Origin of the sequence: Kitasatospora sp. NPDC059408 (assembly GCF_042751525.1) — a bacterium.
Lineage (GTDB): Bacteria > Actinomycetota > Actinomycetes > Streptomycetales > Streptomycetaceae > Kitasatospora.
Map to the genome: position 1 here is coordinate 1 of NZ_JBHYWI010000034.1, position 55,859 is coordinate 55,859.

The following is a 55,859-nucleotide window of genomic DNA, read 5'->3' on the forward strand; positions in this document are numbered from 1 at the left end:
GGTGTCAGCCGTGGAGGTAGACGATGCCGAGCTTGGTGAGCTGCCAGAGCTGGTCGGCGGCGCCGGTGTCGGCCGCGAGCACGACGAGCGGGTTGCCCTGCGCGTCGCGGCCGCCGCCGGCGGTGAGCACCTTGCCCTGGTCCTGGGAGTCGGCGACCGTGTAGCGGCCGCCGCCGGCCGGCTTGAACACCCAGTGCTGGTTGCCGCCGCCGTTGCAGCCCCACTGCTGGATCCGGGTGCCGACGGCGACGGACGCGGCGTCGGCGTCCAGGCACATGTCCCGGTTGCCGCTGAAGTCGAGCTCGTAACCGCCGCCCGCCTTCGCCTCCAGGACGAACGACTGGTTCAGCCCGCCGGTGGCCGGGTAGCTGATCGCGGCGCGGCCGTTGGTCGCGTCGCCGTAGGTGCCGCCGCCGGTGAGGTCGAGCGCGTTGCCGGTGGCCGCGTTGGTCAGCTGGTACCAGGCGCCGTCCTCGGGGCCGTCGCCGAACGGCTGCCCGGGGGTGAGCGGCTGGATGGACGTGGTGTTCTGCTGGTCGAGCGTGCAGTAGGCCTCCGCCTGGTCGGGCCGGGCGAAGAACTGGCCGAGGCAGACGCCCTCGCCGCGGTAGCCGGCGACGCGCAGGTGGTACGACTGGCGGACCATGTTCATGCACAGGCCGGGGATGCCGATCTGCGAGTCGCAGCCGTTGCGCGCCCACTCGGAGAGGTTGATGACGTCCCCGTTGCTGTACTCGTACGGGGAACTGGTCCACTCGGCGCAGACCTCGTGCCCGAAGGCGACCCGCCGCTGGTCCAGGTACCGGACGCCGGGCACCTGTTCGGCCGCCGAGCGGAGCGCGTCACTGAACGTCGGCACCACCCAGTTGTGGCCCCAGGCCAGGTCCTCGGGGAAGGCCGGGCAGCCGTCGGCGATCTTGCCGAGGTAGTCGTTGCGCCGGATGTCCGGCGTGATCGGGTTGAAGTACGACTGGTAGACCAGCTGGTAGGAGGAGTCCGCGTAGCCGGCCCGGCGCATGGTCTGCCGGATGTTCTGCAGCGCCGCGACGACCTTGGGCTGGACGCGCTTGGCCCGCTGGGCGATGTCGGCGCTGCCGATGGTGTCGCGGCAGCCCTGGCTCTTCGGGATCGGGAAGTACTGCGCGAGGCAGTGCATCATGATCCCGCTGAAGTCGAAGTCGTCGTTGGCGCCGATCGTGACGACGACCATCTTGACGTCGTACTTGCCCGCCGCGTCGGCGAGTTTGACGTCCTGCTTGGGCTCGCCGAAGTCGCCGCTGCCGCCGCCGGTGATCTTGGCCAGCTCCGGGTCGCTGACCAGGTCGCCGGTCTGGGCGCCGGAGCAGGCGAGGTCGATCGGGGTCACCCCGGGGATGTCGGTGACGAAGACCTCCGACTTCGGGTGCCGGTGGCAGTAGTTGGTGGGGGTGTCGGTGTCCGGGAAGTAGCCGTCGCCGGTGTCGGTGCCGGCGCCCTCCCCGGAGATGGCGCTGTCGCCGAGGGCGACGATCGCGGCCGGGCGGGCGCCGTCGGCCGCGGGGGCCTGGTCGGCGAGGGCGGCGGGTGCGCCGGCCAGGCCGAGGGTGGCGACGAGGGCGCTCACGGCGAGAAGTGCGCCGTACGGGGAGCGGCGCGCAACCGTCCGGGTTCTGCGCGCCGCCGACAGTCGTGACCTGATCACACGCGACTCCTTGCGGGGGGGGGTGGGGACCGCCCGGCCGGGGGCGCCGAGCGGCGCGGAGCAAGAACGCGGAGCAGAAAGATGAGCAGGTCTCACATTCTAGGTACTGACAAGTAACGCAACAAGGCTTGTGACAGCAGCGGAAGTTGACGCTCCGCGAGCCGTCGCGACGCCCCCGGACATGCGAAAGAGCCGCCGCCCGCACCCCAGGAGGGAAGCGCGGGACAGCGGCTCGACACCCGGCCGAACCGGGTGCGGAATCAGCCCAGGTTGGCGCAGTGGTTGCCGAACGCAGGGTTCAGCGCACCGATGACGTCGACCGAGTTGCCGCACAGGTTGACCGGGATGTGCACCGGGATCTGGATCTGGTTGCCGGAGATGACACCGGGGGAACCCGCGGCGACGCCCTCGGCGCCCGAGCTGGCCATCGCGGAGCCCGCGCCCGCGGCGACGATACCCACCACGGCGGCACCGACGGCAGCCGTCTTCTTGATGCTCATACGAGCCTCCTGACTGTTCAACAGAGATGCACGGGGAGTGCGACAACTAGAACGAGGCCCGTCGGGAGCGGTTGCGAGCGCACACGCCATGTCACCCGTGTGGCGCAACGGTGGCGGTACCCGGCATTCGGGTGATCACCGGACCGGACCGTTTCCCCTCGCGCCCTGCCTCGTTCTCCCTGGCGGAACACGCTCCACTCAGGCCCCTACACGAATCGAGTACCGCCCATGCGCAAGCTAGCCCACGGCGTCGCCGGCACCGCGGCCACCGCCGCCCTGCTCGCCGCCGGTGCCGGCGTCGCGTCCGCCCACCACCTGCACGGCGCGACCGCCGAGGGTGTCGCGGCCGGCTCCGCCGGCGTGGTCTCGGGCAACTCGGTGGAGGTCCCCGTGCACATCCCGCTCGACGTGTGCGGCAACTCGGTCGACGTGGCGGGCCTCCTGAACCCGGCGTTCGGCAATCACTGCCTCAACGCCTGACCGGGAATTCCTCCTGGTCGCGCCTTGCCCCGGACCTTATCCCGGCCGTGCGGGAAACCGTCCGCGAGGCGCCGAGAAGCGGCCACCGCGGCCACGCCCGAGCCATGGGCGGAACACGCCGGTGTGCGCCGACGGAGTGACAAACCACGGCAATCCCAGAAGCCAGCGGGCGAGCATTCCTGCTCGCCCGGCTCCCGACATTCGCGATCCGTCGGGCAGAAAACGGAGGAAATAACATGCGCAACCTCAAGAAGGCCGCCGTCCTGACGCTGGCCACCACCGGTCTGGTCCTCGGTGCGGCCGGCGGCGCGTTCGCCAGCTCCGGCGCCCAGGGCGTGGCCGCCGGCTCCCCCGGCGTGCTCTCCGGCAACCAGATCCAGGTGCCGATCCACATCCCGCTGAACGTCTGCGGCAACACCGTCAACGTCATCGGCCTGCTGAACCCGGCCTTCGGCAACAGCTGCGCCAACGTCGGCTGAACCCGCGGTCGCCGCCCCGGCGACAGCTGATTCACCGAGTCCGTGCCGCGCCCCGCGACGGGGCGCGGCACGCTCCACCCGTGTGTGATCGAGGAGATCAACCCCCATGCAGAACGTGAAGAAGGTCGCCGTCCTCTCCGCCGCCGCCGCCGGCCTGGTGCTCGGCGCGGCCGGCTCCGCCGCCGCCAGCTCGGGCGCCGAGGGCGTGGCCGCCGGCTCCCCCGGCGTCGGTTCCGGCAACCAGATCCAGGTCCCGGTGCACGTGCCGATCAACCTGTGCGGCAACTCCATCAACGTGGTCGGCCTGCTGAACCCGGCCTTCGGCAACAGCTGCGCCAACGTGGACATGCACCCGCACCACGACGCGGACGACTGCTGATCCTCCGGTCGGCACGCGTTCCGGCCGAACTGCCCCCCGACCGACCGGCCGGGGGGCAGTTCGGCATCTCCGGACGGCCCCCTGCTCCCGGCCGGCCGCCGGCCGACCGGATCCCGATCCACCGAAGGGTGATCCGCATGGTTTCGAAGAAGGGCGGGGCCGGACTGGCCGCCGCCGTCGGCGCCGCGGTGCTGCTCGGCGCGGGCTCCGCGCAGGCCGCCACCGCCCCGCACCCGGTCCCGGAGGCCGGCCCGGCCACGCTGACGAAGACGGACGTCGGCCAGGCGCTGAACGGGACGACCTCCGGGCTCGGCTACGGCATCGCGCCGATCAAGAGCCTGCGCCTGGACCCGTGGGCGAACTCCTCGGCCGACGTGCTCAACAACGGCGCGACCGTGCAGCCCGACCAGGGCCTCGCGCCGGTCGGCACCGGTACGCTGACCGGTCCGCTGAGCGCCGGGGGCGGCGCCAAGGACCTCCCGCTGGTCGGCGGACTGACCGGCGTCCTGCCGGGCTGAGGCCCGCGCACACGCGAGAGCCCGGCACCCGTACGAGGCGGGGTGCCGGGCTCTCGCATGTGCGCGGAGGACTCAGAGCTGCGCGAGGTCCGTCAGCCCGGTCTCCTGCACGACGCCGGTCGTGGTGGCCGCGGTGGTCGTGGCCAGGTCGTTCACCTCGTCGGTGACCGAGAGGCGGTGATCCTCGTTGCCGAGGGTCGCCGTGGCGCCCGGCACCGCCTGGACGGCGCCGGTGACCAGCCGCGGGTCCACCTCGTCGACCTTCAGGTGACCGCCGGCCAGCTGGCCCCTGCCGTCCTGGGCGAGCGAGAGCGGCTTGCCGAGGGCGAGGCCCGGGGTGTCGGCGCGCAGCGGCGCCGCGGGGGCGTCCAGCAGCACCTTGCCGAGGTCGGTGCTCTGGTCCACCAGCGGGACGGGCAGCTCGGCCTTGGCGCTCGGGCCCACCTTGCCGGTGCGCAGCTCGGGGACGAGGCGGTCGGGGAGCAGCTCGGTGCTGGTGCTGGTGGTCCGCCCCGGCGCCGGCGGCATGACCAGCGAGGTGGGGATGCCCGCGGTGAGGTGGCTGTCCAGCGGGGCGAGCGGGATGTCCGCGGGGACCTGCTGGGTGGCCAGCTTGTCCTCCAGCGCTCCGACCTGGTCGGGGCTCATGGGGGCGGCGGAGGCCGCCCCCTGGGAGGCGAGCACGCCCGCACCGACCGCCAGCAGCATCGCGCCGGCCCGCTTGGAGAACTTCATGCTTTTCACCGTTCTGCCTGTCCGTACTGGAGATCTTCCGAGGGGGTACGGCCGCGCTACCCGAGTACCGCAGCCGTAAAGCAATCTGCCTCAACGAGTGAGCGGGAGTACCGATTGCGGCGGTTAACCGATTCGGCCTAATAATCCGACCGGAAACCACTCCCGGACGCGCCTCCCGGACTCTTTTCAAAAATCCCCGTAACCTTCCGTGCCGTCATTCTTTGATCTGGACGTCAGTGACTGCAGACCGGGTCTGAGCGTTCTACGCGTTGTACGCACGGAAACCAAAGAGCTTTTCAGAGAGGGATCTCCCCATGATCCAGAAGTCCTTCGCCGCCGCCGGCCTGGCCGTCGCCGCGCTGGCCGCCGCCGCCGCGCCGGCCACCGCCATCGGTGACGCGGACGGCGCCGCCGCCTCCATCGAGGGCAACGGCGGCACCAACTTCACCGGCACCGTCGGGAACAACAGCCCGAACTTCCACTTCCTGGACAACGCGAACGTCTGCCTCCCCGAGATCCACAACATCGCCGTCGGCGTTCTCGGTGTGGCCGTCCCCGTCGAGGTCCCGATCGCCAACAGCGGTGGCAAGCAGTACTGCACCCAGGGCCAGGGCACCCAGAGCCACGGCGACGCCGGCGTCTCGCACCTGGTCGGCTGACGAACCGTCCGAGCCGTACCGCCTGCAGCTCCCGGGCAGGCCCCCTGAACCATCCCTTCGAATCGCTCCCCGATTCACCCCTCGAGAGGAAAACCGGAAATGATCAAGAAGTCCCTCACCGCTGCCGGCCTGGCCGCCGCCGCCATCGCGATGTCCGCCGGCTCGGCCTCCGCCATCGTCGACTCGGACGGCGCCGCCACCTCGGTCCAGGGCAACGGCGGCACCAACCAGACCGGCACCCACGGCAACGCCAGCCCGAACTTCCACACCCTGGACAACGCCAACATCTGCCTGCCGGAGGTCCACAACATCGCCGTCGCCGTCGTCGGCGTCGCGGTTCCGGTCGAGGTGCCGGTCCTGAACAGCACCCCGAAGCAGATCTGCAACGTCGGCCAGAACACCCAGTCCTCGGGCGACGCGGGTGTCTCGCACCTGATCGGCTGATCAAGGGGCACGGCACGGACGGAGGGCCCGGGGAGGTTGGTCTCCCCGGGCCCTCCGGGCTGTACGGACGAGGTGTCCGGCGGGCGCGCGCCCGGCCGGGTGAACGGCCGTCCGGTCCGGCGCGTGGGGCGGCGGGCCGGACGGCCGGAAGTGATCACGTGTCACAGGCAGAGCGCCGGCCGAGGCGCTCCCGAAGAGAGGGCAGAACCATGAAGAGCAAGCTGGCCAAGGTCGCGCTGACCGCCACCGCCGCGCTCGCGCTCGCGGGTGCCGCCACCCCGGCGTTCGCGCACGTCGGCCTGGCTGGGGGCGGCGAGTTCGTCGGCTCCGCCGACCCGGTGTTCGCGGCCGACCAGTGGGCCGCCGTCGCCCACACCTCGCACATCGTCACCGGTGGCGAGGGCTGGGGCGCCGCCACCGCCAAGGACGTGGCCGGCGGCGTGGAGGGCTTCGCCCACATCCACGACTTCCGGTAGGCCGTACGGCGGAAGGCCGGGCCCCCTCCTCGTGGGGAGGGGGCCCGGCCTTCCGCCGTCCCCGCCCCGAGCCGAAGGGCGCGCCCGGAGGCGATCGGGCGGGTAACGACGGCTACTTGAGCATCGCGGCGGCCTCGACCGCCCAGTAGGTGAGGATCTGCTGGGCGCCGGCCCGGCGGATCGAGGTGAGCGTCTCCATGATCATCCGCTCCCGGTCGATCCAGCCGTTCGCCGCCGCGGCCTCGACCATCGCGTACTCCCCGGACACCTGGTACGCGGCGACCGGCACCGGCGAGGCGTCGGCGACCTGGCGCAGGATGTCCAGGTAGGCCATGGCCGGCTTGACCATCACCATGTCCGCGCCCTCGGCGAGGTCCTGCTCCAGCTCGCGCAGCGACTCGCGGGCGTTGGCCGGGTCCTGCTGGTAGGCCTTGCGGTCGCCCTTGAGCGAGGAGCCGACCGCCTCGCGGAACGGGCCGAAGAAGGCCGAGGCGTACTTGGCGGTGTAGGCGAGGATGCCGGTGTCCTGGTGCCCGGCCTCGTCCAGCGCCCGGCGGACGACGCCGATCTGGCCGTCCATCATGCCGGACGGGCCGACCAGGTGGACGCCCGCGTCGGCCTGGACCCGGGCCATCTCGGCGTAGCGCTCCAGGGTGGCGTCGTTGTCCACGCTGCCGTCGGCGGCCAGCACGCCGCAGTGGCCGTGGTCGGTGTACTCGTCCAGGCACAGGTCGGACATGACCACCAGGGAGTCGCCGACCTCGGAGACGACGTCCCGGATCGCCTGCTGGAGGATGCCGTCCGGGTTGGTGCCCTCGCTGCCGATCGCGTCCTGCACGAGCGGGACGCCGAACAGCATGACGCCGCCGACCCCGGCCTCGGCGGCCTCGACCACGGCCTTGCGCAGGGTGTCCCGGGTGTGCTGGACGACGCCCGGCATCGAGCCGACCGGGACGGGCTCGCTGACGCCCTCGCGGACGAACAGCGGCAGGATCAGCTCCGCCGGGTGCAGCCGGGTCTCGGCGACCAGACGGCGCATCGCCGGGCTCTGGCGCAGCCGGCGGGGGCGAACGTACGGGAATTCAGCGGACACGGCTTCTCTCTCCGAACGGTGGTGCAGCTCCGGGGGCGACGGGATCGCCGCCCCCGGGTCCCGGACAGGGGTCAGCGGGCCTTGCGGCGCGAGCCCGGGCGGCGCTCGCTGGGCCGGTAGACCGGCTCACCGGCAGCGGTCGCGGTGTCGCGGCGCTTGGCCCCGAAGTCTGCCAGCGCCTGGGCCAGCGCGGCCGCCGACGGGGCCGGGGCCATCACGTCGACCCGCAGGCCGTGCTCCTCGGCGGTCTTCGCGGTGGCCGGGCCGATGCAGGCGATGACGGTGACGTTGTGCGGCTTGCCGGCGATGCCGACCAGGTTGCGCACGGTCGAGGACGAGGTGAAGAGCACCGCGTCGAAGCCGCCGCCCTTGATCGCCTCGCGGGTCTCGGCCGGCGGCGGCGAGGCGCGCACCGTGCGGTACGCCGTCACGTCGTCGACCTCCCAGCCGAGCTCGACCAGGCCGGCCACCAGGGTCTCGGTGGCGATGTCGGCGCGCGGCAGCAGCACCCGGTCGATCGGGTCGAACACCGGGTCGTAGGGCGGCCAGTCCTCCAGCAGGCCGGCCGCGGACTGCTCGCCGGAGGGCACCAGGTCCGGCTTCACGCCGAAGTCCACCAGGGCCTGCGCGGTGGTCTCGCCGACCGCCGCGACCTTGATGCCGGCGAACGCGCGGGCGTCCAGGCCGTACTCCTCGAACTTCTCCCGGACCGCGCGGACGGCGTTCACCGAGGTGAACGCGATCCACTCGTAGCGGCCGGTCACCAGGCCCTTGATGGCCCGTTCCATCTGCTGCGGGGTGCGCGGCGGCTCGACCGCGATGGTCGGCACCTCCTGCGGCACCGCGCCGTACGAGCGCAGCTGCTCGGACAGGCCGTGGGCCTGCTCCTTGGTGCGCGGCACGAGGACGTTCCAGCCGAACAGCGGCTTGGTCTCGAACCACGAGTGCGAGGCGCGGTGGGCGACCTGCTCGCCCACCACGGCTATCACCGAGGTGGCCGGGTCGACCGGGGCCGAGACCGGCGAGGGCAGCACCCGGGCGGCCTTCAGGTCGGCCGCGATGCCGGACAGGGTCGAGGTGAAGGTGCGCTGGCGCGTGGTGGTGCCGGACAGCGTCGCGCTCAGCGCCGCCTCCGGCTTGCGGCCGTTGGAGACCAACGCGGCGGCGGTCGCGGGCAGCTGGCCCAGCGTCGTGCGGACCACCAGGGTGGTCTCCGGCGCGCCCAGGTCGACGGGGCCGCCGGCCAGCAGCGCCGCGCCGTCGACGAAGCGCACGTCCGCACCGGCGGAGCCGCGCAGCGGGACGCCCGCGTAGGCCGGCACGCCGACCGACTGGGCGACGCCCGGGATCACCTCGAAGGCGATCCCGTCGCCCGCGCAACTGAGCATCTCCTCGGCGGCGCAGCCGTCCAGGCCCGGGTCGCCGTCGACGGTGCGGACCACGTGCTTGCCGGCCCGCACGGCCTCGGCGACCAGCTTGGCCAGGTCGAGCTCGACGCCCTCGGCGCCGGGGGTGTGCACCTGCACGCCGGCCGGGCAGTGGCTGCGCACGGCGGCGGCGGTCAGCGGATCGGCGACCAGGACGTCGGCCGAGGACAGCACCTCGACCGCGCGCAGGGTCAGCAGCCCCGGGTCCCCGGGGCCCGCGCCCAGGAAGGTGCACCGTCCGGTGGCGGACTGGCCGCCCGGGAACGGGATGTCGGTGGCGGCGGTGGGGCTCATGCGCCCACCTCGCTGCGCTCGGCGGTCTCTTCGCGAAACGCGCAACTCTTCATGATTCGCTCGCTTCGCTCGCTCATCGGGCTCGCTCCCCCATCAGGGCGGCCGCGCCCGCGTCGAGCAGCCGGGCGGCCAGCGCGCGGCCGAGGGCCGTCGCCTGCTGCTCGGCGGTCTCGTCGAGGACGATCGGACCGTTGGCGGACATCTTCAGCAGGGTGGCGCCGTCGGTGGTGCCGACCACGCCCTCCAGCCGCAGTTCGTTCGGCCGGCCCCAGGTGGCCAGCCCGGCCACCGGCGCCGAGCAGCCGGCCTCCAGGGCGGCCAGCAGCGCCCGCTCGGCGGCCACCTCGACCCGCGTGGGGGCGTGGTCGAGGGCGGCGAGCGCGGCGGCGAGGTCAGTGTCGGCGCTGGTGCACTCGATGGCGAGCGCGCCCTGGCCGGGGGCCGGGATCATCAGCTCGGGGTCGAGGTGCTGGGAGATCTCGGCGCTGCGGCCGAGCCGGTTCAGGCCCGCGGTGGCGAGCACCACGGCGTCCAGCTCGCCCTTGGTGACGTAGCCGATCCGGGTGTCCACGTTGCCGCGGATCGCGACGGTCTCCAGGGCGGCGCCGCGGGCGGCGGCCCAGGCGTTCAGCTGGGCCATCCGGCGCGGGGAGCCGGTGCCGATCCGGGCCGGGCGGCCGGCGCCGGCCAGCTTCTCCACCAGCTCGTCCAGGGCCAGGCCCTCGCGGGCGACCAGGGCGTCGCGGACGTCCTCGCGCTCGGGGACGGCGGCCAGCACCAGGCCCTCGGGGGCGGCGGTGGGCAGGTCCTTCAGCGAGTGCACGGCGAAGTCGATCCGGCCCTCCAGCAGCGCGTCGCGCAGCGCGGAGACGAACACGCCGGTGCCGCCGATCTGGGCCAGCGCCTCGCGCGAGGTGTCGCCGTAGGTGGTGATCTCGACCAGCTCGACGGCGCGCCCGGTGAGCCTGGTCACCTCGCGGGCGACCATGCCCGACTGGGCCATGGCGAGCGCGCTGCGCCGGGTGCCGAGCCGCAGGGCGGGGGCGGCCGGAGCCTGCTCCGTGATCGGTTGACCATTCATGAGGTGATCGTCCCGGTGGTACTCGTGGGATGGCTGACGGTTCATCCGGCGCTCCCGCCCGAGGGCTGGGGCCGGCCGCCGACGGGCGTGCCCGACACGGCGTGCACGGCCGCCGGGTCGAGGTCGAACAGTTCGCGCAGGGCGTCCGCGTAGGAGGCGCCGCCGGGCTCGGCGGCGAGTTGCTTGACCCGCACGGTGGGTGCGTGCAGGAGCTTGTCGACGACCCGCCGGACGGTCTGGGTGATCTCGGCGCGCGAGCGCTCGTCCAGGTCGGGCAGCCGGGAGTCCAGCCGGCCGAGTTCGGCGGCGACGACGTCGGAGGCCATCGACCGCAGCGCGACGACGGTCGGCGCGATCCGGGCGGCCCGCTGGGCGGCGCCGAACGCGGTGACCTCGTCCGCGACGATCCGGGTGACGGCGTCCACGTCGCCCGCGCCGGGGCTGGCGGCGTGCGCGTGCGAGAGGCTCTCCAGGTCGACCAGCAGGGCGCCGGGCAGCTCGTGCACCGCGTGGTCGACGTCGCGCGGCATCGCGAGGTCCAGCAGGGCGAGCGGCTGCTCGGCCCGGCGCAGGGCGACCGCGGCGGCGACGTCCTCGGCGCGGATCACCACGCCGGCCGCGCCGGTGCAGGAGATCACCAGGTCGACGTCGGCCAGCGCCTGCGGCACCTTGGCCAGGTCGAGGGTGCGGGCCACGCCCGGGCCGAGGATCTCGACCAGGCGCTCGGCGCGCGCGGGCGTCCGGTTGGCGACCAGCAGGTCGGTGACGCCGGAGCGGACCAGGGTCGCGGCGGCCAGCGAGCTCATCGAGCCGGCGCCGACCACCAGGGCCCGCTTGCCGGCGATCTCGCCCGCGCCGGCCGCGACCTGCTCCAGGCCGAAGGTCACCAGCGACTGGCCGGCCTTGTCGATGCCGGTCTCGCTGTGCGCCCGCTTGCCGACCCGCAGCGCCTGCTGGAACAGCTCGTTCAGGTCGCGCCCGGCGGTGTGCTCCTCCTGGGCCTTGGCGAGCGCGTCGCGCAGCTGGCCGAGGATCTGGCCCTCGCCGACGACCATCGAGTCCAGGCCGCAGGCCACCGAGAAGAGGTGGTGGACGGCGCGGTCCTCGTAGTGGACGTAGAGGTGGGGGGTCAGCTCCTCCAGGTCCACGCCGCTGTGGTGGGCCAGGAGCAGGGACAGCTCGGCGACGCCGGCGTGGAACTTGTCGACGTCCGCGTACAGCTCGATCCGGTTGCAGGTGTTGAGCAGCGCGGCCTCGGCGACGGTCGCGGTGGCCGCGGCGTCGTGCAGCAGCCGGGTCGGCGCGTCACCGGTCAGCGCGGCGCGCTCCAGCACGCCGACCGGGGCCGTCCGGTGGCTCAGTCCTACGACGAGAAGACTCACGCCCGCCCCCCACAGATCTTCGTGTTCATGCGGGCATCACCGCGGACAGATCGCCCTCGCCGCCCTTGGCCGGCTTGCCCTTGGCCTGCTCGGCCTGGTCCTTGGCGGTGGTCTCGGCGCGGCCCTTGCCGTTGCCGCCGGCCGCGCGGCGCAGCTTGGCGGCCGCGGCGCGGACCGGGCCGGGGGCGCGGTCCAGCACCGACTCGGTGCGGTCGGGCTCCTCGCCGGCCTTGCGCTGCTCGTGGAAGGCCAGGATCTGCAGCTCGATGGAGAGGTCCACCTTGCGCACGTCCACGCCGTCCGGGACGGTCAGCACGGTCGGGGCGAAGTTGAGGATGCTGGTGACGCCGGCCTCGACCAGGCGGTCGCAGACCTGCTGGGCGGCACCGGGCGGGGTGGTGATGACACCGATCGAGACGTGCTGGCTCTCGACGATCGACTCCAGCTCGTCCATGTGGCGCACCGGCAGCCCGGCCGCCGTGGAACCGACGACGTTCGGGTCGGCGTCCAGCAGGGCGGCGACCCGGAAACCGCGGGAGGCGAAGCCGCCGTAGTTCGCGAGGGCGTGGCCGAGGTTCCCGATGCCGACGATGACGACCGGCCAGTCCTGGGTCAGGCCGAGCTCGCGGGAGATCTGGTAGACGAGGTACTCGACGTCGTAGCCGACACCGCGGGTGCCGTAGGAGCCGAGGTAGGAGAAGTCCTTGCGCAGCTTGGCGGAGTTGACCCCGGCCGCGGCGGCCAGCTCCTCGGAGGAGACGGTCGGCACCGAGCGCTCCGAGAGCGCGGTGAGGGCCCGCAGGTAGAGGGGCAGGCGGGCGACGGTCGCCTCCGGGATGCCCCGGGCACGCGAGGGTCGGCGCGCGGCGCCCTGGTCGGGCGTCTGCGAACTGCTCTGTGGTGATCGGCCGATTGCCACGGTGCTCCTGTGGGTGAAGCTGGGCTTTGGCAGCCAGGCTATGCGTTTGTGAACGTGTGCACAAAGATGGTGTCCGATTTGTCCCCGCACAGTGATGCGCATCACGCCGTCGAACCCATAGCACCGCAGTCCGTCAGGACCACGGCCGGGGCCGGTACCCCGGGCAGCCACGGGCCGTACGGCGCCTCCCGGCGCAGCAGCGGGACGGCCGCCCCGGACGGGCGGGAACGGGCCCGGCCCAGCCGCGGCCACGGCACCAGGGCCGCCTCGCGCAGCGCCCCCGCCAGGTCGTCCGGCGCCAGGTCGTCCGGCGGGCCGCCCGGGACGCCCACGCAGTGGCGCAGCAGCTCGGCGGTCACCCGGGCGTCGCCGAGCGCGGTGTGCGCCGGGTACCAGCCGAGGCCGGCCGCCTCCACGCAGGCCGCCAGGCCGTGGCCGCGGGCCTCCGGCAGGAGCGCGCGGGCCAGCCGCATCGTGCACAGCAGCGGGACGGGCGGCAGCGGCACGCCGATGCGGGCGAACTCACGGTCCAGGAAGGCGTGGTCGCAGCTCACGTGGTGCCCCACCAGCACCCGGCCGGCCAGCAGCTCCAGCAGCCGCGGCGCGATCTCCCGGAAGCGCGGGGCGCCCTCGACGTCCGCCTGGCTTATGCGGTGCACGTGGGTCGGGCCGACCGGGCCCAGCGGGTCGAGCAGGGTCGCGAACTCGCCCTCCGGGCGCAGCTCGCCGTCCAGCAGGACCACCGCGATCTCGACCACCCGGTGCCGCCACGGGCTGCGGCCGGTCGCCTCCACGTCCACCACGGCGAAGCCCTGGGCCCCGGCACCGTCCGGGGCTTCGGAGGGCGCGGGGGTGGGACCGGGAAGCATGGCGGCACTCCTCGTGTGCTCAGCCCCCCACGGGCGCAAACGAGTTCGATCGTAAGCCGACGAACACGCTCCGACATCGCCGGTTCGGAGTGGGTTTGGCAACGATTCGGCGACTCGCCCCCGCCGGTCGGCGGGGGGGGGGACGGCCGGAGCCCGGGAAAAGACGGCGGAGGGGGGTCAGCCGCCCAGCGCGGCGCGCAGGCGGCGCTCGTCCACCCGCCAGAAGTCGTGCTGGCGGCCGTCGATCAGCGTCACCGGGATCTGCTCCCAGTACAGCCGGTACAGCTCCTCGTCCTGGGTGATGTCCTTCTCCTCGAAGGCCGCGCCCAGCTCCCCCGTCACCCGGACGATCACCTCCCGGGCGTCGTCGCACAGGTGGCACCCGGGCTTGCCGACCAGGGTCACGGTACGGTCCGCCGGGGACGGCTTCGGGCTCTTGTCACGTCGCAGCAGTGGGCTCACCCGGCCATTGTCCGCCCCGCCCGCGGCGGCCCCGCGCCCGGCCGCGCAGCGCTCTGTTCACCGCACGGGCACGCCGCCGTCACGGCCGCTGCGCGCCCGGCTGGCTATGCTCGATGACATGGCCGTGCTCCGAAGGCTCACCCGCGCAAGGCGCCCCACCACCGAGCTGACCGCCCTCGCGGGCGAGGCCGCGGCCGAGGCGGCGGAGGCCGCCCTGCGCGCCGAGCCCGAGCCGGCCGGAGCCCTCGCGGACACCGCCGCCGACACCCCCGGCGCACCCGCCACGGCCACTGGCACGGCCCCCGGCAGGCCCGGGAAGGCCCCCAAGGCACCCGCCGGCAACCACACCCCCGAGCCCGGGGACCCGCACGCCGCCGCCTTCTTCGACTGCGACAACACCATCCTGCGCGGCGCCGCGATCTTCTACCTCGGCGTCGGCCTGTACCGCCACGGCTTCCTCACCCGCCGCGACATCGCCCGCTTCGCCTGGCAGCAGGCCTGGTTCCGGCTGCACGGCGCCGAGGACCCGGACCACATCTCGGACGCCCAGCACACCGCGCTCGGCCTCGTCGCCGGCAAGGCCACCGCCGAGCTGGAGGCGCTCTGCGAGGAGGTCTTCGAGGACGTCGTCGCCGACAAGATCTGGCCCGGCACCCGCGCCCTGGTCCAGATGCACCTCGACGCCGGCCAGCGGGTCTGGCTGGTCACCGCCGCCCCGCTGGAGGTGGCCCGGGTGATCGCCCGGCGGCTCGGCATGACCGGAGCGCTCGGCACCGTCGCCGAGGCCCGCGACGGGCTCTACACCGGCCGGCTGGTCGGCGAGCTGCTGCACGGCCCCGCCAAGGCCGCCGCGGTCTCCGCGCTCGCCAGACGCGAGCGGCTCGACCTCGACCGCTGCGCCGCGTACAGCGACTCGGCCAACGACATCCCGATGCTCTCCCTGGTCGGCCACCCGTACGTGGTGAACCCGGACGGCGCGCTGCGCCGGCACGCGCGCGCCCAGGGCTGGCGGGTGCGGGACTTCCGCACCGGGCGGAAGGCGGCCAGGATCGGGTTGCCGGCCGCGGCCGCGCTCGGCGTGCTCGCGGGCGCGACGGCCGCCGGGGTCGCGCTGCACCGGCGGCGCCGCCGCGCGTGATCCCGCGCACGTTCCACCACTCCCCGACGCGCGCGAGTTGCCGTCGGAGCCGCTCCGAACTCCCTCGCACGGCCTTCCCCTTCACGGGTGACCAGACGTCAACAGGGCCGCTGACCTGGCCCCTCGTACGGGCGAACTCCGGTCCACGGCAGGGCCGTCCGACCCCGTTGCTCGAACCTGATACCCGCTGACCGGTTCTGATCGTTCGCCAGACCGGGAAAGTCGGCGATTACCGAGCCCCAAGGCAGGGAAACCGCCCACCGGACCGCCGAATTGGTCACCCTGAGCGCTCGTTCGGTCACGTTGGGCCGGATGAACGGTGACACGATCGGTCAGTGTCAGCCGAATATGCACGCGAAATGGATCCCAAGCGACCACTTCGACCACACGGTGTAGCTGTCATTGCACAAAGCGTTATTCTCTCCTGGATGCGCGTCACCCGACCGCCCCGTCCGAACGGGCCATGGTGGCGTGCTCTCCGCGCAGGCGGAGGTGATCCGTCCACAGTTCTGCCTCTGGGAGTCCCGTGTACCCACCCGTCCGGAACGACGCGCCTGCACCCTCCCGCCCGTCGTCCGCGCCCCTGCGCCCCCGCACCGGCCTCCGCGGTCGCCCGGTCACCACCCGGCAGATCTCCACCGGCCTCGACCTGCTGCGCAGCCTGCTCCTCAGCCAGCTCACCGTCTCGCCCCAGCTCGTCCCGGCCGGGGCGGCGCTCGGGCCCCAGCCGGCCCCCGGGCTCGCGCTGCGCACCACCGCGGCCGGCTCGGCCGGCACCGGCTCCCGCGGCCGCACCGGCACCACCGGCGTCGGCCGCAGCCGGACGCGCACCGCGCCCACCCCGGGCTACGAGACCGAGCACAACCCGATCATGGAGCTGGTCGAGCGGGCCCAGGCCGGCGAGAGCGAGGCCTTCGGGCGCCTCTACGACCACTACTCGGACACCGTCTACCGGTACATCTACTACCGGGTCGGCAGCCGGGCCACCGCCGAGGACCTCACCAGCGAGACGTTCCTGCGCGCCCTGCGCCGGATCGGCACCTTCACCTGGCAGGGCCGCGACTTCGGCGCCTGGCTCGTGACGATCGCCCGCAACCTGGTCGCCGACCACTTCAAGTCCAGCCGCTTCCGGCTGGAGGTCACCACCGGCGAGATGCTCGACTCCAACGAGTGCGAGCGCAGCCCGGAGGAGTCGGTCCTGGAGTCGCTCTCCAACGCGGCCCTGCTCGACGCGGTACGCCGGCTCAACCCGCAGCAGCAGGAGTGCGTCACGCTCCGCTTCCTGCAAGGGCTCTCGGTGGCCGAGACGGCGCGGATCATGGGCAAGAACGAGGGCGCCATCAAGACGCTGCAGTACCGGGCCGTCCGCACCCTGGCCCGCCTGCTCCCGCCCGACGCGCGATGAGGCGCACGGCCGTGCGGGCAGCGGCGGCCGCGTGCGGCGCCGACGGGGAGATACCCCACCGGGCCCGAGCCGTCGGTCCGTCACCACCGGTGGCGGACCGACACGTCCGGGTGAACGGTCGGTCCGATGATCAGTCGTGCGTAACCGACCACCCGCACCGCTCGTTGGCCAATGTGCAAGCCGCCACCACGCGTACGGTCAAGCCGAATTGCGACCCGTCACCCGATGGAGTGGCTTTGGCCCGCCGGGGCAACCGTCCGGCAGGCCGGGGTGTCGACAACGACGAAGGGAGGTGTGGCCCGTGACGGCAAACGTGCTGGAGCACCGACGGGCGAAGGCCTTCGCCGAGGCGCTGGAGGCCCACCAGGCAGAGCAAGGCGGCACGGCCGACGCCGAATCGGCCAACACCGCTACCACTGGCCAGAGTTCCGCCGCGATGGCCGAACTGGTCGGCCTGGCGGGCGCGTTGGGCACACTGCCCGGCCCGGCACTCGACCCGGAGGTACGGACCGTCCAACGCGCCCAGCTGATGGCCGCGTTCGAGCAGGCCTTCGCCGGCGGACCGGGCGCCGCGGTGCCCCGCCAGCGTCGGCACCGCGCGGTCCGAACGGCCCCGCGCGGCCGCTGGAGCCGCCGCTTCGCGATCGGCGGCCTCGTCGCCGGCCTCGCCGTCGGCAGCCTCGCGGGCGCCGCCGCCGCCAGCACCAGTGCCCTCCCGGGGGGACACGCTGTACGGCATGAAGCGCGGCCTCGAAGGACTCCGGCTCGACCTGGCGGGCTCCGACTCCGAGCGCGGCGAACTGCTCCTCGACAACGCCGCGACCCGGCTCAAGGAGGCCAAGAGCCTGGTGGGCCGCACCGACGGGGCGGGCGCACTCAGCCCGGGCACCGTCGACCAGGTCCGCCGCGCACTGGACGACATGCACGCCGACGCCATCAAGGGCCGCGACCTGCTGCGCTCGGTCTACCGGAGCAACGGCTCGCTCGACCCGATGCGGACACTGGCCGGCTTCGCCCACGACGAGGACGGTCGCTGGACCGAGCTGGAGGGGCGACTGCCCTCCCAACTCACGCCGCAGGCCCACCTGGTGAACCAGCTCTTCGACGACATAAGCGAGGACGTCGCGCCCCTGCGCCTGGCCCAGCCCACCGCCCCCGGCGGTGCACCGGCCGACGCGGGAGCGGGCGGCGACACCGCCGGACCGAACCCCGGTGGCACCGGCCCGGCGCCGTCGGGCGCCACCGGCACCGCACCGGGCGCACCCGCCCAGGGCGGCAGCACCGGCACGGCCGGCGGCAACCGGCCCGGCGGCACCGAGCACCCCTCGGCCGGCGCCGGGACGCTCCTGCCCGGCGGCACCGGCGCCAAGGGCAACGGCCTGACCGGGAACCTGCCCACCAGCGCTCCCGACGCCGTCAACGGGCTGGTGGGCAACCTCACCAACGGGCTCACCGGCGCCAAGCAGCAGCCCTCGCCCAGCACCGACGCGGCGCCCGGCGGCCAGTCGCAGCAGCAGCCGACCGCCACGCCCAGCGCCGCCACCGGCGGCCAGCAGCAGGGCGTCGACGTGCCCCCGCTCATCCCGGGGCTGCTGCCCGGGCTGCGGATCCTCGGCGGCTGACGCACCGGGCCGGCACACCACGGTCGAGGGCCCGGCGGGGCGAACCCGCTGGGCCCTCGGCCGTCGTCCTGGCGTCGGAAGAGCCACAGAGCCACAGAGCCACAGCGCTGCAAGGGGCCACAGCGCCAGGGGAACCGGCTAGAAGAACACCGAGCGCCGCTGCACCAGCAGCTTGTAGAGCGTGTGCTGGATGGTCTCCCGCACCTCGTCCGCCAGGTCGAAGACCAGCATCGGATCGTCCGCCGCCTCGGCCGGGTACCCGTCGGTGGCGATCGGCTCGCCGAACTGGATCGTCCACTTCGTCGGCAGCGGCACCGCGCCGAGCGGGCCCAGCCACGGGAACGTCGGCGTGATCGGCACGTACGGCAGGCCCAGCAGCCGGGCCAGCGTCTTCAGGTTGCCGATCATCGGGTACGTCTCCTCCGCCCCGACGATCGAGCACGGCACGATCGGCACCCCCGCCCGCAGCGCCGAGGAGACGAACCCGCCGCGCCCGAAGCGCTGGAGCTTGTACCGCTCGGCGAACGGCTTGCCGATGCCCTTGAAGCCCTCCGGCCACACCCCGACGACCTCGCCGCGCTCCAGCAGCGCCTGGGCGTCCTCGTTGCAGGCGAGCGTGTGGCCGGCCTTGCGGGCCAGCTCGTTGACGCCCGGCAGCACGAACACGAGGTCCGCGGCGAGCATCCGCAGGTGGCGGTGGTTCGGGTGGTGGTCGTGGATGGCGACCTGGGTCATCAGGGCGTCCAGCGGGATCGTCCCGGAGTGGTTGGCGACGATCAGCGCGCCGCCCACGGCCGGGATGTGCTCGACGCCGCGCACCTCGATCCGGAAGTACTTCTCGGCCAGCGGGCGCAGCAGCCCGAGCAGGACCTCCTCGGTGAGCTCCTGGTCGAAGCCGAACTCGTCCACCTCGTAGTCGCCGGTGAGGCGGCGGCGCAGGAAGGCCAGCCGCTCGGCGGCCCGGCCCTCCCAGCCCTTGCCGAACAGCCGGGTCGCGGCCGGGCCGAGCTGCCCGGACAGCGCGCCGCCGACGGCCCCGGCGAGCCGGTCGGCGAGGGCCGGGTGGTCGGGGTCCGGGGAGGTCCAGCTGGGGGCGGACTCGATCGGGATGACCTTGGCCTCGCCCGGCGCGTTCTCTGCTGCGGCACTCATGGCGGGTTCAGCTCCTCGGTCGGGTGGGGCGGTCGGTGCGGTCGCGATCTGCGCGGTCGCGGGCGGTGCGGCCGCGGGCGGAGCGGTCGCGGTCGGCGGGGCCCGCTTCGGGGCCGAGCAGCCCGGTCAGCCGGTCGGTGACGGCGGCGAGCCGTTCGGGCGGCAGGAGGCCGGGGCCCCGGGCGGCGGCGAAGTCGGCGAAGGCCTCCGGGGTGGTGAAGGCCGGGCGGTAGCCGAAGGTCTCCCGCAGCCGGGTGGTGTCCACGACGCGCCCGTGGGTGAGCAGCCGCAGCTGCTCGGCCGAGACGTCCACCAGGCGGGTCTGCCGGGCCAGGCCGGCCATCCAGCTGACCGCGGGCAGCAGCAGCGGGAGGGTGGGCCGGCCGAGCCGGCGGGCGCACTGGGAGAGCAGCAGGACGCCGTCCCCCGCCACGTTGAAGGTGCCGGTGTTGACGGTGCCCGGCGCGGGCTCGCCGGCGGCCCGGCAGAGCACGGCGACGGCGTCGTCCTCGTGCACGAACTGGAGCCGCGGGTCGTAGCCGAGGACGGTCGGCAGCACCGGCAGCGCGAAGTACTCGCTCAGCGGGGTGTCGGCGGCGGGGCCGACGATGTTGGCGAAGCGCAGCACCGTCACCGCGACGTCGGGCCGGCGGCGGGCGAAGCCGCGGACGTAGCCCTCGACCTCGGCGGCGTCCTTGGCGAAGCCCCCGCCGGGCGGGTTCTTCGGCTGGATCCGTTCGGTGAACACGGCCGGGTCGCGCGGGGCCGAGCCGTAGACGCCGGTGGTCGACTTCACCACCAGCCGCCGCACGCCCGGCGCCTTCTGGCAGGCGCCCAGCAGCTGCATGGTGCCGATCACGTTGGACTCCTTCACCGCGGAGCGGTTGGTGGAGCCCAGCCCGGTGGCGGAGACGCTGAGGTGCACGACGGTGTCGACCCCGTGCTCGGCGATCACCCGGGCGACCGCCGGGCGGCGCAGGTCGAGCTGGTGGAAGCGGTAGGGCGCGGCCGGACCGTCCGGGTCCTCGACCGGGCGACCGGGCGGCTGCACGTCGACGCCGACCACCAGGTCGACGTCGGGCCGGCGGCGGACCTCGGCGACGAAGCGGGCCCCGAGCTGCCGGGCCACACCCGTGACGAGCACGACGACGCCCACAGTGCTCCACCCCAATCCTCGACCCGAGCGGCCTGCGTGCACCGTACCGCGCCGCCGCGACGGGCCGTGAAACGACACCGCCCGCCCAGCCCACGAGGGGCCCGGGCGGGCGGTGGTAGCGCACGGCGCGCAGGGCGCGTCCGGGGGCGCTTACTTCTTGTTGCGACGCTGAACGCGCGTGCGCTTCAGAAGCTTGCGGTGCTTCTTCTTGGCCATACGCTTGCGACGCTTCTTGATGACAGAGCCCACGGAACAACCCTCGCTCACTGAGACTCTCGTCCGTGAGAGACGGAGTCCATACGACTGACGTGAGGGCCTAGCCTACCGTCCGGTTGCCCGGGGCTGTAAATCGCGCCCCCGTCCGCCGGGGAACACGCGGGAAATCCGTGGCAAACGGGTGCGGAGCCCACCGCGGTGAGCCCCGCACCCGCGCGCCCCGTCCTACGCGCTTTCGAGCCGCACGTAGGACTCCTTGAGGTACTCGTGCACCGCCTGCTGGGGCACCCGGAAGGACCGTCCGACCCGGATGGCCGGCAGCTCTCCGCTGTGCACCAGGCGGTACACCGTCATCTTGGACACCCGCATGACCGCGGCAACCTCCGCCACGGTCAGGAAGACGACTTCCTGCAGGGGGCGTTCGCCGGAACTCATGACCATCACCCGACCCTTAACCCGTGTGCAAGGCACCGGCTTCCCCTCCGGTGACTCCACCGGCACACGTGTATCCCCAGAGTAGTTATGGGTGGTACCAGTGGGAAGAGGGGGAAGCGCAGTCCTCGTACGGTGAGAGATAGTCCTGTTGCAGTACGTAGTCACTCGGCGGTTCGTAGCAGTGGGCGTGCGCACAGCCACCGCGCGGGGCGTCCGGGGCGCCGGTTTCAGGCCAGCAGGCCGTGGTGGGGGAAGACGGCGCGACGGCTGGCGAGGATCGCCTGGTCCAGGCGGTCGGCCGGATCGTATCCCGCGTCGAAGTCGCGCCACACCGGGCGGGCGCCGTCGGTCATGCGCAGCGGGGCGGGGCGGCGGGTGCGGCGGTAGACCTCGGCGCGCCACGGTTCGGGGGTCTCGGTGGCCGGGTCGACGGGGTGGCCGGCGGCGGTGGCGACGAGGTGGGTCCAGGTCCGCGGGACGACCTCCACGACGGCGTAGCCGCCCCCGCCGGTGGCGACCCAGCGGCCGCCGGCGTGGCGGTGGGCGAGGTCGTGCAGGTCCTCGGCGATCAGCCGCTGGGCGTCGACGGTGACGGCGAGGTGGGCGAGCGGGTCCTCCAGGTGGGTGTCCGCGCCGTGCTGGGTGACCAGGACGTCCGGGCGGAAGGCGGCGAGGAGTTCGGGCACCAGGGCGTGGAAGGCGCGCAGCCAGCCGGCGTCGCCGGTGCCGGCCGGGAGCGGCAGGTTGGCGGCGCCGCCGGGGGCGTCGGGGCCGCCGGTCTCGGTCGGGAAGCCGGTCTGCGGGAAGAGCGTGGCGGGGTGTTCGTGGAGGGAGATCGTGAGCACCCGGGGGTCGTTCCAGAAGGCCTGCTGGACGCCGTCGCCGTGGTGGACGTCGACGTCGACGTACGCGACGCGCTCGGCGCCGAGTTCGAGCAGGCGGGCGATGGCGAGCGCCGGGTCGTTGTAGATGCAGAAGCCGGAGGCCTTGGCGGGCATGGCGTGGTGCAGTCCGCCGGCGAAGTTGACGGCGTGCGGGGCGTCGCCGCGCCAGACCGCCTCGGCGGCGGCGACGGACTGGCCCGCGATCAGGGCGGAGGCCGAATGGATCGCCGGGAAGGCCCAGTTGTCGTCGGTGCCGAGCCCGTGCCGGACGTCGTGCCGGTCGGGGTTGGCGGCGGCGTGCTTGACGGCCTCGACGTACTCGCGGGTGTGCACCAGCTGGAGCGTCGAATCCCCGGCCGGGGGCGCCGCCTTGACGGTCACGCCGGGCGCGGTGGCCAGTCCGAGGGCCTCGACGAGGCGCATGGTGAGGGCCAGCCGGGTCGGGTCCATCGGGTGGCCGGGGCCGAAGTCGTAGGCGGTGACGGCCTCGTCCCAGAAGAGGTGCAGGCCGCAGGGGAGGTCACGCTCGGCTTCGGGCATGGCCTCCACCGTAGTGGGTGGTGGTCCGCGGGCGGCCGCCGGGCCGGGGCGAGTCCCGGGGGCCGGGGTTCAAACCCGTACGGGAAAGGCGGCTTGAAGCGGAAGGTCAGGAGCGGTCGCCGGCCGGGGCCGCGGCGGTGGCGGCGGTGCCTGCGGGGAGCGTCGCGCGGGCGGGCCGGCGGCCGGCGAGGCGGCAGCCGAGGCAGTCGGGGTGGCCGTGCCGGCCGGCCGGGTCGGGGGTGCGCCAGTGCCGCTGCCCGGGCGGGCGCGGGCCGGTGGGCTTGCCCCGGCCGGCGACGTGGAGCAGCCAGGCGGCCACCGCCCCGAGGGCGACGACCAGGCCGCCGGCCCAGAGGCCGGGGACCGAGCCGGCCACGAGGGCCACGCCCGCGACCGCGGAGCCGAGGATCACGACGACGGAGCCGGTCCAGCCCGCGACGGTGTGTCCCATGTCGTGTTCGCCGTGTGCGCCCATGTCTCCTCTTTTGGTGTGATGGACGGGTTCGCCGGGGCTCGACCCCGACAGACGTTTTATCTCACGAGATAAGTTACTTAGATGCTAAGGAGATCCCGGGTGAAGGGCAAGCCGCGCCCCCAGGCGTCGCCCGAGCAGGCGCTCTACGCGATGGACCGGATGATCGCGCTCGCGCAGTTCGGGCAGCAGGACATCGCCGCGCGGCTCGGGCTCAACGTGACCGACCTGACCTGCCTCGGCTTCGTCATCGAGGCCGCCCTGGCCGGTGAGGCGCTCGCCGCCGGCGACCTGGCCGAACGCGCCCAGCTGACCACCGGCGCCGTCACCGGCGTGCTCAACCGGCTGGAGAAGGCCGGGTACGCGCACCGGGAGGCCGACCCGGCCGACCGCCGCCGGGTGCGGGTGGTGATGGCCGACGACGCGCAGGCGCGCATCCTCCAGGTCTACGGGCCGTTCTACGAGCGCGTCGGCGCCCTGTTCGCCGACTACACGCCGGACGAGGTCGCCGTCCTGACCGACTGGTTCACCCGCGCCCGCGCGATCCTGCGGGAGTCCCTGGACGAGATCCGCGCCGAGTGAGACGCCGAGTGAGACGCGGGGTGGGGGCCCGGGGCCTGAAGACAGGCCCTACGCCTCGGCGGGCGCCAGGGCGGCGGGCGCCGGGGCGAAGCGGTCGGCCAGCGGGAGGACGGCGAGCACCAGCACCATCGGGGCGAGCAGCGCCCAGCGGTAGGAGCTGCCGTCCGCGATCGCGCCGACCAGCGGCGAGCCGATCAGGAAACCCACGTAGTTGAAGAGGTTGAGCCGGGCCACCGCGGCGTCCGAGTCGGCCGGGAACAGCCGCCCGCCGGCCGCGAACACCTGCGGGATGATCGCGCAGATGCCGAAGCCGAGCAGCGTGAACCCGGCGATGCCCGCCCACGCCGCGGGCGCCGCGGCGGCGGCCGCGAAGCCGAGCGCCGCCAGCGCCGCGCCGCCGCGGACCACCGGGACGGCGCCCCAGCGCTGCACCGCGCGGTCGCCGAGGGCGCGGCCGAGCAGCATCGCCACCATGTAGCCGAGGTAGGACAGCTTGGCGACGTCCTCGGGGCTGCCCAGCCCGTCGGTCAGGTACTTGACGCTGTAGTTGGAGACCGAGGCGTCCGCGATGTACGCGAAGGCCATCGCCAGGCACAGCGGCAGCAGCGGCCGCCACGGGATCGAGCGGGCGGCGGCCTCCGCTGCCTCCCGGACGGCGTCGCCGAGTTCGGCGGGCCCGGCGAAGCGGGTGCCGACCAGGACGGCGAGCGGGGCGATCACCGCGGCCGCGGTGCCGAACAGCAGCGGCAGCCCGAGGTCGTAGTGCGAGCCGAGGCCGGCGACGGCCGCACCGAGGATGCCGCCGAGGCTGAACGCGGCGTGGAAGCCGATCATGATCGAGCGGCCGTAGCGGTGCTGGAGCCCCACCCCGAGCATGTTCATGCTGGCGTCCAGCGCCCCCACCAGCAGCCCGAACGCCCCCAGCGCGATGGCGAGTTGCCACAGCTCGTCGCCGAGCCCGACGCCCGCGAGGCTGAGGCAGACGCCCGGCTGGACGACCCGCAGGACGGCCCGCGCGCCGGTGCGCTTCACCAGCTGTTCGGAGGTGATCGAGCCGACGCCCGCGAGGATCGGCACGGCGGCCAGGAACACCGGCAGCAGCCCGTCGCTCAGCCCGTACCGGTGCTGGATCTCCGGGATGCAGGTGACCAGCAGCGCGAACGTCGTGCCCTGGAGCAGGAAGCTCAGGGCCAGGGCGGCGCGGCCGGCCCGCAGGCGGGACGGGACCCCGGCACTCGACGGGAACGCAGGACTCATGCGGGAACCTCGCTACCGGCCGGTACGACGATGTTGGCGAGAGCGTAGGTGCCCGGGAGGACTTTGGGGAGAGGGTGCGCAGCGCTTTCCGCGCTCAGCCCAGCAGCGCGGGCACCTCGGCGAGGTCGGCGATCAGCCCGGTGGCCCCGGCGGCCGTCAGCTTGGCCGGATCGGTGAGCGCGGTGTAGCCGTACACGTCCATGCCGGCGGCGCGGGCGGCCAGCACGCCGTTGGGGCTGTCCTCCAGCACCAGGCAGCGCGAGGGGTCGACGCCGAGGGTGCGGGCGGCGTGCAGGAACAGGTCGGGCGCGGGCTTGCCGACGCCGACGTCCTGCGCGCTGAAGATCCGCTCCTCGGCGAAGTGCCCGCGCAGGCCGGTGACGTCGAGCGCGGTGCGGATCCACGCGTGGTGCGCGGAGGAGGCCAGGCAGTACGGGACGGCACGCCGCTGGAGCTCCTTCAGCAGCGCCTCCGCGCCCCGGACGGCGGTGAGTTCGGCGCCGAACGCGTCGAAGACCCGGCCGTGGAAGAGCTCGTCGAAGCCCTCGGGCAGCGTCGCGCCGTCGTACCGCTCGGCGATCACGTCGTGGATGCGGTGGGCGGCACAGCCCATGAAGTCCCGGTAGCTGTCCTCGATCGTCGTCGGGTGGCCGAGTTCGGTCAGGTACTCGGCCAGCACCCGGTTGGAGAGCGGTTCGCTGTCCACCAGGACGCCGTCGTTGTCGAAGATCACCAGGTCGTAGGCCATGCCGCCGAGCCTAACCGGACGGACGTTCGAGGCGGTTACTTCCCCCCGGAGGCCAGCTCGCGCGAGCGGTCCCGGGCCGCCTCCAGGGCGCCCAGCAGCGCGGCCCGCACCCCGTGGTTCTCCAGCTCGCGGATGGCCGCGATGGTGGTGCCGGCCGGGGACGTGACGGCCTCGCGCAGCTTCACCGGGTGCTCGCCGGAGTCGCGCAGCATCACCGAGGCGCCGATCGCGGACTGGACGATCAGGTCGTGCGCCACCTGCCGGGGCAGGCCGAGCAGGATGCCGGCGTCCGTCATCGCCTCGACGAGGAAGTAGAAGTAGGCCGGGCCGGAGCCGGAGAGCGCGGTGGCCGCGTCCTGCTGGCTCTCGGGCAGGCGCAGCGCCTTGCCGACCGAGCTGAAGATCTCCTCGGCGCGCACCAGGTGCTCCTCGGTGGCGTGCGAGCCGCCCGAGATGACGCTCATCCCCTCGTCCACCAGGACGGGCGTGTTGGGCATCACCCGGACCACCGGGGTGCCGGCCGCCAGCCGCTCCTCGAACCACGCGGTGGGCACGCCGGCCGCGGCCGAGATGACCAGCCGGTCCGGGCTGACGTGCGGCGCGAGCTCCTCCAGCAGGGTGCCCATGTCCTGCGGCTTGACGGCGAGGATCAGGGTGTCGGCGAGCTTGGCGGCCTCGGCGTTGGAGACGGCCACGACGCCGTGGCGGTCGGCCAGTTCGGCGGCGCGCTCGGGGCGGCGGGCGGTCACCAGGACGTCCGCCGGATCCTTGCCGGCCCGCAGCAGACCGGAGAGCAGGGCCTCCCCGATCTTGCCGGTGCCCAGGAAGGCGATCTTCTGTCCGTGCGCTGCGCTGCCGCCCATGGCCGCTCCTAACCTCGGTACTGCTGCCATCCTCGCACCGCGCGGCAGCCCCCGGCGGGACCGTCCGGCCTGTGGTCCCTTACGGAGAAACTCGGGGGTTTCCCCTATGGCCCCGGGGCGTCCGCAGGAGCACCGTGGGGGTATGGCACACGACGAGATGTCCCGACGTGAGAACCGGCAACTCGCCGTCGCCTCGGCGACGATGGGTCCGTGGCGGACGGCCGCGGGGGTCGGTGCGGTGGTGGGGGCGACGGCCCTGGGGATCGACGCGATCACCGGGCACTGGTCGCTGAGCATCCTGGCCGGACCGGCCGGCTGGGGTCTGTTCTTCTTCTTCCTCGTCGGCACGCTGGGCGGCCAGTTGCGACGCGACACCGGCGACCGGCGGCTGCGGCGGTGGGCCGACGCGCACCCGTGGCAGGCGGCGCTCCCGGCGGCCGGCGGACTGCTGCTCCTGAACACGCTGGCGCAGCTGTTCCTCGGCGACGCGGGCGTGTTCGCCGCGTTCTTCGAGTCGCTCATCCCGGCCGGGATCCTGCTGGCGATCGCCGGTGTGGTGGGGTCGGTGAAGCAGGCCCGCAGCAAGGGCTGAGCCTCCCCCGCACTGCTCCGACCTGGGCAAACGGGGCAAACCTCGGCACTCCGTGCACGAGTTCACCACAAGGTGTGCCCCCGATCGACCGGTCGTCACACCCCGTCGGCATACTGGCGCGATGCCGATCGCCGAAGATCCAGAACCGCGCCCCTCGGAGGGCGGTGAGCCGGGCGGGTCCGACCCGTCCGGAGCGGGCGGGAAGGACCCGTTCGCGGACCTCGTCCTCGACGACGAGTTCGTCAAGGGTGCCGCCGTCACGGAACAGTCCGGCCGCACCCGGATGCTTGCCGCCCAGTGGAAGCACACCCCGCCGGTCGACCCGGGCGGCCGCCGGTCGGTCGACGACGGCCCGGCGGCGCCGAAGCGCCGGTTCGGCCGCAAGCCGAAGCTCCAGGCCGTCGACCCCTGGGGCAACCCGCGCCCGCCCAAGCGTCGGGTCCTGGAGTGGCGCACGCCGCTCTTCGCCGTCCTGGCCATCGCGGTGCTGGTGGCGGCGCTCAACATCGAGGGGCTGCGGAACTGGTACCAGGGCGGTTCCGCCGGCTCCTCGGCGTCCCACACCCCGGTGCCCACCGTCGCCCCGGAGACGGCCAAGCCGACGACGGCGCCGCCGAAGGTCGACGCCGACCAGCCGACGGTCGACCACCCCTGGGCCGGCTCCCCCGCCGAGGGCTGGCCGAACGGCGCGGACGCCTTCGTGCTCCCCGACGCCAAGGCCACCGGCGTCTTCTCCGCCGACCAGGTCGCCGCTCAGCTCCAGCTGGTCAAGGACTACCTGACCGCCGCCAACCTGGACCCGCAGGTCATCGCGGGCGGCCGCCCGGAGGCCGCGCTGGCGCTGCTGGACCGGGCCGAGCGCGACCAGGCGGCCGCCGCCCTGGCGACCCCGTCCAAGGAGAACGACCCCACCAACTGGTTCAGCCGCTTCGACCCGCGCGAGGCCGTCCAGGTCGGCGGCGTGGTCAAGGTCCAGGGCCGGATCGGCTTCGAGGGCGACGGCGACAAGGGCGTCCTGGTGCACGCCGACTTCAGCTACGTGTACGCGGTGCGTCCGGGCCCGGACGCCGCCAAGCGGGCCGCGTCGCCCGCGCCGTCGGCGAGCGGCGGCCCGAAGCCGACGAAGCCGGCCGCGCCCGGGACCCAGGACCCGGCGGCCAGGCCGGTGGGCCTGGTGCTGCCCGCGGCCGACGTGGCCGGGGACACCTGGACCACCCGGACGGTCGTGCGGCGGGTCGAGAACTTCCGCTTCTACGACCCGGCCCGCTACCAGGTCAACCCGAAGAAGATCGCGTTCGGCGAGGGCGGCGGCTCGGACTCGGCCAACTCGGCCTGCGACGTCTACGACGGCTTCTACCACCCGCAGTTCGCCCAGTTCGACCCGGTCCGGCAGGACACCCCGGGCTCCCGGCCGACCGGCCCCGCGACCGACCCGTACGACCGCAGCAAGGACCTCGTCCCGAGCGACCAGTGCGGCACGGTCAGCCGCAACTGACCGTCAGCGCTTGCGCTTCCCGCCGGACCGGCCGCCGCGGCCGGTCCGGCGCTTCTCGTACTGCTCGACGGCCCGCTCGTACCGCGCCCGCCGGACGCCCTCGCCCGGGGCCTCGGTGAGGCTGCGGACGAAGTAGGCCAGCAGGGAGCCGACCCCGCCGATCATCCAGACCGCGCCGAGCGAGCGGTCCTCGGTCATCCAGCCGGTGAGCCGGTCCTTGCCCTCGGCGAGCACCTTCCAGGTGCGCAGCGCGGCCAGCAGCGAGCAGAGCGCGACGGCCAGCACCAGCAGGGTGTTGAGGAACCCGCCCTGGGCGGAGAGCGCGACGCCCTCGACGGCGAGTCGCAGCACGAACGCGGCCGCCGCGGCGATGACCAGCGAGCCGGCGGACACGGCGACGCGGCGCGGCCAGTAGCCGTGGTCGCGGTGCACCCAGCTGGTGCCGAACCAGCGGATCGGCTCCGGCTGCGGGGCGGCGGGGTCCGGGGCGCCGGCGGGGTTCGGGGCGGGGGTGGGGGGCTGCTCGCTCACGCCGCCGATTATCCCCCGGTTGTCCCCGGCCCCGGACGCGCGAGGAGGAGCCGTCCCGTGGTCCGGGGCGGCTCCTCCTCCCGCGTGTGGTGCGAGTGGCTCAGCCGAGCTTGGTGACGTCGCGCACGGCGCCCTTGTCGGCGGAGGTGGCCATCGCGGCGTAGGCCCGCAGGGCCTGGCTGACCTGGCGCTCGCGGCTCTTCGGGCGGTAGCCGCCCCCGGCCTCCAGCGCCCGGCGGCGCTCGGCGAGCACCTCGTCCGGGACCTCCAGGGAGATCGTCCGGCCGGGGATGTCGATGGCGATGGTGTCGCCGTCCTCGACGAGGGCGATGGTGCCGCCGGAGGCGGCCTCCGGGGAGGCGTGGCCGATGGACAGGCCCGAGGTGCCGCCGGAGAAGCGGCCGTCGGTGACGAGCGCGCAGGCCTTGCCGAGGCCGCGGCCCTTGAGGAAGGAGGTCGGGTAGAGCATCTCCTGCATGCCGGGGCCGCCCTTGGGGCCCTCGTAGCGGATGACGACGACGTCGCCCTCCTTGACGCGCTTGGCGAGGATCGCCTCGACCGCGTCCTCCTGGGACTCGACGACGACGGCCGGGCCGCTGAAGGTCCAGATCGACTCGTCGACGCCGGCGGTCTTCACGATGCAGCCGTCCTCGGCGAGGTTGCCGTACAGCACGGCGAGGCCGCCCTCGACGGAGTAGGCGTGCTCGACGCTGCGGATGCAGCCCTTGGCGGCGTCGGTGTCCAGCGACTCCCAGCGCTCGGACTGCGAGAAGGCCTCGGCGGAGCGGACGCAGCCGGGGGCGGCGTGCCACAGCTCGACGGCCTCGGCGGAGGGCGAACCGCCGCGCACGTCCCAGGTCTTGAGCCACTCGGCGAGCGAGTCGGCGTGCACGGTGTGGACGTCCTCGTTGAGCAGCCCGGCCCGGTACAGCTCGCCGAGGATGGCGGGGATGCCGCCGGCCCGGTGGACGTCCTCCATGTAGTACGAGCCGTTGGGCGCGACCTTGGACAGGCAGGGCACCTTGCGGGAGATCGCGTCGATGTCCCGCTGGCCGAAGTCCAGCTCGGCCTCCTGGGCGGCGGCGAGCAGGTGGAGGATGGTGTTGGTCGAGCCGCCCATGGCGATGTCGAGGGCCATGGCGTTCTCGAACGCGGCGCGGGTGGCGATCGCGCGGGGCAGGACGGAGGCGTCGTCCCGGCCGTAGTGGCGGTTCGCGATCTCGACGACCGTCCGGCCGGCGTTCTCGTAGAGGGCGCGGCGGGCGGTGTGGGTGGCGAGGACGGAGCCGTTGCCGGGCAGCGAGAGGCCGATCGCCTCGGTGAGGCAGTTCATCGAGTTGGCGGTGAACATGCCGGAGCACGAGCCGCAGGTCGGGCAGGCGTTCTCCTCGATGATCGCGATGTCCTCGTCGGAGACGTTCTCGTTGACGGCCTGGGAGATCGCGTCGACGAGGTCGAGCTTGCGCACGGTGCCGTCGACGAGGGTGGCCTTGCCGGCCTCCATCGGGCCGCCGGAGACGAAGACGGTCGGGATGTCGAGCCGCAGCGCGGCCATCAGCATGCCCGGGGTGATCTTGTCGCAGTTGGAGATGCAGATCAGGGCGTCGGCGCAGTGCGCGTTGACCATGTACTCGACCGAGTCGGCGATCAGGTCGCGCGAGGGCAGCGAGTAGAGCATGCCGCCGTGGCCCATCGCGATGCCGTCGTCGACGGCGATGGTGTTGAACTCGCGCGGGATGCCGCCGGCCTGCTTGATCGCCTCGGAGACGATCCGGCCCACCGGCTGGAGGTGGGTGTGGCCGGGGACGAACTCGGTGAAGGAGTTGGCGACCGCGATGATCGGCTTGCCGAAGTCCTCGCGGGCTACGCCGGCGGCCCGGAGAAGCGCCCGGGCGCCTGCCATGTTGCGACCGTGGGTGACCGTACGGGACCTCAGCTCGGGCACTGTGCTCCACTCCTTCGGGGCTCGCGCGCGGCCCCGCGGGCGGGAGGTGCGGGAACCGCTGTGGCTACCGAGCCTACGCCCGCCGTCCGGGCCGCGGACGGTCCGTCCGCGATGCGGTCAGGCGGCGGGCGCACGGGCACGCGGACCGTACGGCCGCACGGGGGGTCAGGACGGCGTGACGGCGACCACCAGCTCCAGGGTGAACGGCTCGGTCACCCAGCCCCCGGGGAACTCGGCGAGCGTGGCCTCGCGCTCGGCGGCGAGGACCGGAGCGCGCTCGGCCGGGTCGAGCGAGGCCAGGTACGAGCGGGAGGTGAGGTCGGTGATCACGTGGTCGACGGTGACCCGCCGCTCCCAGCGCAGCACCGTGCGCTCGACCGCGAGGCCGGCCGGGGCGAAGTGGCTGGTGTGCTCGCTGATCCCGCCGTAGCCGTGGTAGCGCTCGGGCAGCGCGGCGGCCATCCGCTCGGCCCGGGCCCGGACCCACGGGACGGTCTCGTCGTGGACGTTCCACCAGGTGGCGAGCGCGCCGCCGGGGCGCAGCACCCGGATCGCCTCGGGGACGGCCAGCTCGGGGCGGGTCCAGTGGAAGGCCTGGGCGTAGGTGATCAGGTCGGCGGAGCGGTCGTGGAAGGGCAGGTCGTCCCCGGAGGCCCGGACCAGCGGCAGGCCGGGCGAGGAGGCGAGGTACTGGGCTGCCATGCCGCCGTTGGGCTCGACCCCGACGACGTCGGCGCCGCGGGCGGCGAGCAGCCGGGTGGCGATGCCGGTGCCGGCGCCGACGTCCAGGACGCGGGCGCCCTTGAGGGCGCGGCCGGAGAGCCGTTCCAGGGCGTCGAAGAGTCCGTCGGGGTAGGTCGGGCGGCCGCGGTCGTACTCGGCGGCGACCCCGCCGAAACTCTGAGCGAGCTCCCGGAAGTTCTTTGCCTCCGTCATGTCTCCCCCTACGTGCGGCAGTTGGTGCCCGGTGGGGCACGTGGGTTCAGCGTACGCGCGAGGGGGTGGCCAGGTGCAAGCGGGTGAAGGCGAGCGCCTCGGCGAGGTCGGCCTCGCGTTCGGCGGGGGACGCGGAGCGCCGCGTGTTGACCTCCAGCACGACGTGGCCGTCGAAGCCGGTGCGGGCGAGGTGTTCCAGCAGCTCGGCGCAGGGCTGGTTGCCGCGGCCGGGGATCAGGTGCTCGTCCTTGCCGGAGCCGCTGCCGTCGGCGAGGTGGATGTGGGCGAGCCGGTCGCCCATCCGCTCGACCATCTCGAACGCGTCGATCCGGGAGGTGGAGACGTGCGAGAGGTCGATGGTGTAGTGCCGGTACGCCTCCTCGGTGACGTCCCAGCCGGGGGCGTAGGCGAGCATCTCGCGGTCGCGGTAGCGCCACGGGTACATGTTCTCGACCGCGAACCGGACGTCGGTCTCGCCCGCCATGCGGTTGATGCCCTCGACGAACTCCCGGGCGTACTGGCGCTGCCAGCGGAACGGCGGGTGGACGACGACGGCGCTCGCGCCGAGCTTCTCGGCCGCCGCCCGGGCGCGGACCAGCTTGGTCCACGGGTCGGTGGTCCAGACCCGCTGGGTGATCAGCAGGCAGGGCGCGTGCACGGCGAGGATCGGCAGCCGGTGGTGGTCGGAGAGGCGGCGCAGCGCCTCGATGTCCTGGCTGACCGGGTCGTTCCAGACCATGACCTCGACGCCGTCGTAGCCGAGCTTGGCGGCGAGTTCGAAGGCGACGGCGGTGCTCGCGGGGTACACCGAGGCGGTGGAGAGGGCGACCTTGGTGTCCGGGATGTGCAGGGCCGGGTGCGGGGGCAGCACGAGCCGGTCGGTGGTGCGCAGGAGGGGCGCCCGGGTGGCCTCGCGCTTGGCGGCCTTGACCGACTTCACGGACTGGACGGCGGCCTTGGCGGCGCCGGTGGCGCGGGCGGTGCGGGTCTCCTTGCGCGCCGGGGCCGCGGTGGCCTTCGGGGCGGCCTTCCCGGCCCCCGCCACGGCCTTCTTGGCCGTCGTCTTCTTGGCCGTGGCCTTCTTGGCGCCCTGCGCGGTGCGCTGGGCCGCCTTCACGGCCTTGGCGGCCTTGGCGGCGGTGGCGCCCTTGACGGTCTTGCCCAGCTTGCGGCGCGGGCCGTCCGGCCGCGGCTGCCCGTCGCCGGGGGCGCGGCCCTCCCGCGTCCCGTCGTCGCCCGCTGGTTGCACCACGGGAGACAGCGTAAGCGGACCGGCTCGCGAACGGCACCGAACGCCGGGCGAACGAGACGCGGCTCTCAGGCGCTCCCGGTGTCCTGCGGGGTGACGGCGCGGCCTGCGGATCAGGTGGTCAGCGCGGGCCGGCGGCGGTCGGCGGGGCTGTCCATGGCGTCCAGGCGGCGCAGGATGATGCCCTCGCGCAGGGCCCACGGACAGACGTCGAGCTCCTCAAGGCCGAAGAGGTCCATCGCGGCGTCGGCGACCAGCGCGCCGGCCAGCAGCTGCTTGGCCCGGCCCTCGGAGACGCCGGGGATCTGCGCCCGCTCGGCGACGGTCATGGTGGACAGCCGGGGCAGCCAGGCGGACAGGCCGGTGCGGGTGAGCCGGCGGTCGGCGTACGGGCCGGCGTCGGCGGGGGCGGCACCGGTCATCCGGGCGAGCTGCTTGAAGGTCTTGGAGGTGGCGACGGCGTGCTGCGGGGCGCCGAGCCGGGAGATCTCGCCGACGACGGTGGCCATCTCGGCGCGGACGTGGCGTCTGAGCTCGCGCAGCCCGTCCGGGTCGGCGACGTCGCCGGGCAGCCAGCGGGCGGTCAGCCGGCCGGCGCCGAGCGGCAGCGAGCAGGCGACGTCGGGCTGTTCGTCCAGGCCGCAGGCGATCTCCAGCGAGCCGCCGCCGATGTCCAGGTTGAGCAGCCGGCCGGAGGACCAGCCGAACCAGCGGCGCACGGCGAGGAAGGTGAGCCGGGCCTCGTCCTGGCCGGACAGGACCCGCAGTTCGACACCGGTCTCGGTGGCGACGCGGCGCAGCACGTCCTCCCCGTTGGCGGCCTCGCGGACGGCGGAGGTGGCGAAGGGCAGGATGTCGACGACGCCCTTGTCCTCGGCGACGCGCAGCGAGGAGGCGATGTGGCCGACCAGCCGCTCGACACCGGCCTCGCTTATCGCCCCGCGCTCGTCGAGCAGCTCGGCGAGACGCAGTTCGGCCTTGTGCGAGTAAGCGGGCACGGGGGCGGCGCCCGGATGGGCGTCCACCACGAGGAAGTGGACCGTGTTGGAACCTACGTCGAGCACACCGAGTCGCATAACTCTCCACGCTACGCGATCCGGCCGCGCCGGTGATCGGTCGCGGCGGTACTGCCTCGGCGCCGCCGCGGCACTGGTGCTGGTCGCAGGTGCCAGGGGGCGGCGGACGCCGGCGGGCGGGCCCGGCCCGGGTGGCCGGATCCCTCAGTTCCTGTGCGGTCCCGCCGGGCGGCCGGTGGGGCAGTTGGCGTCCAGCCAGCGGCGGGCCGGGCCGGGGGTGTCGGTGATCAGGCCGTCGGCGTCACGGCCGGTCATCAGCTGCCAGGACTCCTCGTCGTCGACGGTCCACACGTAGACCTCGTGCCCGGCCCGGCGCTCGGCGGCGATCCGGGAGGCGCTGGCCAGGGTGGTGTCCAGGGCGATGCCGCTCAGCGGCAGGTTGCCGGGGTTCTCGGCGATGGAGGCGCCCTGGATGAGGACGATCGGCAGTCCGGGCGCGGCCGCGTGGGCCACCCGCAGGTGGTCGGCCGAGAACGAGTACATGATGACCCGGGCGCCGCTGGCCGCCGCGAGCCTGGCGATCCGGACGACGTCCTCGGTCCGGCGCTGCCACTTGATCTCCATGAGCAGGGTGGCGTTGGTGCGGGCCATCCGTTCGAGCAGCTGTTCCAGGGTGGGGACGGGCTCGGCCGGGCCCGGTCCGATGGTCACCCGCAGGGCGGCTATCTGAGCGGCGGTCAGGTCGCCGATCGCGCCCTTGCCGTTGGTGGTGCGGTCCACGCTCGGGTCGTGCATCAGCACCGGGACGCCGTCGCGGGTGGTCTGGACGTCGGTCTCCACCCAGTCGGCACCCTGGCGCAGCGCCGTGTCGAAGGAGGCCATGGTGTTCTCGGGGGCGTTCTGCGGCGCGCCGCGGTGGCCGATCACCACGGGTCCGGTGCACGGCGGCGGCGCGCTCTCCGCCCGGGCCCGCAGCGCGGGTCCGGAGGCGCAGCCGGAGGCCAGGACGGCGAGCGAGGCGAGGACGGCGGTCCGGACGGCGCGGGGCGAGGCGGTCACGGCTCGGGGCTCCAGTCGGGCGTCGGGCGCCGCGGGCACGGACGCACGGGGCATCCAACACGCAACGGCTCGGAATCATCAAACCGAACGGACTGCCCGACACGGCCGGTGGTTCCCGCGGAGGCTCTACCCTTGCCGGGTGGCACCAGCAGAAACCTCCAAGAAGAAGTCCAAGGCGAAGGTCCCGGCCGCTCCGGCCCCGGTCGACCTGGCCATGCCGGCCCTGCGCGCCGAGGTCCCGCTCGACTTCCCCCGCGCCTGGGTCGAGTTCGCCGACCCCGCCGACGAGGAGCAGGTGTTCCGCTGCGACCTCACCTGGCTGACCTCCCGCTGGTCGTGCGTGTTCGGCCGCGGCTGCCACGGCATCCGCGAGGGCCGCGGCGAGTCGGACGGCTGCTGCACGCTGGGCGCGCACTACTCGGACGAGGACGACGAGAAGCGCGTCGCCGGCCACGCCGCCCGGCTGACGCCGGACATCTGGGAGAACTTCGCGCACGGCACCGACGGCAAGGGCCGGATCAAGGCCGACGGCGGCATCACCATGCTCGACGAGGACGGCGACCGCCAGACCCGCCGGGTGGGCGGCGCGTGCATCTTCGTGAACAGCCCCGGCTTCGCGGGCGGGGCCGGCTGCGCGCTGCACGCGCTGGCGCTCAAGGAGGGCCGCGAGCCGCTGGAGACCAAGCCGGACGTGTGCTGGCAGCTGCCGATCCGCCGCACCTACGACTGGATCGACCGGCCGGACGACACCCGCTACCTCCAGGTGACGATCGGCGAGTACGACCGCCGCGGCTGGGGCCCGGGCGGCCACGACCTGCACTGGTGGTGCACCGGCAGCCCGGAGGCGCACGGCGGGCCGGACCCGGTGTACGTCAGCTACCGCCCCGAGCTCACCGAGCTGATGGGCCGGGCGGGCTACGACGTGCTGGCCGGCCTGTGCGAGGAGCGGATCGCCACGAAGGGCGACCGCAAGGTGGCGCCGCACCCGGCGGATCCGGTCGGCAAGGCGAAGAAGAAGGACTGAGGGCCGGGCCCGGGGACCGTCCGTCCCCGGGCCCGCTCGTTCCCTGCTCGTCGCCGTACTCGTCGGTGTCTACTCGTCGGTGTCTACTTGTCGATGTCGCCGACGACGAAGAACATCGACCCGAGGATCGCGACCATGTCGGCGACCAGGGTCCCGGGCAGCAGTTCGGTCAGCGCCTGGATGTTGTTGAAGGACGCCGAGCGCAGCTTGAGCCGCCACGGCGTCTTGTCGCCGCGCGAGACCAGGTAGTAGCCGTTGATCCCGAGCGGGTTCTCGGTCCAGGCGTAGGTGCTGCCCTCCGGGGCCTTGAGCACCTTGGGCAGCCGCAGGTTGACCGGGCCGGCCGGCAGGGTGGCGAGCTTGTCGAGGCACGCGTCGGCCAGGTCCAGCGCGTTGAGCGTCTGCTCCAGCAGGCACTCGAAGCGGGCCAGGCAGTCGCCCTCCTCGCGGGTGACGACGGTGAGCACCTGCCGCAGCTCCTCGGAGCCGTACGCGAGGTAGGGCTCGTCGCGGCGCAGGTCGAAGTCGAGGCCGCTGGCCCGCGCGATCGGGCCGCTGACGCCGTACGCCTCGGCCTGCGCCCGGGTGAGGACGCCGACGCCGGCGGTGCGGGCGCGGAAGATCTCGTTGCCGAGGACGAGGTCCTCGAAGACCGGCATCTGGGAGCGGACGGTGGCGACGGCGGTGCGGACGCGGCCGAGCCAGCCGGCCGGAAGGTCCTCCTTGAGGCCGCCGACCCGGTTGAACATGTAGTGCATCCGGCCGCCGGAGGCCTCCTCCAGCACGTGCTGGAGGTCCTCGCGGCCGTGGAAGGAGTGGAAGATCGCGGTGATCCCGCCGAGCTCCAGCGGGTAGGAGCCGAGGAACATCAGGTGGTTGAGCACCCGGTTGAGCTCGGCGAGCAGGGTGCGGATCCACACCGCCCGCTCGGGCACCTCCATGCCGAGCATCCGCTCGACGCCGAGCACGACGCCGAGCTCGTTGGAGAAGGCGGAGAGCCAGTCGTGCCGGTTCGCCAGCATGATGATCTGCCGGTAGTCGCGGGCCTCGAACAGCTTCTCCGCGCCCCGGTGCATGTAGCCGATGACCGGCTCCGCGGTGACGATGCGCTCGCCGTCGAGCACCAGCCGCAGCCGCAGTACGCCGTGCGTCGCGGGGTGCTGCGGGCCGATGTTGAGCACCATGTCGGTGGTGCCCGCCTCGCCCGTGATGTTCTCGGCTCCCGCCCCGATGCCGACCGTGGTCTCCCTCATGGGTTCAGAGTCTGCCATCCCACCAGGGGTTCCAGGCTCCGAGCCCCTACCAAATCTCCAGGGGTGGAATGCGGACGCTCTGCACGACCCAGCCGAAGGCACCCAGCCCGGCCGGGTCGGTGAGTTCGGCCGCCTCCCCGGCGCCGCCGAGGGCCCGGAGGTAGGCCACCGGGTCGCTGGAGGCGAGGGCGAGCGGCGGGCGCCCGCCGCTGACGCCGAGGCCGCGCAGGGCCTCGCGCTGCGTCGTCCACAGGCTGTGGACAGCGGGGACGGCGATCGAGTCGAGCGCGACGTGCGCGGTGACGTCGCACGAGCCGTTCGGCACGGGGGCCACCTCGCGGCCGTCCCGGAAACCGGCGCGGGTGCCGAAGAGCGGACGGCGGGCGGCGGTGTGCCCGTAGTCGACGGCGACGGCCAGGCCGCGCTCCAGCCCGGCCACGGCGTGCGCCCAGGCGGCGTCCCGGGGGCCGCCGAACTCCACCAGGTCCCCGGGGTGTTCGACCGGCCACCAGCGGGCGGCCCAGGCGGCGTCGGCCTCCGAGACGGGCTCGCCGAGCCGCTCCCGGCCGGTCTCCGTCTCCACTTCGACGTACCGGAGCACCCCGTCCTCGTCCACCTCGCCGGCGTCCAGCGGCACGTTGTCCAGCCACTCGTTGGCGAACAGCAGCCCGCTGACGCCCCGCGGCACCTCGCTCGTCCACAGGGCTGTGGACGGAAGTCGGGCCGGCCGGTCCGCGATCTCCACGCCGTACGGGCGCAGCCGCGCGCGCACGTCGTCCGGGACGGCCCCGAGCACCCCGGTCAGCAGTTCCCCCCGCCCGGCCCCGACGTCGACGAAGGCCAGCTCCTCCGGACGGCCGAGGGCCGCGTCAACCTCCAGCAGCAGCCGGGCCACCGCACGGGCGAACTCCGGCGAGGCGTGCACCGAGGTGCGGAAGTGCCCCGCCGGGCCCTCCGGCCTGCGGTAGAAGCCCGCCTCCTGGTCGTACAGGGCCCGTTCCATGGCGGGCGCCCACCGCATCCACGTCATGGGGCGCGACGCTACCGGCCGACCCCGGCCCCTCCCCAACCGGAGCCGGGGCTTCTCCGACCTACGGAGTAGGGCGGATCGCCCTACCGGCGGACCTGGACGGGTCGTGCGACTGCCTACGCTTGAGACGTGCATCGACTCAACGCCTGGCTCCGCCGTCACCCCATGGTGGTCGACGCCGCCTGGGCGGCGATCGTGCTCCTCCTCGGCCTCCTGCCGAACGACAACGTCTCCGGGGGCTGGCGGTTCGACGCGCAGATCGCCACCGCGGTGGCGCTGCCCGCGCTCATGGTCTTCCGCCGCCGCCTGCCCGACGTCGCGGTGGCCGCGGCCACCGCGATCGCCCTCGGCCAGGTCGGTCTCGACATCGACCCGGCCGCCTCCTCCATCGCCTACCTGGTGTTCGCCTACACCGGCGCCGCCTTCGGCCGCACCTGGACCTCCCGGCTGGCCCTGGCCGCCGGGCTGGCCGCCGGGCCGCTCGCCTACTGGCGGATGAACCCCGCCAAGACGCACTTCGCGGAGGACGGCGTCACCGCCGTCCGCACGCCGTACAGCATCGGCGAGGCGCTGCTCATCATGCTGCTGATGAGCACCCCGTTCATCCTCTGCTGGGCCTGGGGCCGGCTGACCCGGGTCCGCCGCGCCTACCTGACCGAGCTGGAGGACCGCGCCGCCCGGCTGGAGCGCGAGCGCGACGCCCAGTCCAAGGTCGCCGTCGCCGCCGAGCGGGCGCGGATCGCCCGCGAACTGCACGACGTCGTCGCGCACAACGTCTCCGTCATGATCGTCCAGGCCGACGGCGCCGCCTACGTCCTCGACAACTCGCCCCAGCAGGCCAAGGAGGCGCTCGGCACGATCGCCTCCACCGGCCGCCAGGCACTGGTCGAGATGCGCCGTCTGCTCGGTGTGCTGCGCACCGCCGACACCGCCGAGGAGTACGTGCCCCAGCCCGGCGTCGAGGAGCTGCCCGAGCTGCTGGAGCAGGTCCGCACCGCCGGCCTGCGGGTCGACTACGCGACCTCGGGCCACCCGCGCGAACTGCCGCGCGGCGTCGAGCTCACCGTCTACCGGATCGTCCAGGAGGCGCTGACCAACGTGCGCAAGCACGGCGGCCCCGACGTGCACGCCCGGGTCGCGGTCGACTTCGGGGAGCGCGAGCTCGCCGTCCTGGTCGAGGACGACGGCCGCGGCACCACCGACGAGCAGCTCGCCTCCGGCGGCACGGACGGCCTCGGCCACGGCCTGATCGGCATGCGCGAGCGGGTCGGCATGGTCAGCGGCAGCCTCGACGTGGGCCCGCGCCCCGGCGGCGGCTTCCGGATCCGGGCCGTCCTGCCCCTGAAGACGGCCCACTAGCCCGCCCGCCGCTCACCCCCTAGGAGCTCCCTTTGACCATCCGCGTGATGCTCGTCGACGACCAGGAACTGCTGCGCACCGGCTTCCGGATGATCCTGCAGTCCCAGGGCGACATCGAGATCGCCGCCGAGGCCGGCGACGGCGCCCAGGCCCTGGAGAGGCTGAAGCACACGCCGGTCGACGTGATCCTCATGGACGTCCGGATGCCCCGCCTGGACGGGGTGCAGGCCACCCGCCGGATCTGCCTCGCCGAGGACGGCAGCCCGCTGCCGGACGCCCCGCACGTCCTCATCCTCACCACCTTCGACCTCGACGAGTACGCCTTCGCCGCGCTCAAGGCCGGCGCCAGCGGCTTCCTGCTCAAGGACGTGCCGCCGACCGAGCTGGTGGCCGCGATCCGCGCCGTGCACGGCGGCGACGCGGTGGTCGCGCCGACCACCACCCGCCGCATGATCGACCGCTTCGCCGAGGTGCTCCCCACCCCGCAGAGCGCGCCCGGCTCGGACGCCCTCGGCCCGCTCACCGACCGCGAGCGGGAGGTGTTCCTGCTGGTCGCCCAGGGCCTGTCGAACGGCGAGATCGCCGCCCGGCTGGTGCTCTCCGAGGCCACCGTGAAGACCCACGTCGGCCGGATCCTGGCCAAGCTCGGCCTGCGCGACCGGGTCCAGGCCGTGGTCCTCGCGTACGAGGCCGGGCTCATCCGGGCCGGGGCCGGGGACTGACGCGCCCGTACACTGGGGCGGTACGTCCGGTACCCGAGGTGGACCGGAACGGAGATCAGGGACAAGGTGGGCCCCGTGTGTGAGCGCAGCGAACTCACCATCGACCGGCGCGCATGGGCGAACGCCCCTGCCGAGCGGAGCGAGGTGGGCGCGTGAGCACCTACGAAGGCGGCGACTTTTCCGAGTTCGCCCCGCTCGACGACGGTTTCGGCGACCCGCGCGACCCCGGCAACCGCCCGGCCCGGCTGACCGTCGGCGTGGTCGGCACCGGCCGGGTCGGCCCGGCCCTCGGCGCCGCCCTTCAGCTCGCCGGGCACACCGTGGTCGCCGCCTCCGGCGTCTCCGCCACCTCGCGCCGCCGCGCCGACTCGCTGCTGCCGGGCGTGCGGATCGTCACCCCGCCCCAGGTGCTCGCCGCCGCCGACCTCGTCCTGCTGACCGTCCCCGACGACGCCCTGGCCGACCTGGTCGCGGGCCTCGCCTCGACCGGCGCGGTCCGCCCCGGCCAGCTGGTCGTGCACACCTCCGGCGCGCACGGCGTCGGCATCCTGGAGCCCGCCACCCGGGCCGGGGCGCTGCCGCTCGCCCTGCACCCGGCGATGACCTTCACCGGCACCTCCGTCGACCTGGACCGGCTGGCCGGCTGCCCGTTCGGCGTGACGGCGCCCGCGGAGCTGCGGCCGGTCGCCGAGGCGCTGGTCGTGGAGATGGGCGGCGAGCCCGAGTGGGTGCCCGAGGAGGTCCGCCCGCTCTACCACACGGCCCTCGCGCACGGCGCGAACCACCTGGTCACGCTGGTCGCGCAGGCGATGGACCTGCTGCGCACGGCGGGCGTCGCCGAGCCCGGCCGGCTGCTCGGCCCGCTGCTGGGCGCGGCCCTGGACAACAGCCTGCGCTCCGGCGACGCGGCCCTCACCGGCCCCGTCGCCCGGGGCGACGCGGGCACCGTTCGGCGCCACCTGGCGCAGCTCAGTACGGTGTCCCCGGACATCCCGGCGGCCTACCGGGCGATGGCCCGCGCCACGGCGCAGCGGGCGCTCGCCAACGGGACGATCGACGAACCGTCGGCGGCGGCGCTGCTGGACGTACTGAACGAGGAGATTCCTGATGGCACGCGGTAAGCAGCCGAACAAGCCCCAGCGGACGCCGAAGGTCCACCGGGCCGTCGTCACCCGCACCGTGGACGACTTCGAGGCCGCGTTCTGGCCGGACGAGCGGCCGGTCGACAACGCCGTCGTGATGACCATGGGCGCCCTGCACCAGGGGCACGCCGCGCTGGTCCGGGCCGCCCGCAAGCAGGTCGGCCCGGAGGGCCGGGTCGCGGTGACGGTCTTCGTCAACCCGCTGCAGTTCGGCGCCGGCGAGGACCTGGAGCGCTACCCGCGCACCCTCGACGACGACGTGAAGCTGGCCGAGGAGAATGGCGCCGACGTCGTCTTCGCACCCTCCGTCGACGAGGTCTACCCGAACGGCGAGCCGCAGGTGCGCCTGGCGGCCGGCCCGATGGGCGAGCGCTTCGAGGGCGCCACCCGCCCCGGCCACTTCGACGGCGTGCTCACCGTGGTCGCCAAGCTGCTGCACATCACCGACCCGGACTTCGCCTTCTTCGGCGAGAAGGACGCCCAGCAGTTGGCGGTCATCCAGCGCATGGTCGCCGACCTGGACTTCGACGTCGAGATCGTCGGCGTGCCGACCGTCCGCGAGGAGGACGGCCTGGCGCTGTCCTCCCGCAACCGCTACCTCTCGGAGGAGGAGCGCGAGCGCGCCCTCGTCCTCTCGAAGGCCCTGTTCGCGGGCCGCGACGTCGCCGCCCAGGGCCCGAAGGCCGTGCGCGAGGCCGCCGCGGCCGTCCTCGACGCCGCCGAAGGCGTCACCCTCGACTACCTCGCCCTGATCGACCCGCACGCCTTCACCGAGGCGGCGGACGACTTCCAGGGCGAGGCGGTGCTGGCCGTCGCCGCGAAGGTGGGCTCGACCCGCCTGATCGACAACGTCCGCGTCATCTGCCGCTAGGCAGATGACCGGCAAGCGCAGAATCGTTCGACAGAGCTCTTCCCACCCCAGGCATGCACTCACAGGAGGCGTGACCCGCAATGCTCCGCACCATGCTCAAGTCCAAGATCCACCGGGCCACCGTGACCCAGGCCGACCTGCACTACGTCGGCTCGGTCACGGTGGACGAGGACCTGCTCGACGCCGCCGACCTGCTCCCCGGCGAGCTGGTCCACATCGTCGACATCAACAACGGCGCCCGGCTGGAGACGTACACCATCGCCGGCCCGCGCGGCACCGGCGTGATCGGCATCAACGGCGCCGCCGCCCGCCTGGTCCACCCCGGCGACCTCGTCATACTCATCGCCTACGGGCAGATGGACACGGCCGAGGCCAAGGGCTACGAGCCGAAGATCGTCTTCGTGGACGAGCACAACCGGATCACCGGCCTCGGCGGCGACCCCGCGGACGCCCCGGAGGGCAGCGGCCTGCTGCGCGGCGACACGGCGTACCGTGGCGCCGACGGCGCGGCCACGACGGCCACGCGCTGAAGGAGCAACTGAGCCATGCCCGTTAAGCACCGCCTCACCGCCCCCGCCCCCGGCTGGACGTCCACCACCGATGTGGTCGTGGTCGGCTCGGGGGTGGCCGGTCTCACCGTCGCCCTCAACGTCCGCGAAGCCGGCCTGCGGGCCACGGTGGTCACCAAGGCGATGCTGGACGACGGCTCCACCCGCTGGGCCCAGGGCGGCATCGCCGCCGCCCTGGGCGAGGGGGACACCCCCGGGCAGCACCTCGACGACACCCTGGTGGCCGGCGCCGGGCTCTGCGACGAGGAGGCCGTGCGCACCCTCGTCACCGAGGGCCCGGACGCCGTCCGCCGCCTGATCGCCACCGGCGCCGCCTTCGACCGCGGCGAGGACGGCGAGATCCTGCTCACCCGCGAGGGCGGCCACCACCGCCGCCGGATCGCGCACGCCGGCGGGGACGCCACCGGCGCCGAGATATCGCGCGCGCTGGTCTCCGCCGTCCGCAGCGACCCAGGCATCGAGCTGATCGAGCACGCGCTCGTCCTCGACCTGCTCACCGACGCGAACGGGCACGCCGCCGGCCTGACCCTGCACGTCATGGGCGAGGGCCAGCGCGACGGCGTCGGCGCCATCCGGGCCCGCGCCGTGGTGCTGGCCACCGGCGGCATGGGCCAGGTCTTCTCGGCGACCACCAACCCGGCGGTCTCCACCGGCGACGGCGTGGCGCTCGCGCTGCGGGCCGGCGCCGCCGTCACCGACCTGGAGTTCGTCCAGTTCCACCCGACCGTGCTCTGGCTCGGCCCCGAGGCCGAGGGCCAGCAGCCGCTGGTCTCCGAGGCGGTCCGCGGCGAGGGCGCCCACCTGGTCGACGCCGACGGCGTCCGGTTCATGGTCGGGCAGCACGAGCTGGCCGAACTGGCCCCGCGCGACATCGTCGCCAAGGCGATCACCCGGCGCATGCAGGAGCAGGGCGCCGAGCACATGTACCTGGACGGGCGGCACTTCGGCGCCGCGATGTGGGAGCAGCGCTTCCCGACCATCCTCGCCTCGTGCCGCGCGCACGGCATCGACCCGGTCACCGAGCCGATCCCGGTCGCCCCGGCCGCGCACTACGCCTCCGGCGGCATCCGCACCGACCGGCACGGCCGCACCACCGTCCCCGGCCTGTACGCCTGCGGCGAGGTCGCCTGCACCGGGGTGCACGGCGCCAACCGGCTGGCGTCCAACTCGCTGCTGGAGGGCCTGGTCTTCGCCGAGCGGATCGCCGCCGACCTGGCCGGCCGGCACCGCGCCGACGACCTGCCCGAGCGCTCGGTGGACGTCGCCGCCGCGCGCGCCGCACAGCCGGTGCCGCTGCCGCCGTCCGAGGCGCGGGCCGAGATCCAGCGGCTGATGTCGCGCGGAGCGGGCGTGCTGCGCTCGGCCGCTTCGATGGCCGACGCCGCGGCCGGCCTGGCCCTGCTCGCCGAGCAGGCCTACGCGCACGTCGCCGAGGAGAAGCCCGCCGACCCGCGGGTGGAGACCTGGGAGGCGGCCAACCTGCTGCTGGTCGCCACCGCCCTGGTCGCCGCCGCCGCGCAGCGGGAGGAGACCCGCGGCTGCCACTGGCGCGAGGACTTCCCCGAGCGGGACGACGCCCACTGGCGGCGTCACCTGATCACCCACCTGACCGCCTCCGGCGACCCCGTCAGCACCCCCGAGGAGCGTTGAGAACCATGTCCCACTCGCACGAGGAACTCCCCCTGGCCGACCAGGGCGGCTGCGGCGACGGCTGCGCCTGCGGGGACGGCGAGGGCTACGAGACCGGGCTCGACCCGCAGCTGGCCGAGCTGCTGGAGCAGGCCGGGCTGGACCCGATCGAGGTCGAGGACGTCGCCACCCTGGCGCTGGCCGAGGACCTGGCCGGCGGCGAGGACGTCACGTCCGTCGCCACCGTGCCCGCCGACGCCGTCGCCACCGCCGACTTCACCGCCCGCTCGGCCGGCGTGGTCGCGGGCCTGCGGATCGCCGAGGCCGTCGTCTCGCTGGTCTGCGAGGAGGAGTTCGAGGTCGAGCGGCACGTCGAGGACGGCGACCGGGTCGAGGCCGGCCAGGTGCTGCTGTCGATCCGCTCCCGCACCCGGGACCTGCTGACGGCCGAGCGCAGCGCGCTCAACCTGCTCTGCCACCTGTCCGGCATCGCCACCGCGACCCGCGCCTGGGCCGACGCCCTGGAGGGCACCGGCGCCGTCGTGCGGGACACCCGCAAGACCACCCCGGGCCTGCGCGCGATGGAGAAGTTCGCGGTCCGCTGCGGCGGCGGCGCCAACCACCGGATGGCGCTGTCCGACGCCGCGCTGGTGAAGGACAACCACGTCGTCGCGGCCGGCGGCGTGGCCGAGGCCTTCCGGGCCGTCCGGGCCGCCTACCCCGAGCTGCCGGTCGAGGTCGAGGTGGACACCCTGGAGCAGATCCCGCCGGTGCTGGAGGCCGGGGCGGACCTGATCCTGCTGGACAACTTCACCGTCGGGCAGCTCAAGGAGGCCGTCGCGCTGGTGGCCGGCCGGGCCCGGCTGGAGGCCTCCGGCGGTCTCACCCTGGCCACCGCGCGCGAGGTCGCCCAGACTGGTGTCGACTACCTGGCCGTGGGCGCGCTCACGCACTCCTCGCCGATCCTGGACATCGGCCTGGACCTGCGCGCCTGACCGTCAGGAGAAGACGCCAGGCCCGTCCCGACTCGCAGAAAGCGCCCCATGCTCCTCACCATCGACGTCGGCAACACCCAGACCACACTCGGCCTGTTCGACGGCGAGGACGTGGTGGAACACTGGCGGATCTCCACCGATCCGCGCCGCACGGCCGACGAACTGGCGGTGCTGCTGCAGGGGTTGATGGGCAGCCGCACCGCGGTCCGCGAGGCCGCGGTGGAGGGCCTGGCGATCTGCTCGTCCGTTCCCGCCGTGCTCCACGAGCTCCGCGAGGTGACGCGCCGTTACTACGGCGACGTCCCCGCGGTGATCGTGGAGCCCGGCGTGAAGACCGGCGTGCACGTCCTGATGGACAATCCGAAGGAGGTCGGCGCCGACCGGATCGTCAACGCGCTGGCCGCCAACCACCTGTACGGCGGGCCGTGCATCGTGGTCGACTTCGGCACCGCCACCACCTTCGACGCGGTCAACGCCCGCGGCGACTACGTGGGCGGTGCGATCGCCCCGGGCATCGAGATCTCGGTGGAGGCACTCGGTGTCCGCGGCGCCCAGCTGCGCAAGATCGAGCTGGCCCGGCCGCGCAACGTGATCGGCAAGAACACCGTCGAGGGCATGCAGTCCGGCATCCTCTACGGCTTCGCGGGCCAGGTCGACGGCCTGGTCGACCGGATGGCCAAGGAGCTCGCCAAGGACCCGGACGACGTCCAGGTGATCGCCACCGGCGGCCTCGCCCCGCTCGTCCTCGGCGAGGCCGGCAGCATCGACGTCCACGAGCCCTGGCTCACCCTCATCGGCCTGCGGCTCGTCTGGGAGCGCAACCGCCCGAGCTGACCGGGCTGTTCCGTCGGGCCGAACGTGGGGCATCGGCGCGACGTTACCGACAAATCGGATATTCCTCACGTAGTGTCAGCCCATGCCTACGCCACACGGATCGCGCGGCGGCATGGCCTTCAGCGCCGACGAAGTCCGCGTGCTGCGCCGCGCCCTCGCCCAAGCCCTGCACCCCGCCGTCCCCGTCCACTTCCCGGCCCTCGAACGGACGGCCTGCGCCGACCCGGGCGCCGAGCTGTGGGCCGAGGACGTCCAGGACGCGCTGCGTCTGACCGAGGCGATCGACGAGGCCGTCCAGGAGGGCGGCCGGCTGCGCGCCTTCCTGCTCGCCGACCTCGGGCGCTACCGGGCCGCGCTGCCCGGCAGCGCCGGCGGCTACTTGGAACGCCTGGAGGAGGCCGTGACCGACGGCTACCTGCCCGGCCCCGAGGACCTCACCGCGCTGCGCGGGCTCACCCGCCAGCCCTGCGGCCACCTGGAGCGCTCCCGCCGCTCCCGGCTGGCCGGGCGCTGCCACGCGCTCGCCGAGGCCGCCGTCCGCGAGCGGCTCGCCCGCGCCGTCGGCCAGCCGCGCCACCTGGTGGCCGTACCGAACCCCGCCGCACCACCGAGCAGTCTCCCCACCCCTGTTGGAGGACGGATCACGATGAGCAGCACCGACTCCCCCGCCGAGCGGCCCGCAGCCCCGCAGGACCCGCCCCGCCCGCACCGGATGCCCACGCCGGCGGAACTCTTCGGCCGCCGCCCCAAGCCGCCCGCCCGCCCGGCTCCGCCCGCGACGCCGGCGCCCGGTCCGGAGGACGTCGAACTCGCCACCGGCACCGGCTGAGCCGGACCGGACGGAGCGAAAGGGAGGCCGCACCGAGCGGCCTCCCTTATCCATGTGTCGACTTTCCGGCAATTCCCCCACTGAATGACGGTCACATCTTCATAACCTTCACGCCGTACGGCGGGGCATTCGGTCCGGTCCTGCGCGCATTGATGCGGGATCGGCCCGGTTGACGGCCCGGGGGCTTTACCCAAAAGTCGCGGAGTCACACTCACTCGATCCGGGGGAATCACGTGAACCCGACTCGCACGCGCCGGGCACTCGGCGCGGGTGCGGCCACGCTCGTCGCGGCCCTGTCCGTCGGCACCGCGGCCGTTCCGGCCCACGCCGCCGACCATCAGCTCAAGGTATTCCCGGCGTCCGGCTCGCTGCAGATCCCGAGCCAACCGGTCGCGCCGCCGCGGTCCGGCGAGAACGTCTTCCTGCACATCGGCCGCACCGGCACCGGCGCCGTCTCGGAGGTCAAGCTCGCCCTCGACGTCTCCGGCCTCGACGGTCTGGCCACGCTCGAAGCCCCGGGCTGCACCACCGCCGGCAAGGTCATCACCTGCAGCATCGGCCGGCTGGACCAGGACAACATCAACATCACCACCAACCTGTGGCTGAGCGCCGTCGCCGGCGCGAAGCCGGGCTCCAGCGGGACGGTCCACGCGACCCTCAGCGCGCCCGGTGCCGAGACCGGCACGGCGGACTTCCGGGTGGACGTCGGCACGGCCACGTTCCGCACCCACCAGCGCTCCCAGACGAAGGGCGCCAAGGTCGGCAGCAAGCTGCCCACCGACCTGGAGTTCGCCAACCACGGGGAGCTGCCCGCCAAGCGGGCGATCGTCCACGTCGACCTGTCGGCCGGCCTGACGGCGGACACCTGGCCGTCCAACTGCGAGTACGCGGTGGACAAGGGCCAGCCGTGGAACAACGACCCGCCGATGCCCGCCGTGCACGGCATCTGCACCATCGACGGCGAGATCGCCCCCGGCCAGGCGGTCAAGCTGAACGGCCTCGACATCACCGTGGGCCCGGACGCCTACTACACCGTCGCCGGCTACGACGTCTTCGCCGTTGCCGACGCGTACGGCACCGGCTGGCTGAACGACCTGCGCAAGCGGCTCGCCTTCAAGCCCGGGACGGGCGCGCCCGCCACCCTGACCAAGAGCGCGGGCGACGGGATCCCGGCCGGCAACGACACGAACGGCTACAGCACCGAGCAGGAGGTCCTGGCGGACAACTCCGCCGACTTCCAGGCGACCGGCGGCTGGGCCCCCGACACCTCCGGCGCGGCGGGCGTCCTCACCGCCGGGATGGGCAACAACGGCCCGGCCTCGATCTACGACCGCAGCGGCGGGGACGGCGCGCCCCACGTCACCGTGCAGCTCCCCGACGGCGTCACCGTCACCGACCTGCCCAAGACCTGCCACGCGGACGACTACGTCCACGGCAAGAAGTCCGACAAGCCGCTGAACAAGTACGCCTGCGACGGGGTGGGCGCCGCGTTCATGCCGAACGGCGCGAGCGTCTCGCACAAGCTGGGCCTGAAGCTCCCCGCCGGCACCGGGGAACTGGTGGCCACCGTTTCGCTGCAGAACATGTCGAGCGACTACCAGGACGGCCACCCGACCGCCGTCATGGACTGGGACCGCAACCCGGCCAACGACCTCGTGAAGGTCACCCTGCGGCCCGGGGCACCCGCCAACGGCGGCACCGGTACGCCGGTGTCCGACACCACGCCGACGGCCGCTCCCGCGCCCGCCACGGGCGCCACCGCCGCGCCGTCCGCCACCGGCACCGCGGGCGGGGCCGAGCTGGCCGACACCGGGAGCTCCGCCACCCTGCCGCTGGCCGGCGCGAGCGCGGCCGCCGTCGCCCTCGGCGCCGCCGCCCTGATCGGCTCGCGCCGCCTCCGGGCCCGCCGGAACGGCTGAGCCGTCCGCACCCCCGTGGGGAGGGCGCCCGACGCGCCCTCCCCACGGGGTTATCCCGTGGCGGAGCACGGTGTGTGGCTGGCTACCCTTGTGGGGTGAGCGATCAGAGTCTTATTCCCGCGACCGACGACCTTCCCGAGCAGATGCGCGTCCGGCGCGAGAAGCTCGACCGGCTCCGGGCCGCCGGTGTCGACCCGTACCCGGTCGGCTTCCCCCGCACCACCACCATCGCGGACCTGCGCGCCAAGCACCCGGACCTGGAGCCCGACACCGCGACCGGCGAGCGCGCCGGCGTCACCGGCCGGGTGATCCTCTCCCGCACCGGCGGCAAGCTCTGCTTCGCCACCCTGCGCGACGGCAGCGGCGACCTCCAGGTGATGTTCTCCCTGGACAAGCTCGGCCCGGAGCGGCTGGCGGCCTGGAAGGCGGACATCGACCTCGGCGACCAGGTCGGCGTCGAGGGCGAGGTGATCACCTCCAAGCGCGGCGAGCTGTCCGTCATGGTCGACCGCTGGGAGCTCACCGCCAAGTGCCTGCGCCCGCTGCCGGACAAGCACAAGGGCCTGACCGACCCGGAGGCCCGGGTCCGCCAGCGCTACGTCGACCTGATCGTGAACCCCGAGGCGCGCGAGATCCTGCACCTGCGCAGCAAGGTCGTCCGCTCGATCCGCCGCACCTACGAGGACCGCGGCTACATCGAGGTCGAGACCCCGATGCTGCAGCCGGTCCACGGCGGCGCCAACGCGCGCCCGTTCAAGACCCACATCAACGCGTACGACATCGACCTCTACATGCGCATCGCGCCCGAGCTGTACCTCAAGCGGCTCGTGGTCGGCGGCGCCGAGAAGGTCTTCGAGATCAACCGCAACTTCCGCAACGAGGGCGCGGACTCCACCCACAACCCGGAGTTCACCTCGCTGGAGTCGTACGAGGCGTACGGCGACTACGACACCCAGGCCGAGCTGATCCGCGAGACGATCGTCAACGCGGCCCGGGACGCGCTCGGCACCACCGTGATCAAGGGCCTGGACCCGCACGGCGTCGAGCACGAGATCGACCTGGCCGAGCCGTGGGAGGAGGTCAGCGTCTACCCGGGCATCTCCGCCCACCTCGGCGTCGAGGTCACCCCGGAGACCACCGTCGAGGAGCTGCGCAAGCTGGCCTTCGACCACGGCATCCCGTTCGAGAAGAGCTGGGGCCACGGCCAGATCGTGCTGGAGATGGTCGAGCGCCTGCTGGAGGAGAACGCCGTCCGGCCGACCTTCATCAAGGACTACCCGACCGAGGTCTCCCCGCTCACCCGCCAGCACCGCTCGATCGCGGGCGTGGCCGAGAAGTGGGACCTGGTCATCTTCGGCACCGAGATCGGCACCGCCTACTCCGAGCTCGTCGACCCGGTCGAGCAGCGCGCCCGCCTGACCGCGCAGTCCCTGCTCGCGGCCGGCGGCGACGTCGAGGCCATGCAGGTCGACGAGGACTTCCTGCGGGCCCTGGAGTACGCGATGCCGCCCACCGGCGGCCTCGGCCTCGGCGTGGACCGCCTGATCATGCTGCTGACCGGCAAGAACATCCGGGAGACCGTGCTCTTCCCGCTGGTGAAGCCGGAGCCGAAGGCCTCCGCCGCCGCGGCGGAGAAGACCGAGGAGGAGTGACCTGATGGACTACGTCAGCGCGATCGTCCCGCCGCTGGTCATGGCGATCGGCTTCGGCTTCCTGGTGCGGGCCATCGTCCGCAGCCAGGGCGGGGCCCAGAAGGCCAAGGAAGACCTCGACTGATCCGCGGGCGGCCGGCCCAGGCGCATCCGCGTCCGGGGCCGGCCACCGCCCGCACGCCCGCCGCGCCGCCATTCCCGATTCCGGGGGTGGCGGCGCGCCGGTTTGGCGCACTTCACAAGATTTGCCCCATTCACTCCCTATCCTGGCCGCACTATGGTCCGGCAACTCGGCGAACTTGAGAACGCCATCATGACCAGGGTGTGGCGGTGGAACCGACCGGTGACGGTTCGCGAGGTTCTCCAGGATCTGCAGTCCGAACGCGAAATCGCCTACACCACGGTGATGACGGTCCTGGACAAGCTGCACAGAAAGGGCTGGCTGCGCCGCGAGCGCGCCGGCCGGGCCTATCGATATGAACCGGTCTCGTCCCGCGAGGCGTACACCGCGGCACTCATGAACGACGCGTGGGCCACGAGTGACAATCCCGCGGCGGCCCTGGTGCACTTCTTCGGCCTCATGTCGCCCGAGCAACGGGAGGCGCTGCGGGACGCCTTGCGGGTGGCCGCACTGTTCCCGCCCGATCCGGCCGGGCCGGAATCCCCGGACGACGGGGCGGATACCGGGGGGACCCCACCCGGGGCGGCGCGATAACGTCCCGCCATGGAGGTCACCATCCGCCGCGCACGGACCACGGACGTGCGGGCAGTACGCAGGCTCATCGACGCCTACTCGCGGGACGGCATTCTGCTCGACAAGCCCACCGTCACCCTGTTCGAATCCGTGCAGGAGTTCTGGGTCGCGGAACGCGACGACGATGCCACCGTGGTGGCCTGCGGCGCGCTGCACGTGATGTGGGAGGATCTCGCCGAGGTCCGCACGCTCGCGGTGGATCCGGCCTGCCGGGGGTTCGGGGTCGGACACCTGCTGCTGGAGAAGCTGCTGCAGACGGCCCGCTGGCTCGGCGTCCGTCGGATTTTCTGCTTGACGTTCGAGGTGCCCTTCTTCGCGAAACACGGTTTCGTCGAGATCGGCGAGCTCCAGGAAACCGATGATGGTACGACAGACCCGGCGGCGATCGCTACGGATGTCTATGAAGAACTTCTCCGCTCGTACGATGAAGGTGTCGCGGAGTTCCTCGACCTGGAGCGGGTGAAGCCCAACACACTGGGCAACTCGCGCATGCTGCTGCACCTCTGAGCGGCTCCGCGCCGGTCAGGGGTTTGTGTTTTCCGGTGAAAGGCGCTTTCCTTTCCTTAGGCAATGGGTCGTTTAGCGGAAAGGGAAGCCCGTGGCACAGAGGGTGCAGGTCATTCTTGAAGACGATCTCGACGGCGGTTCGGCGGACGAGACGGTGACGTTCGCGCTCGACGGCGTTGCCTACGAGATCGATCTGAAGAGCGCGAACGCGGACAAGCTGCGCGGTCTGCTGGCGCCGTACGTCGAGAAGGGCCGCAAGCAGAGCGGCCGGCTCGCCGGTCCGCGCCGGCCGGGCCGCGGCACCGCCGCCCGCCCGTCCGGCAGCGCTCCGGACACCGCCAAGATCCGCGCGTGGGCCAAGGAGCAGGGCCTGGAGGTCAACGACCGCGGCCGCGTTCCGAGCGTGGTCCGCGACGCCTACGACAAGGCGAACGTGGCCTGACCCCGGCCCCGGACCACCGGAGCGGGTGCGGGGCCCCGGCGGCCGCGGACGGCGTCGACGGCACACGCGCGGGGCGCGGAGGAGCCTCCTCCGCGCCCCGCGGCACGCACCGGACCGGCCGCACCGCCGCCGGGGGCCGGGCGGGACGGCCGCGGGCCGGGCTCGGGCGGCGGAACAATCACGAGCTGTGCAACGCTGTAGGGGCGAAGCGGTAACGCGGACACCACCGGGATGGCGTACCGGCCACGGTGGCCCCCGCTGAGCCACCGTCACCGCGGCCCCGTCCCGGCCCGACTTCTCGCCAGGCGAACACCGCCACCGCGGAAACTGCGCGAGAACCGCCCCGATACCGGGTATGAATGCAGGTGGACGGGTTCTTCGACCCGTCCAGGGGCAGTATGCGTGACCGGCCGGAGACGGATCCGGCTGCACCCCGGCGGTCCTTGTTCGCCGATGGCGTAGCGGTATCCGGTGCATCCGGCCCGCCTGCGGGAACACCGATTCCCAGCATCAGGTTGGGATTGGTGTCGGCTGGTCGCGCAGCATCTCGCTCCCACTACCGGGGAGTGAATCCGTGGGCCGCGCCGCTGAGCGGGACTAGCATGCGGAAGGACAGGGCGGGGACAGTCCCCGAACTGCCCGACCGCTCTGAGGAGCGATAAACGATGTTCGAGAGGTTCACCGACCGCGCGCGGCGGGTTGTCGTCCTGGCTCAGGAAGAAGCCCGGATGCTCAACCACAACTACATCGGCACCGAGCACATCCTCCTGGGTCTGATCCACGAGGGCGAGGGCGTCGCCGCTAAGGCCCTGGAGAGCCTCGGGATTTCTCTTGAGGCCGTACGCCAGCAGGTCGAGGAGATCATCGGCCAGGGCCAGCAGGCCCCGTCCGGCCACATCCCCTTCACCCCCCGGGCGAAGAAGGTCCTGGAGCTGTCGCTCCGGGAGGCCCTGCAGCTCGGCCACAACTACATCGGCACCGAGCACATCCTGCTCGGCCTGATCCGCGAGGGCGAGGGCGTCGCCGCCCAGGTCCTGGTCAAGCTGGGTGCCGACCTGAACCGGGTGCGCCAGCAGGTCATCCAGCTGCTGTCCGGCTACCAGACCGGCGGCGGCAAGGAGTCGGCCACGGCCGGCGGGCCCGCCGAGGGCACCCCGTCGACCTCGCTGGTCCTGGACCAGTTCGGCCGCAACCTCACCCAGGCCGCCCGCGAGGCCAAGCTCGACCCGGTCATCGGGCGCGAGAAGGAGATCGAGCGGGTCATGCAGGTGCTGTCCCGCCGCACCAAGAACAACCCGGTCCTGATCGGTGAGCCCGGCGTCGGCAAGACCGCCGTGGTCGAGGGCCTGGCCCAGGCGATCGTCAAGGGCGAGGTCCCGGAGACGCTCAAGGACAAGCAGCTCTACACGCTGGACCTGGGCGCCCTGGTGGCCGGCTCGCGCTACCGCGGTGACTTCGAGGAGCGCCTGAAGAAGGTCCTCAAGGAGATCCGCACCCGCGGCGACATCATCCTGTTCATCGACGAGCTGCACACCCTGGTCGGCGCGGGCGCCGCCGAGGGTGCCATCGACGCCGCCAGCATCCTCAAGCCGATGCTGGCCCGCGGCGAGCTGCAGACCATCGGTGCCACCACCCTGGACGAGTACCGCAAGCACCTGGAGAAGGACGCCGCGCTGGAGCGCCGCTTCCAGCCGATCCAGGTCGCCGAGCCGTCGCTGCCGCACACCATCGAGATCCTCAAGGGCCTGCGCGACCGCTACGAGGCCCACCACCGGGTCTCCATCACGGACGCCGCCCTGGTCGCCGCCGCCACCCTGGCCGACCGGTACATCTCGGACCGCTTCCTGCCGGACAAGGCGATCGACCTGATCGACGAGGCCGGCTCCAGGATGCGCATCCGCCGGATGACCGCGCCGCCGGACCTGCGCGAGTTCGACGAGAAGATCGCCGACGTGCGCCGCGAGAAGGAGAGCGCGATCGACGCGCAGGACTTCGAGAAGGCCGCGTCCCTGCGCGACGACGAGAAGCAGCTCCTGCAGGCCAAGGCCAAGCGCGAGAAGGAGTGGAAGGCCGGCGACATGGACGTCGTCGCGGAGGTCAACGAGGAGCTCATCGCCGAGGTCCTGGCCACCGCCACCGGCATCCCGGTCTTCAAGCTGACCGAGGAGGAGACCTCGCGCCTCCTGCGCATGGAGGACGAGCTGCACAAGCGCGTCATCGGCCAGAAGGACGCCATCAAGGCGCTCTCCCAGGCCATCCGGCGCACCCGTGCGGGCCTCAAGGACCCGAAGCGCCCCGGCGGCTCGTTCATCTTCGCCGGCCCGTCCGGCGTCGGTAAGACCGAGCTGTCCAAGACGCTGGCGGAGTTCCTCTTCGGCGACGAGGACGCGCTGATCGCGCTCGACATGTCCGAGTTCTCGGAGAAGCACACCGTCTCCCGGCTCTTCGGCTCCCCGCCCGGGTACGTGGGCTACGAGGAGGGCGGCCAGCTGACCGAGAAGGTGCGCCGCAAGCCGTTCTCGGTCGTCCTCTTCGACGAGGTCGAGAAGGCCCACCCGGACATCTTCAACTCGCTGCTGCAGATCCTGGAGGACGGTCGCCTGACCGACTCCCAGGGCCGCGTGGTCGACTTCAAGAACACCGTCATCATCATGACGACCAACCTCGGCACCCGGGACATCTCCAAGGGCTTCAACCTCGGCTTCGCGGCCACGGGTGACACCCAGACCGGGTACGAGCGGATGAAGGCGAAGGTCGGCGAGGAGCTCAAGCAGCACTTCCGCCCCGAGTTCCTGAACCGCGTCGACGACATCGTGGTGTTCCACCAGCTGTCCGAGGACGACATCATCCAGATCGTCGACCTCATGATCGCCAAGGTGGACGAGCGGCTCAAGGACAAGGACATGGGCCTGGAGCTCAGCGTCGAGGCCAAGAAGCTGCTGGCCAAGCGCGGCTACGACCCGATCCTGGGTGCCCGTCCGCTGCGCCGCACGATCCAGCGCGAGATCGAGGACCACCTCTCCGAGAAGATCCTCTTCGGCGAGCTGCGGGCCGGCCACATCGTCGTCGTCGACGTCGAGGGCGAGGGCAAGGAAGCCAAGTTCACCTTCCGGGGCGAGGAGAAGTCCGCCGTCGCGGACACCCCGGCCGCCGTTGC

The 55,859-nt window shown here is 73.4% G+C and carries 56 protein-coding genes (1 of these 56 running past the window's edge); 29 read left to right on the plus strand and 27 right to left on the minus strand.

The window, feature by feature from the left end:
* Positions 1–4: 4 nt before the first annotated feature.
* A complete protein-coding gene (locus tag ACFXDE_RS22620) occupies positions 5–1,603 on the minus strand; it encodes an RICIN domain-containing protein (protein ID WP_380496633.1) in 1,599 nt (532 codons plus the stop codon).
* 338 nt (positions 1,604–1,941) lie between these two features.
* Complete coding sequence (locus tag ACFXDE_RS22625; protein WP_329929030.1) at positions 1,942–2,181, minus strand: chaplin; 240 nt, start codon at positions 2,179–2,181, stop codon at positions 1,942–1,944.
* A gap of 228 nt (positions 2,182–2,409) precedes the next feature.
* Here ACFXDE_RS22625 and ACFXDE_RS22630 point away from each other — a divergent pair, with 228 nt between their 5' ends.
* The 4 genes from ACFXDE_RS22630 (at position 2,410) to ACFXDE_RS22645 (ending at position 4,037) form a co-directional block, all read left to right on the plus strand.
* Positions 2,410–2,661, plus strand: coding sequence for a chaplin (locus ACFXDE_RS22630; protein ID WP_380449117.1), 252 nt, complete (start codon positions 2,410–2,412; stop codon positions 2,659–2,661).
* A 236-nt stretch (positions 2,662–2,897) separates the two neighbouring features.
* Positions 2,898–3,140 (plus strand): chaplin, encoded by a 243-nt coding sequence (locus tag ACFXDE_RS22635; protein WP_329929032.1) that lies wholly within the window; start codon positions 2,898–2,900, stop codon positions 3,138–3,140.
* Positions 3,141–3,246: 106 nt separating this feature from the next.
* The gene (locus ACFXDE_RS22640; RefSeq protein ID WP_380446751.1) at positions 3,247–3,519 is read left to right on the plus strand and encodes a chaplin; all 273 of its coding nucleotides are present in this window, start codon (positions 3,247–3,249) and stop codon (positions 3,517–3,519) included.
* Positions 3,520–3,656: 137 nt separating this feature from the next.
* Complete coding sequence (locus tag ACFXDE_RS22645) at positions 3,657–4,037, plus strand: hypothetical protein (protein WP_380496634.1); 381 nt, start codon at positions 3,657–3,659, stop codon at positions 4,035–4,037.
* Between the two features lie 72 nt (positions 4,038–4,109).
* Here the strand turns inward: ACFXDE_RS22645 and ACFXDE_RS22650 are convergent, their stop codons facing one another.
* A complete protein-coding gene (locus ACFXDE_RS22650) occupies positions 4,110–4,772 on the minus strand; it encodes a hypothetical protein (RefSeq protein ID WP_380496635.1) in 663 nt (220 codons plus the stop codon).
* Positions 4,773–5,086: 314 nt separating this feature from the next.
* Between ACFXDE_RS22650 and ACFXDE_RS22655 the strand changes: the two genes are divergently transcribed.
* The 3 genes from ACFXDE_RS22655 to ACFXDE_RS22665 all read left to right on the plus strand — a co-directional run bounded on the left by ACFXDE_RS22655 (position 5,087) and on the right by ACFXDE_RS22665 (position 6,351).
* Positions 5,087–5,431 (plus strand): rodlet layer protein, encoded by a 345-nt coding sequence (locus ACFXDE_RS22655; RefSeq protein ID WP_329929036.1) that lies wholly within the window; start codon positions 5,087–5,089, stop codon positions 5,429–5,431.
* A gap of 99 nt (positions 5,432–5,530) precedes the next feature.
* Positions 5,531–5,875 (plus strand): rodlet layer protein, encoded by a 345-nt coding sequence (locus ACFXDE_RS22660; RefSeq protein ID WP_380496636.1) that lies wholly within the window; start codon positions 5,531–5,533, stop codon positions 5,873–5,875.
* Positions 5,876–6,084: 209 nt separating this feature from the next.
* Entirely contained in the window at positions 6,085–6,351 is a 267-nt protein-coding gene (locus ACFXDE_RS22665) for a hypothetical protein (RefSeq protein ID WP_380496637.1), read from the plus strand.
* 112 nt (positions 6,352–6,463) lie between these two features.
* Here the strand turns inward: ACFXDE_RS22665 and hemB are convergent, their stop codons facing one another.
* From hemB to ACFXDE_RS22700, 7 genes are all read right to left on the minus strand, one after another.
* Positions 6,464–7,444, minus strand: coding sequence for a porphobilinogen synthase (gene hemB, locus ACFXDE_RS22670; RefSeq protein ID WP_380446765.1), 981 nt, complete (start codon positions 7,442–7,444; stop codon positions 6,464–6,466).
* A 71-nt stretch (positions 7,445–7,515) separates the two neighbouring features.
* Positions 7,516–9,165 carry a uroporphyrinogen-III synthase gene (locus tag ACFXDE_RS22675; RefSeq protein ID WP_380446767.1) on the minus strand — a complete coding sequence of 550 codons (1,650 nt, stop codon included), beginning with the start codon at positions 9,163–9,165 and terminating at the stop codon, positions 7,516–7,518.
* Positions 9,166–9,238: 73 nt separating this feature from the next.
* Complete coding sequence (gene hemC / locus ACFXDE_RS22680) at positions 9,239–10,246, minus strand: hydroxymethylbilane synthase (RefSeq protein WP_380496638.1); 1,008 nt, start codon at positions 10,244–10,246, stop codon at positions 9,239–9,241.
* A 41-nt stretch (positions 10,247–10,287) separates the two neighbouring features.
* Complete coding sequence (locus ACFXDE_RS22685; protein ID WP_380446772.1) at positions 10,288–11,628, minus strand: glutamyl-tRNA reductase; 1,341 nt, start codon at positions 11,626–11,628, stop codon at positions 10,288–10,290.
* Between the two features lie 25 nt (positions 11,629–11,653).
* Complete coding sequence (locus ACFXDE_RS22690; protein WP_380496639.1) at positions 11,654–12,547, minus strand: redox-sensing transcriptional repressor Rex; 894 nt, start codon at positions 12,545–12,547, stop codon at positions 11,654–11,656.
* A gap of 101 nt (positions 12,548–12,648) precedes the next feature.
* Positions 12,649–13,416 (minus strand): exonuclease domain-containing protein, encoded by a 768-nt coding sequence (locus ACFXDE_RS22695; RefSeq protein WP_380446777.1) that lies wholly within the window; start codon positions 13,414–13,416, stop codon positions 12,649–12,651.
* Between the two features lie 177 nt (positions 13,417–13,593).
* Complete coding sequence (locus tag ACFXDE_RS22700) at positions 13,594–13,878, minus strand: glutaredoxin family protein (protein ID WP_363656471.1); 285 nt, start codon at positions 13,876–13,878, stop codon at positions 13,594–13,596.
* 118 nt (positions 13,879–13,996) lie between these two features.
* Here ACFXDE_RS22700 and ACFXDE_RS22705 point away from each other — a divergent pair, with 118 nt between their 5' ends.
* From ACFXDE_RS22705 to ACFXDE_RS22715, 3 genes are all read left to right on the plus strand, one after another.
* Positions 13,997–15,016 carry an HAD-IB family hydrolase gene (locus ACFXDE_RS22705; RefSeq protein WP_380446780.1) on the plus strand — a complete coding sequence of 340 codons (1,020 nt, stop codon included), beginning with the start codon at positions 13,997–13,999 and terminating at the stop codon, positions 15,014–15,016.
* Positions 15,017–15,599: 583 nt separating this feature from the next.
* Positions 15,600–16,421, plus strand: a complete 822-nt coding sequence (locus ACFXDE_RS22710) for an ECF subfamily RNA polymerase sigma factor, BldN family (protein WP_380496682.1) — start codon at positions 15,600–15,602, stop codon at positions 16,419–16,421.
* A gap of 707 nt (positions 16,422–17,128) precedes the next feature.
* The gene (locus ACFXDE_RS22715) at positions 17,129–18,043 is read left to right on the plus strand and encodes a DUF5667 domain-containing protein (protein ID WP_380496640.1); all 915 of its coding nucleotides are present in this window, start codon (positions 17,129–17,131) and stop codon (positions 18,041–18,043) included.
* 138 nt (positions 18,044–18,181) lie between these two features.
* On the opposite strand, the gene ACFXDE_RS22720 is transcribed toward ACFXDE_RS22715, so the two are convergent.
* From ACFXDE_RS22720 to ACFXDE_RS22745, 6 genes are all read right to left on the minus strand, one after another.
* On the minus strand, positions 18,182–19,195 hold the full coding sequence (locus ACFXDE_RS22720) for a lysophospholipid acyltransferase family protein (RefSeq protein ID WP_380496641.1): 1,014 nt from the start codon (positions 19,193–19,195) through the stop codon (positions 18,182–18,184).
* 7 nt (positions 19,196–19,202) lie between these two features.
* Positions 19,203–20,351 carry an NAD-dependent epimerase/dehydratase family protein gene (locus tag ACFXDE_RS22725; RefSeq protein WP_380496684.1) on the minus strand — a complete coding sequence of 383 codons (1,149 nt, stop codon included), beginning with the start codon at positions 20,349–20,351 and terminating at the stop codon, positions 19,203–19,205.
* A gap of 150 nt (positions 20,352–20,501) precedes the next feature.
* On the minus strand, positions 20,502–20,600 hold the full coding sequence (locus tag ACFXDE_RS22730) for a 30S ribosomal protein bS22 (protein WP_003948845.1): 99 nt from the start codon (positions 20,598–20,600) through the stop codon (positions 20,502–20,504).
* Positions 20,601–20,792: 192 nt separating this feature from the next.
* On the minus strand, positions 20,793–21,002 hold the full coding sequence (locus tag ACFXDE_RS22735; RefSeq protein ID WP_148644250.1) for a helix-turn-helix domain-containing protein: 210 nt from the start codon (positions 21,000–21,002) through the stop codon (positions 20,793–20,795).
* Between the two features lie 227 nt (positions 21,003–21,229).
* Positions 21,230–22,426 carry an acetoin utilization protein AcuC gene (locus ACFXDE_RS22740; RefSeq protein WP_380496643.1) on the minus strand — a complete coding sequence of 399 codons (1,197 nt, stop codon included), beginning with the start codon at positions 22,424–22,426 and terminating at the stop codon, positions 21,230–21,232.
* A gap of 106 nt (positions 22,427–22,532) precedes the next feature.
* Complete coding sequence (locus ACFXDE_RS22745; protein ID WP_380496644.1) at positions 22,533–22,901, minus strand: HGxxPAAW family protein; 369 nt, start codon at positions 22,899–22,901, stop codon at positions 22,533–22,535.
* Between the two features lie 99 nt (positions 22,902–23,000).
* Here ACFXDE_RS22745 and ACFXDE_RS22750 point away from each other — a divergent pair, with 99 nt between their 5' ends.
* A complete protein-coding gene (locus ACFXDE_RS22750) occupies positions 23,001–23,480 on the plus strand; it encodes a MarR family transcriptional regulator (RefSeq protein ID WP_380446795.1) in 480 nt (159 codons plus the stop codon).
* A gap of 48 nt (positions 23,481–23,528) precedes the next feature.
* Here the strand turns inward: ACFXDE_RS22750 and ACFXDE_RS22755 are convergent, their stop codons facing one another.
* From ACFXDE_RS22755 to proC, 3 genes are all read right to left on the minus strand, one after another.
* Entirely contained in the window at positions 23,529–24,737 is a 1,209-nt protein-coding gene (locus ACFXDE_RS22755; protein WP_380496645.1) for an MFS transporter, read from the minus strand.
* Between the two features lie 94 nt (positions 24,738–24,831).
* Positions 24,832–25,485 carry an HAD family hydrolase gene (locus ACFXDE_RS22760; RefSeq protein WP_380496646.1) on the minus strand — a complete coding sequence of 218 codons (654 nt, stop codon included), beginning with the start codon at positions 25,483–25,485 and terminating at the stop codon, positions 24,832–24,834.
* Between the two features lie 35 nt (positions 25,486–25,520).
* A complete protein-coding gene (gene proC / locus ACFXDE_RS22765) occupies positions 25,521–26,348 on the minus strand; it encodes a pyrroline-5-carboxylate reductase (protein ID WP_380446802.1) in 828 nt (275 codons plus the stop codon).
* A 142-nt stretch (positions 26,349–26,490) separates the two neighbouring features.
* On the opposite strand from proC, the gene ACFXDE_RS22770 reads away from it, so the two are divergent.
* Together ACFXDE_RS22770 and ACFXDE_RS22775 are read left to right on the plus strand one after the other, a co-directional pair.
* Positions 26,491–26,940, plus strand: coding sequence for a hypothetical protein (locus tag ACFXDE_RS22770; protein WP_380446804.1), 450 nt, complete (start codon positions 26,491–26,493; stop codon positions 26,938–26,940).
* A 121-nt stretch (positions 26,941–27,061) separates the two neighbouring features.
* Positions 27,062–28,435 (plus strand): hypothetical protein, encoded by a 1,374-nt coding sequence (locus ACFXDE_RS22775; protein ID WP_380496647.1) that lies wholly within the window; start codon positions 27,062–27,064, stop codon positions 28,433–28,435.
* Between the two features lie 3 nt (positions 28,436–28,438).
* On the opposite strand, the gene ACFXDE_RS22780 is transcribed toward ACFXDE_RS22775, so the two are convergent.
* The 6 genes from ACFXDE_RS22780 to ACFXDE_RS22805 form a co-directional block, all read right to left on the minus strand.
* Positions 28,439–28,966 (minus strand): hypothetical protein, encoded by a 528-nt coding sequence (locus tag ACFXDE_RS22780; protein WP_380496648.1) that lies wholly within the window; start codon positions 28,964–28,966, stop codon positions 28,439–28,441.
* A 100-nt stretch (positions 28,967–29,066) separates the two neighbouring features.
* Positions 29,067–30,911, minus strand: a complete 1,845-nt coding sequence (gene ilvD, locus ACFXDE_RS22785) for a dihydroxy-acid dehydratase (RefSeq protein ID WP_380442354.1) — start codon at positions 30,909–30,911, stop codon at positions 29,067–29,069.
* A gap of 165 nt (positions 30,912–31,076) precedes the next feature.
* Complete coding sequence (locus ACFXDE_RS22790) at positions 31,077–31,847, minus strand: class I SAM-dependent methyltransferase (RefSeq protein ID WP_380442356.1); 771 nt, start codon at positions 31,845–31,847, stop codon at positions 31,077–31,079.
* A gap of 46 nt (positions 31,848–31,893) precedes the next feature.
* A complete protein-coding gene (locus tag ACFXDE_RS22795; RefSeq protein ID WP_329930204.1) occupies positions 31,894–32,697 on the minus strand; it encodes a sugar phosphate isomerase/epimerase in 804 nt (267 codons plus the stop codon).
* A gap of 512 nt (positions 32,698–33,209) precedes the next feature.
* Positions 33,210–34,172, minus strand: a complete 963-nt coding sequence (locus tag ACFXDE_RS22800; RefSeq protein ID WP_380442358.1) for a Ppx/GppA family phosphatase — start codon at positions 34,170–34,172, stop codon at positions 33,210–33,212.
* Positions 34,173–34,316: 144 nt separating this feature from the next.
* Positions 34,317–35,171, minus strand: coding sequence for a glycerophosphodiester phosphodiesterase (locus tag ACFXDE_RS22805; RefSeq protein WP_380496649.1), 855 nt, complete (start codon positions 35,169–35,171; stop codon positions 34,317–34,319).
* Between the two features lie 139 nt (positions 35,172–35,310).
* Here ACFXDE_RS22805 and ACFXDE_RS22810 point away from each other — a divergent pair, with 139 nt between their 5' ends.
* Positions 35,311–36,195 carry a hypothetical protein gene (locus tag ACFXDE_RS22810; RefSeq protein ID WP_380442362.1) on the plus strand — a complete coding sequence of 295 codons (885 nt, stop codon included), beginning with the start codon at positions 35,311–35,313 and terminating at the stop codon, positions 36,193–36,195.
* Between the two features lie 83 nt (positions 36,196–36,278).
* Here the strand turns inward: ACFXDE_RS22810 and ACFXDE_RS22815 are convergent, their stop codons facing one another.
* Positions 36,279–37,448 (minus strand): NADH-quinone oxidoreductase subunit D, encoded by a 1,170-nt coding sequence (locus ACFXDE_RS22815; protein WP_380442364.1) that lies wholly within the window; start codon positions 37,446–37,448, stop codon positions 36,279–36,281.
* A 46-nt stretch (positions 37,449–37,494) separates the two neighbouring features.
* Complete coding sequence (locus tag ACFXDE_RS22820) at positions 37,495–38,478, minus strand: SAM-dependent methyltransferase (RefSeq protein ID WP_380496652.1); 984 nt, start codon at positions 38,476–38,478, stop codon at positions 37,495–37,497.
* 165 nt (positions 38,479–38,643) lie between these two features.
* On the opposite strand from ACFXDE_RS22820, the gene ACFXDE_RS22825 reads away from it, so the two are divergent.
* From ACFXDE_RS22825 to ACFXDE_RS22895, 15 genes are all read left to right on the plus strand, one after another.
* Positions 38,644–39,837: a sensor histidine kinase gene (locus ACFXDE_RS22825; protein ID WP_380442453.1), complete on the plus strand. Its 1,194-nt coding sequence runs from the start codon at positions 38,644–38,646 to the stop codon at positions 39,835–39,837.
* Between the two features lie 32 nt (positions 39,838–39,869).
* Positions 39,870–40,559 carry a response regulator gene (locus ACFXDE_RS22830; protein ID WP_380442368.1) on the plus strand — a complete coding sequence of 230 codons (690 nt, stop codon included), beginning with the start codon at positions 39,870–39,872 and terminating at the stop codon, positions 40,557–40,559.
* 152 nt (positions 40,560–40,711) lie between these two features.
* Positions 40,712–41,680 carry a Rossmann-like and DUF2520 domain-containing protein gene (locus ACFXDE_RS22835; RefSeq protein WP_380496653.1) on the plus strand — a complete coding sequence of 323 codons (969 nt, stop codon included), beginning with the start codon at positions 40,712–40,714 and terminating at the stop codon, positions 41,678–41,680.
* The gene (gene panC, locus ACFXDE_RS22840) at positions 41,667–42,572 is read left to right on the plus strand and encodes a pantoate--beta-alanine ligase (protein ID WP_380496654.1); all 906 of its coding nucleotides are present in this window, start codon (positions 41,667–41,669) and stop codon (positions 42,570–42,572) included. The genes ACFXDE_RS22835 and panC overlap by 14 nt, the downstream gene beginning before the upstream one ends.
* Before the next feature lie 80 nt (positions 42,573–42,652).
* The gene (gene panD / locus ACFXDE_RS22845) at positions 42,653–43,102 is read left to right on the plus strand and encodes an aspartate 1-decarboxylase (RefSeq protein ID WP_380442374.1); all 450 of its coding nucleotides are present in this window, start codon (positions 42,653–42,655) and stop codon (positions 43,100–43,102) included.
* 15 nt (positions 43,103–43,117) lie between these two features.
* On the plus strand, positions 43,118–44,791 hold the full coding sequence (locus tag ACFXDE_RS22850; RefSeq protein WP_380496655.1) for an L-aspartate oxidase: 1,674 nt from the start codon (positions 43,118–43,120) through the stop codon (positions 44,789–44,791).
* 5 nt (positions 44,792–44,796) lie between these two features.
* Positions 44,797–45,765: a carboxylating nicotinate-nucleotide diphosphorylase gene (nadC, locus tag ACFXDE_RS22855; RefSeq protein ID WP_359965108.1), complete on the plus strand. Its 969-nt coding sequence runs from the start codon at positions 44,797–44,799 to the stop codon at positions 45,763–45,765.
* A 48-nt stretch (positions 45,766–45,813) separates the two neighbouring features.
* Entirely contained in the window at positions 45,814–46,599 is a 786-nt protein-coding gene (locus tag ACFXDE_RS22860) for a type III pantothenate kinase (protein ID WP_380442379.1), read from the plus strand.
* 82 nt (positions 46,600–46,681) lie between these two features.
* Positions 46,682–47,428: a hypothetical protein gene (locus tag ACFXDE_RS22865; RefSeq protein WP_380496656.1), complete on the plus strand. Its 747-nt coding sequence runs from the start codon at positions 46,682–46,684 to the stop codon at positions 47,426–47,428.
* 233 nt (positions 47,429–47,661) lie between these two features.
* Positions 47,662–49,347, plus strand: coding sequence for a hypothetical protein (locus ACFXDE_RS22870; RefSeq protein ID WP_380496657.1), 1,686 nt, complete (start codon positions 47,662–47,664; stop codon positions 49,345–49,347).
* A gap of 95 nt (positions 49,348–49,442) precedes the next feature.
* Entirely contained in the window at positions 49,443–50,999 is a 1,557-nt protein-coding gene (gene lysX / locus ACFXDE_RS22875) for a bifunctional lysylphosphatidylglycerol synthetase/lysine--tRNA ligase LysX (RefSeq protein WP_380496658.1), read from the plus strand.
* 277 nt (positions 51,000–51,276) lie between these two features.
* Entirely contained in the window at positions 51,277–51,714 is a 438-nt protein-coding gene (locus ACFXDE_RS22880) for a BlaI/MecI/CopY family transcriptional regulator (protein ID WP_380442387.1), read from the plus strand.
* Between the two features lie 9 nt (positions 51,715–51,723).
* Entirely contained in the window at positions 51,724–52,260 is a 537-nt protein-coding gene (locus ACFXDE_RS22885) for an amino-acid N-acetyltransferase (protein WP_329929958.1), read from the plus strand.
* Positions 52,261–52,351: 91 nt separating this feature from the next.
* On the plus strand, positions 52,352–52,702 hold the full coding sequence (locus ACFXDE_RS22890) for an Lsr2 family protein (protein WP_380442390.1): 351 nt from the start codon (positions 52,352–52,354) through the stop codon (positions 52,700–52,702).
* Positions 52,703–53,367: 665 nt separating this feature from the next.
* A protein-coding gene (locus ACFXDE_RS22895; protein ID WP_350574326.1) for an ATP-dependent Clp protease ATP-binding subunit crosses the window boundary here: on the plus strand, positions 53,368–55,859 show its 5' portion. The gene runs 28 nt beyond the window's last position; only the first 2,492 of its 2,520 coding nucleotides appear in the window; its start codon is at positions 53,368–53,370; its stop codon lies off the right edge, out of view.

What these genes read in the sequence shown, in the direction of transcription:
- ACFXDE_RS22625 (WP_329929030.1), bottom strand. Translation starts at nt 2,181, where the DNA reads ATGAGCATCAAGAAGACGGCTGCCGTCGGTGCCGCCGTGGTGGGTATC.
- ACFXDE_RS22630 (WP_380449117.1), top strand. Translation starts at nt 2,410, where the DNA reads ATGCGCAAGCTAGCCCACGGCGTCGCCGGCACCGCGGCCACCGCCGCC.
- ACFXDE_RS22635 (WP_329929032.1), top strand. Translation starts at nt 2,898, where the DNA reads ATGCGCAACCTCAAGAAGGCCGCCGTCCTGACGCTGGCCACCACCGGT.
- ACFXDE_RS22640 (WP_380446751.1), top strand. Translation starts at nt 3,247, where the DNA reads ATGCAGAACGTGAAGAAGGTCGCCGTCCTCTCCGCCGCCGCCGCCGGC.
- ACFXDE_RS22645 (WP_380496634.1), top strand. Translation starts at nt 3,657, where the DNA reads ATGGTTTCGAAGAAGGGCGGGGCCGGACTGGCCGCCGCCGTCGGCGCC.
- ACFXDE_RS22650 (WP_380496635.1), bottom strand. Translation starts at nt 4,772, where the DNA reads ATGAAGTTCTCCAAGCGGGCCGGCGCGATGCTGCTGGCGGTCGGTGCG.
- ACFXDE_RS22655 (WP_329929036.1), top strand. Translation starts at nt 5,087, where the DNA reads ATGATCCAGAAGTCCTTCGCCGCCGCCGGCCTGGCCGTCGCCGCGCTG.
- ACFXDE_RS22660 (WP_380496636.1), top strand. Translation starts at nt 5,531, where the DNA reads ATGATCAAGAAGTCCCTCACCGCTGCCGGCCTGGCCGCCGCCGCCATC.
- ACFXDE_RS22665 (WP_380496637.1), top strand. Translation starts at nt 6,085, where the DNA reads ATGAAGAGCAAGCTGGCCAAGGTCGCGCTGACCGCCACCGCCGCGCTC.
- ACFXDE_RS22675 (WP_380446767.1), bottom strand. Translation starts at nt 9,165, where the DNA reads ATGAGCCCCACCGCCGCCACCGACATCCCGTTCCCGGGCGGCCAGTCC.
- hemC (WP_380496638.1), bottom strand. Translation starts at nt 10,246, where the DNA reads ATGAATGGTCAACCGATCACGGAGCAGGCTCCGGCCGCCCCCGCCCTG.
- ACFXDE_RS22695 (WP_380446777.1), bottom strand. Translation starts at nt 13,416, where the DNA reads ATGCTTCCCGGTCCCACCCCCGCGCCCTCCGAAGCCCCGGACGGTGCC.
- ACFXDE_RS22705 (WP_380446780.1), top strand. Translation starts at nt 13,997, where the DNA reads ATGGCCGTGCTCCGAAGGCTCACCCGCGCAAGGCGCCCCACCACCGAG.
- ACFXDE_RS22720 (WP_380496641.1), bottom strand. Translation starts at nt 19,195, where the DNA reads ATGAGTGCCGCAGCAGAGAACGCGCCGGGCGAGGCCAAGGTCATCCCG.
- ACFXDE_RS22735 (WP_148644250.1), bottom strand. Translation starts at nt 21,002, where the DNA reads ATGAGTTCCGGCGAACGCCCCCTGCAGGAAGTCGTCTTCCTGACCGTG.
- ACFXDE_RS22740 (WP_380496643.1), bottom strand. Translation starts at nt 22,426, where the DNA reads ATGCCCGAAGCCGAGCGTGACCTCCCCTGCGGCCTGCACCTCTTCTGG.
- ACFXDE_RS22745 (WP_380496644.1), bottom strand. Translation starts at nt 22,901, where the DNA reads ATGGGCGCACACGGCGAACACGACATGGGACACACCGTCGCGGGCTGG.
- ACFXDE_RS22755 (WP_380496645.1), bottom strand. Translation starts at nt 24,737, where the DNA reads ATGAGTCCTGCGTTCCCGTCGAGTGCCGGGGTCCCGTCCCGCCTGCGG.
- ACFXDE_RS22760 (WP_380496646.1), bottom strand. Translation starts at nt 25,485, where the DNA reads ATGGCCTACGACCTGGTGATCTTCGACAACGACGGCGTCCTGGTGGAC.
- proC (WP_380446802.1), bottom strand. Translation starts at nt 26,348, where the DNA reads ATGGGCGGCAGCGCAGCGCACGGACAGAAGATCGCCTTCCTGGGCACC.
- ACFXDE_RS22770 (WP_380446804.1), top strand. Translation starts at nt 26,491, where the DNA reads ATGGCACACGACGAGATGTCCCGACGTGAGAACCGGCAACTCGCCGTC.
- ACFXDE_RS22775 (WP_380496647.1), top strand. Translation starts at nt 27,062, where the DNA reads ATGCCGATCGCCGAAGATCCAGAACCGCGCCCCTCGGAGGGCGGTGAG.
- ACFXDE_RS22790 (WP_380442356.1), bottom strand. Translation starts at nt 31,847, where the DNA reads ATGACGGAGGCAAAGAACTTCCGGGAGCTCGCTCAGAGTTTCGGCGGG.
- ACFXDE_RS22800 (WP_380442358.1), bottom strand. Translation starts at nt 34,172, where the DNA reads ATGCGACTCGGTGTGCTCGACGTAGGTTCCAACACGGTCCACTTCCTC.
- ACFXDE_RS22815 (WP_380442364.1), bottom strand. Translation starts at nt 37,448, where the DNA reads ATGAGGGAGACCACGGTCGGCATCGGGGCGGGAGCCGAGAACATCACG.
- ACFXDE_RS22820 (WP_380496652.1), bottom strand. Translation starts at nt 38,478, where the DNA reads ATGACGTGGATGCGGTGGGCGCCCGCCATGGAACGGGCCCTGTACGAC.
- ACFXDE_RS22825 (WP_380442453.1), top strand. Translation starts at nt 38,644, where the DNA reads ATGGTGGTCGACGCCGCCTGGGCGGCGATCGTGCTCCTCCTCGGCCTC.
- panC (WP_380496654.1), top strand. Translation starts at nt 41,667, where the DNA reads ATGGCACGCGGTAAGCAGCCGAACAAGCCCCAGCGGACGCCGAAGGTC.
- panD (WP_380442374.1), top strand. Translation starts at nt 42,653, where the DNA reads ATGCTCCGCACCATGCTCAAGTCCAAGATCCACCGGGCCACCGTGACC.
- ACFXDE_RS22850 (WP_380496655.1), top strand. Translation starts at nt 43,118, where the DNA reads ATGCCCGTTAAGCACCGCCTCACCGCCCCCGCCCCCGGCTGGACGTCC.
- nadC (WP_359965108.1), top strand. Translation starts at nt 44,797, where the DNA reads ATGTCCCACTCGCACGAGGAACTCCCCCTGGCCGACCAGGGCGGCTGC.
- ACFXDE_RS22860 (WP_380442379.1), top strand. Translation starts at nt 45,814, where the DNA reads ATGCTCCTCACCATCGACGTCGGCAACACCCAGACCACACTCGGCCTG.
- ACFXDE_RS22865 (WP_380496656.1), top strand. Translation starts at nt 46,682, where the DNA reads ATGCCTACGCCACACGGATCGCGCGGCGGCATGGCCTTCAGCGCCGAC.
- ACFXDE_RS22880 (WP_380442387.1), top strand. Translation starts at nt 51,277, where the DNA reads ATGGTCCGGCAACTCGGCGAACTTGAGAACGCCATCATGACCAGGGTG.
- ACFXDE_RS22885 (WP_329929958.1), top strand. Translation starts at nt 51,724, where the DNA reads ATGGAGGTCACCATCCGCCGCGCACGGACCACGGACGTGCGGGCAGTA.